Origin of the sequence: Methanoregula sp. (genome assembly GCF_023227875.1) — an archaeon.
Classification (GTDB): Archaea; Halobacteriota; Methanomicrobia; order Methanomicrobiales; family Methanospirillaceae; genus Methanoregula.
Genome location: NZ_JALOCH010000014.1, coordinates 1 through 53,628 on the forward strand (window position 1 = coordinate 1; position 53,628 = coordinate 53,628).

The 53,628-nt window shown below is 57.0% G+C and carries 67 protein-coding genes, 2 tRNA genes and 1 pseudogene (1 of these 70 only partly in view); 45 read left to right on the plus strand and 25 right to left on the minus strand.

The annotated features are described in order from the left end of the window. From M0R30_RS14800 to M0R30_RS12485, 5 genes are all read left to right on the plus strand, one after another. Positions 1–140 (plus strand): PGF-CTERM sorting domain-containing protein (locus M0R30_RS14800; protein ID WP_366513137.1); only part of this gene is annotated, 140 nt, incomplete at its 5' end. 1,260 nt (positions 141–1,400) lie between these two features. Beyond that, positions 1,401–2,039, plus strand: a complete 639-nt coding sequence (locus M0R30_RS12470; RefSeq protein WP_292547387.1) for a hypothetical protein — start codon at positions 1,401–1,403, stop codon at positions 2,037–2,039. 314 nt (positions 2,040–2,353) lie between these two features. Next, positions 2,354–2,857: a hypothetical protein gene (locus M0R30_RS12475; protein WP_292547388.1), complete on the plus strand. Its 504-nt coding sequence runs from the start codon at positions 2,354–2,356 to the stop codon at positions 2,855–2,857. A gap of 59 nt (positions 2,858–2,916) precedes the next feature. After that, the gene (locus tag M0R30_RS12480) at positions 2,917–3,270 is read left to right on the plus strand and encodes a hypothetical protein (protein WP_292547390.1); all 354 of its coding nucleotides are present in this window, start codon (positions 2,917–2,919) and stop codon (positions 3,268–3,270) included. Between the two features lie 385 nt (positions 3,271–3,655). Continuing rightward, a complete protein-coding gene (locus M0R30_RS12485; RefSeq protein ID WP_292547392.1) occupies positions 3,656–4,312 on the plus strand; it encodes an FmdE family protein in 657 nt (218 codons plus the stop codon). Between the two features lie 35 nt (positions 4,313–4,347). Here the strand turns inward: M0R30_RS12485 and M0R30_RS12490 are convergent, their stop codons facing one another. From M0R30_RS12490 to M0R30_RS12505, 4 genes are all read right to left on the minus strand, one after another. Next, the gene (locus M0R30_RS12490; RefSeq protein ID WP_292547393.1) at positions 4,348–5,763 is read right to left on the minus strand and encodes a sodium-dependent transporter; all 1,416 of its coding nucleotides are present in this window, start codon (positions 5,761–5,763) and stop codon (positions 4,348–4,350) included. 36 nt (positions 5,764–5,799) lie between these two features. Continuing rightward, the gene (locus M0R30_RS12495; RefSeq protein WP_292547395.1) at positions 5,800–6,636 is read right to left on the minus strand and encodes an NAD(P)H-dependent oxidoreductase; all 837 of its coding nucleotides are present in this window, start codon (positions 6,634–6,636) and stop codon (positions 5,800–5,802) included. Between the two features lie 106 nt (positions 6,637–6,742). After that, a complete protein-coding gene (locus M0R30_RS12500) occupies positions 6,743–7,783 on the minus strand; it encodes a mechanosensitive ion channel domain-containing protein (protein ID WP_292547397.1) in 1,041 nt (346 codons plus the stop codon). A 168-nt stretch (positions 7,784–7,951) separates the two neighbouring features. Then, positions 7,952–9,154: a KamA family radical SAM protein gene (locus M0R30_RS12505; RefSeq protein WP_292547399.1), complete on the minus strand. Its 1,203-nt coding sequence runs from the start codon at positions 9,152–9,154 to the stop codon at positions 7,952–7,954. A gap of 286 nt (positions 9,155–9,440) precedes the next feature. On the opposite strand from M0R30_RS12505, the gene M0R30_RS12510 reads away from it, so the two are divergent. Then, the gene (locus M0R30_RS12510; RefSeq protein WP_292547401.1) at positions 9,441–10,286 is read left to right on the plus strand and encodes a methyltransferase domain-containing protein; all 846 of its coding nucleotides are present in this window, start codon (positions 9,441–9,443) and stop codon (positions 10,284–10,286) included. Positions 10,287–10,423: 137 nt separating this feature from the next. On the opposite strand, the gene M0R30_RS12515 is transcribed toward M0R30_RS12510, so the two are convergent. Next, positions 10,424–10,813, minus strand: a complete 390-nt coding sequence (locus tag M0R30_RS12515) for a metalloregulator ArsR/SmtB family transcription factor (protein WP_292547403.1) — start codon at positions 10,811–10,813, stop codon at positions 10,424–10,426. An 83-nt stretch (positions 10,814–10,896) separates the two neighbouring features. On the opposite strand from M0R30_RS12515, the gene M0R30_RS12520 reads away from it, so the two are divergent. The 14 genes from M0R30_RS12520 to hgcB all read left to right on the plus strand — a co-directional run bounded on the left by M0R30_RS12520 (position 10,897) and on the right by hgcB (position 19,418). After that, positions 10,897–11,274 carry a putative zinc-binding protein gene (locus M0R30_RS12520; protein ID WP_292547404.1) on the plus strand — a complete coding sequence of 126 codons (378 nt, stop codon included), beginning with the start codon at positions 10,897–10,899 and terminating at the stop codon, positions 11,272–11,274. 11 nt (positions 11,275–11,285) lie between these two features. Beyond that, positions 11,286–11,669, plus strand: a complete 384-nt coding sequence (locus M0R30_RS12525) for a cupin domain-containing protein (protein ID WP_292547406.1) — start codon at positions 11,286–11,288, stop codon at positions 11,667–11,669. A 9-nt stretch (positions 11,670–11,678) separates the two neighbouring features. Continuing rightward, complete coding sequence (locus tag M0R30_RS12530; protein WP_292547408.1) at positions 11,679–12,752, plus strand: permease; 1,074 nt, start codon at positions 11,679–11,681, stop codon at positions 12,750–12,752. A gap of 2 nt (positions 12,753–12,754) precedes the next feature. Beyond that, complete coding sequence (locus M0R30_RS12535) at positions 12,755–13,033, plus strand: hypothetical protein (RefSeq protein ID WP_292547410.1); 279 nt, start codon at positions 12,755–12,757, stop codon at positions 13,031–13,033. 21 nt (positions 13,034–13,054) lie between these two features. Next, positions 13,055–13,291, plus strand: a complete 237-nt coding sequence (locus M0R30_RS12540; RefSeq protein WP_292547412.1) for a thioredoxin family protein — start codon at positions 13,055–13,057, stop codon at positions 13,289–13,291. Positions 13,292–13,295: 4 nt separating this feature from the next. Further along, positions 13,296–13,754, plus strand: a complete 459-nt coding sequence (locus M0R30_RS12545; protein WP_292547414.1) for a putative zinc-binding protein — start codon at positions 13,296–13,298, stop codon at positions 13,752–13,754. 15 nt (positions 13,755–13,769) lie between these two features. Then, entirely contained in the window at positions 13,770–14,117 is a 348-nt protein-coding gene (locus tag M0R30_RS12550) for a putative zinc-binding protein (protein ID WP_292547416.1), read from the plus strand. Then, positions 14,114–14,803: a DUF166 family protein gene (locus M0R30_RS12555; protein ID WP_292547418.1), complete on the plus strand. Its 690-nt coding sequence runs from the start codon at positions 14,114–14,116 to the stop codon at positions 14,801–14,803. Before M0R30_RS12550 ends, M0R30_RS12555 begins: the two co-directional genes overlap by 4 nt. Before the next feature lie 4 nt (positions 14,804–14,807). Continuing rightward, positions 14,808–15,767, plus strand: a complete 960-nt coding sequence (locus M0R30_RS12560; RefSeq protein ID WP_292547420.1) for a permease — start codon at positions 14,808–14,810, stop codon at positions 15,765–15,767. 25 nt (positions 15,768–15,792) lie between these two features. After that, a complete protein-coding gene (arsB, locus tag M0R30_RS12565; RefSeq protein WP_292547422.1) occupies positions 15,793–16,872 on the plus strand; it encodes an ACR3 family arsenite efflux transporter in 1,080 nt (359 codons plus the stop codon). Positions 16,873–16,895: 23 nt separating this feature from the next. Further along, the gene (locus M0R30_RS12570; RefSeq protein ID WP_292547424.1) at positions 16,896–17,579 is read left to right on the plus strand and encodes a tetrahydromethanopterin S-methyltransferase subunit A; all 684 of its coding nucleotides are present in this window, start codon (positions 16,896–16,898) and stop codon (positions 17,577–17,579) included. Positions 17,580–17,661: 82 nt separating this feature from the next. Beyond that, positions 17,662–17,952: an HgcAB-associated protein HgcC gene (hgcC, locus tag M0R30_RS12575; RefSeq protein ID WP_292547426.1), complete on the plus strand. Its 291-nt coding sequence runs from the start codon at positions 17,662–17,664 to the stop codon at positions 17,950–17,952. A gap of 9 nt (positions 17,953–17,961) precedes the next feature. Then, positions 17,962–19,032 carry a mercury methylation corrinoid protein HgcA gene (gene hgcA, locus M0R30_RS12580; protein WP_292547428.1) on the plus strand — a complete coding sequence of 357 codons (1,071 nt, stop codon included), beginning with the start codon at positions 17,962–17,964 and terminating at the stop codon, positions 19,030–19,032. Continuing rightward, positions 19,032–19,418 (plus strand): mercury methylation ferredoxin HgcB, encoded by a 387-nt coding sequence (gene hgcB, locus M0R30_RS12585; RefSeq protein ID WP_292547430.1) that lies wholly within the window; start codon positions 19,032–19,034, stop codon positions 19,416–19,418. Before hgcA ends, hgcB begins: the two co-directional genes overlap by 1 nt. A 123-nt stretch (positions 19,419–19,541) precedes the next feature. Here the strand turns inward: hgcB and M0R30_RS12590 are convergent, their stop codons facing one another. Continuing rightward, positions 19,542–20,279, minus strand: a complete 738-nt coding sequence (locus tag M0R30_RS12590) for a DUF4013 domain-containing protein (protein ID WP_292547432.1) — start codon at positions 20,277–20,279, stop codon at positions 19,542–19,544. A gap of 213 nt (positions 20,280–20,492) precedes the next feature. Between M0R30_RS12590 and M0R30_RS12595 the strand changes: the two genes are divergently transcribed. After that, positions 20,493–21,218: a DUF169 domain-containing protein gene (locus tag M0R30_RS12595; protein ID WP_292547434.1), complete on the plus strand. Its 726-nt coding sequence runs from the start codon at positions 20,493–20,495 to the stop codon at positions 21,216–21,218. A 145-nt stretch (positions 21,219–21,363) separates the two neighbouring features. Here M0R30_RS12595 and M0R30_RS12600 read toward each other — a convergent pair whose 3' ends face one another. After that, positions 21,364–21,768 carry a pyridoxamine 5'-phosphate oxidase family protein gene (locus M0R30_RS12600; protein WP_292547437.1) on the minus strand — a complete coding sequence of 135 codons (405 nt, stop codon included), beginning with the start codon at positions 21,766–21,768 and terminating at the stop codon, positions 21,364–21,366. A 144-nt stretch (positions 21,769–21,912) separates the two neighbouring features. Between M0R30_RS12600 and M0R30_RS12605 the strand changes: the two genes are divergently transcribed. The 8 genes from M0R30_RS12605 to M0R30_RS12640 all read left to right on the plus strand — a co-directional run bounded on the left by M0R30_RS12605 (position 21,913) and on the right by M0R30_RS12640 (position 28,706). Beyond that, entirely contained in the window at positions 21,913–22,230 is a 318-nt protein-coding gene (locus tag M0R30_RS12605) for a carboxymuconolactone decarboxylase family protein (protein ID WP_292547439.1), read from the plus strand. A gap of 71 nt (positions 22,231–22,301) precedes the next feature. Beyond that, positions 22,302–24,938, plus strand: a complete 2,637-nt coding sequence (locus tag M0R30_RS12610) for an aminotransferase class V-fold PLP-dependent enzyme (protein WP_292547549.1) — start codon at positions 22,302–22,304, stop codon at positions 24,936–24,938. Positions 24,939–25,072: 134 nt separating this feature from the next. After that, positions 25,073–25,873: a hydroxyethylthiazole kinase gene (gene thiM, locus M0R30_RS12615; protein WP_292547441.1), complete on the plus strand. Its 801-nt coding sequence runs from the start codon at positions 25,073–25,075 to the stop codon at positions 25,871–25,873. 8 nt (positions 25,874–25,881) lie between these two features. Further along, a complete protein-coding gene (gene thiE / locus M0R30_RS12620; RefSeq protein ID WP_292547443.1) occupies positions 25,882–26,526 on the plus strand; it encodes a thiamine phosphate synthase in 645 nt (214 codons plus the stop codon). Further along, entirely contained in the window at positions 26,523–26,909 is a 387-nt protein-coding gene (locus M0R30_RS12625; RefSeq protein WP_292547445.1) for a DNA polymerase ligase N-terminal domain-containing protein, read from the plus strand. Before thiE ends, M0R30_RS12625 begins: the two co-directional genes overlap by 4 nt. A gap of 151 nt (positions 26,910–27,060) precedes the next feature. After that, a complete protein-coding gene (locus M0R30_RS12630; protein WP_292547447.1) occupies positions 27,061–28,098 on the plus strand; it encodes a PAS domain-containing protein in 1,038 nt (345 codons plus the stop codon). A gap of 99 nt (positions 28,099–28,197) precedes the next feature. Beyond that, positions 28,198–28,434 carry an antitoxin VapB family protein gene (locus tag M0R30_RS12635; protein ID WP_292547449.1) on the plus strand — a complete coding sequence of 79 codons (237 nt, stop codon included), beginning with the start codon at positions 28,198–28,200 and terminating at the stop codon, positions 28,432–28,434. Further along, complete coding sequence (locus tag M0R30_RS12640) at positions 28,431–28,706, plus strand: type II toxin-antitoxin system RelE/ParE family toxin (RefSeq protein ID WP_292547451.1); 276 nt, start codon at positions 28,431–28,433, stop codon at positions 28,704–28,706. Before M0R30_RS12635 ends, M0R30_RS12640 begins: the two co-directional genes overlap by 4 nt. Positions 28,707–28,872: 166 nt before the next feature. Here the strand turns inward: M0R30_RS12640 and M0R30_RS12645 are convergent. Beyond that, positions 28,873–28,944 (minus strand) — tRNA-Thr (locus M0R30_RS12645). 53 nt (positions 28,945–28,997) lie between these two features. After that, complete coding sequence (locus M0R30_RS12650; RefSeq protein WP_292547453.1) at positions 28,998–29,291, minus strand: DUF3467 domain-containing protein; 294 nt, start codon at positions 29,289–29,291, stop codon at positions 28,998–29,000. Between the two features lie 146 nt (positions 29,292–29,437). Between M0R30_RS12650 and M0R30_RS12655 the strand changes: the two genes are divergently transcribed. Further along, positions 29,438–30,067, plus strand: a complete 630-nt coding sequence (locus M0R30_RS12655) for a Dna2/Cas4 domain-containing protein (protein ID WP_292547455.1) — start codon at positions 29,438–29,440, stop codon at positions 30,065–30,067. Positions 30,068–30,074: 7 nt separating this feature from the next. Here the strand turns inward: M0R30_RS12655 and M0R30_RS12660 are convergent, their stop codons facing one another. Then, a complete protein-coding gene (locus M0R30_RS12660) occupies positions 30,075–30,473 on the minus strand; it encodes a DUF3795 domain-containing protein (protein WP_292547457.1) in 399 nt (132 codons plus the stop codon). Positions 30,474–30,904: 431 nt separating this feature from the next. Here M0R30_RS12660 and M0R30_RS12665 point away from each other — a divergent pair, with 431 nt between their 5' ends. Next, positions 30,905–31,273 carry a hypothetical protein gene (locus tag M0R30_RS12665; RefSeq protein WP_292547459.1) on the plus strand — a complete coding sequence of 123 codons (369 nt, stop codon included), beginning with the start codon at positions 30,905–30,907 and terminating at the stop codon, positions 31,271–31,273. Between the two features lie 52 nt (positions 31,274–31,325). Here the strand turns inward: M0R30_RS12665 and M0R30_RS12670 are convergent, their stop codons facing one another. The 4 genes from M0R30_RS12670 to M0R30_RS12685 all read right to left on the minus strand — a co-directional run bounded on the left by M0R30_RS12670 (position 31,326) and on the right by M0R30_RS12685 (position 33,596). Beyond that, complete coding sequence (locus tag M0R30_RS12670) at positions 31,326–32,249, minus strand: nucleotidyltransferase domain-containing protein (RefSeq protein ID WP_292547461.1); 924 nt, start codon at positions 32,247–32,249, stop codon at positions 31,326–31,328. Positions 32,250–32,258: 9 nt separating this feature from the next. Further along, positions 32,259–32,831, minus strand: a complete 573-nt coding sequence (locus tag M0R30_RS12675; RefSeq protein WP_292547463.1) for an L-threonylcarbamoyladenylate synthase — start codon at positions 32,829–32,831, stop codon at positions 32,259–32,261. A gap of 2 nt (positions 32,832–32,833) precedes the next feature. Further along, positions 32,834–33,517, minus strand: a complete 684-nt coding sequence (locus tag M0R30_RS12680; protein WP_292547465.1) for a DUF5612 domain-containing protein — start codon at positions 33,515–33,517, stop codon at positions 32,834–32,836. Between the two features lie 8 nt (positions 33,518–33,525). Next, a tRNA-Gly gene (locus M0R30_RS12685) sits at positions 33,526–33,596 on the minus strand. 190 nt (positions 33,597–33,786) lie between these two features. Here M0R30_RS12685 and M0R30_RS12690 point away from each other — a divergent pair. Further along, positions 33,787–34,743 carry a hypothetical protein gene (locus M0R30_RS12690; RefSeq protein WP_292547467.1) on the plus strand — a complete coding sequence of 319 codons (957 nt, stop codon included), beginning with the start codon at positions 33,787–33,789 and terminating at the stop codon, positions 34,741–34,743. Positions 34,744–34,816: 73 nt separating this feature from the next. On the opposite strand, the gene M0R30_RS12695 is transcribed toward M0R30_RS12690, so the two are convergent. Both M0R30_RS12695 and M0R30_RS12700 read right to left on the minus strand, forming a co-directional pair. Next, a complete protein-coding gene (locus tag M0R30_RS12695) occupies positions 34,817–35,047 on the minus strand; it encodes a hypothetical protein (protein WP_292547469.1) in 231 nt (76 codons plus the stop codon). Positions 35,048–35,146: 99 nt separating this feature from the next. Continuing rightward, positions 35,147–35,377, minus strand: coding sequence for a hypothetical protein (locus tag M0R30_RS12700; protein ID WP_292547471.1), 231 nt, complete (start codon positions 35,375–35,377; stop codon positions 35,147–35,149). 241 nt (positions 35,378–35,618) lie between these two features. Between M0R30_RS12700 and M0R30_RS12705 the strand changes: the two genes are divergently transcribed. The 3 genes from M0R30_RS12705 to M0R30_RS12715 all read left to right on the plus strand — a co-directional run bounded on the left by M0R30_RS12705 (position 35,619) and on the right by M0R30_RS12715 (position 38,817). Beyond that, a complete protein-coding gene (locus tag M0R30_RS12705; protein ID WP_292547473.1) occupies positions 35,619–36,404 on the plus strand; it encodes an FHA domain-containing protein in 786 nt (261 codons plus the stop codon). A 103-nt stretch (positions 36,405–36,507) separates the two neighbouring features. Then, positions 36,508–38,601, plus strand: a complete 2,094-nt coding sequence (locus M0R30_RS12710) for a protein kinase (RefSeq protein ID WP_292547475.1) — start codon at positions 36,508–36,510, stop codon at positions 38,599–38,601. 24 nt (positions 38,602–38,625) lie between these two features. Then, positions 38,626–38,817, plus strand: a complete 192-nt coding sequence (locus M0R30_RS12715) for a hypothetical protein (protein WP_292547477.1) — start codon at positions 38,626–38,628, stop codon at positions 38,815–38,817. Between the two features lie 9 nt (positions 38,818–38,826). Here the strand turns inward: M0R30_RS12715 and M0R30_RS12720 are convergent, their stop codons facing one another. Next, on the minus strand, positions 38,827–40,014 hold the full coding sequence (locus tag M0R30_RS12720; protein ID WP_292547479.1) for an HD domain-containing protein: 1,188 nt from the start codon (positions 40,012–40,014) through the stop codon (positions 38,827–38,829). A gap of 157 nt (positions 40,015–40,171) precedes the next feature. Continuing rightward, on the minus strand, positions 40,172–40,624 hold the full coding sequence (locus M0R30_RS12725; protein WP_292547481.1) for a YbhB/YbcL family Raf kinase inhibitor-like protein: 453 nt from the start codon (positions 40,622–40,624) through the stop codon (positions 40,172–40,174). Positions 40,625–40,711: 87 nt separating this feature from the next. Here M0R30_RS12725 and tsaA point away from each other — a divergent pair, with 87 nt between their 5' ends. The 4 genes from tsaA to M0R30_RS12745 all read left to right on the plus strand — a co-directional run bounded on the left by tsaA (position 40,712) and on the right by M0R30_RS12745 (position 43,067). Next, the gene (tsaA, locus tag M0R30_RS12730; RefSeq protein ID WP_292547483.1) at positions 40,712–41,143 is read left to right on the plus strand and encodes a tRNA (N6-threonylcarbamoyladenosine(37)-N6)-methyltransferase TrmO; all 432 of its coding nucleotides are present in this window, start codon (positions 40,712–40,714) and stop codon (positions 41,141–41,143) included. A 92-nt stretch (positions 41,144–41,235) separates the two neighbouring features. Next, entirely contained in the window at positions 41,236–42,138 is a 903-nt protein-coding gene (locus M0R30_RS12735; protein WP_292547485.1) for an Mrp/NBP35 family ATP-binding protein, read from the plus strand. Between the two features lie 3 nt (positions 42,139–42,141). Next, positions 42,142–42,450 carry a hypothetical protein gene (locus M0R30_RS12740; RefSeq protein ID WP_292547487.1) on the plus strand — a complete coding sequence of 103 codons (309 nt, stop codon included), beginning with the start codon at positions 42,142–42,144 and terminating at the stop codon, positions 42,448–42,450. Between the two features lie 161 nt (positions 42,451–42,611). After that, entirely contained in the window at positions 42,612–43,067 is a 456-nt protein-coding gene (locus M0R30_RS12745) for a hypothetical protein (protein WP_292547489.1), read from the plus strand. A 12-nt stretch (positions 43,068–43,079) separates the two neighbouring features. On the opposite strand, the gene M0R30_RS12750 is transcribed toward M0R30_RS12745, so the two are convergent. The 3 genes from M0R30_RS12750 to M0R30_RS12760 form a co-directional block, all read right to left on the minus strand. Further along, the gene (locus M0R30_RS12750; RefSeq protein ID WP_292547492.1) at positions 43,080–44,459 is read right to left on the minus strand and encodes a hypothetical protein; all 1,380 of its coding nucleotides are present in this window, start codon (positions 44,457–44,459) and stop codon (positions 43,080–43,082) included. Between the two features lie 105 nt (positions 44,460–44,564). Further along, positions 44,565–44,993: a hypothetical protein gene (locus tag M0R30_RS12755; protein ID WP_292547494.1), complete on the minus strand. Its 429-nt coding sequence runs from the start codon at positions 44,991–44,993 to the stop codon at positions 44,565–44,567. A gap of 55 nt (positions 44,994–45,048) precedes the next feature. Next, positions 45,049–45,324, minus strand: a complete 276-nt coding sequence (locus tag M0R30_RS12760; protein ID WP_292547496.1) for an acylphosphatase — start codon at positions 45,322–45,324, stop codon at positions 45,049–45,051. A 219-nt stretch (positions 45,325–45,543) separates the two neighbouring features. Here M0R30_RS12760 and M0R30_RS12765 point away from each other — a divergent pair. Together M0R30_RS12765 and M0R30_RS12770 are read left to right on the plus strand one after the other, a co-directional pair. Continuing rightward, a pseudogene (locus M0R30_RS12765) lies at positions 45,544–46,329 on the plus strand (ion transporter). 165 nt (positions 46,330–46,494) lie between these two features. Further along, entirely contained in the window at positions 46,495–47,031 is a 537-nt protein-coding gene (locus tag M0R30_RS12770) for a hypothetical protein (RefSeq protein ID WP_292547498.1), read from the plus strand. Between the two features lie 159 nt (positions 47,032–47,190). Here M0R30_RS12770 and proS read toward each other — a convergent pair whose 3' ends face one another. The 3 genes from proS to M0R30_RS12785 are packed head-to-tail and all read right to left on the minus strand — an operon-like array spanning position 47,191 to position 50,065. After that, positions 47,191–48,627, minus strand: a complete 1,437-nt coding sequence (gene proS, locus M0R30_RS12775; RefSeq protein ID WP_292547500.1) for a proline--tRNA ligase — start codon at positions 48,625–48,627, stop codon at positions 47,191–47,193. Between the two features lie 12 nt (positions 48,628–48,639). Beyond that, positions 48,640–49,206, minus strand: coding sequence for a stage II sporulation protein M (locus M0R30_RS12780; protein ID WP_292547502.1), 567 nt, complete (start codon positions 49,204–49,206; stop codon positions 48,640–48,642). Continuing rightward, entirely contained in the window at positions 49,199–50,065 is an 867-nt protein-coding gene (locus M0R30_RS12785) for a DUF63 family protein (protein ID WP_292547504.1), read from the minus strand. The genes M0R30_RS12780 and M0R30_RS12785 overlap by 8 nt, the downstream gene beginning before the upstream one ends. Positions 50,066–50,076: 11 nt before the next feature. Here M0R30_RS12785 and M0R30_RS12790 point away from each other — a divergent pair, with 11 nt between their 5' ends. Then, on the plus strand, positions 50,077–51,156 hold the full coding sequence (locus M0R30_RS12790; RefSeq protein WP_292547506.1) for an NAD(P)-dependent glycerol-1-phosphate dehydrogenase: 1,080 nt from the start codon (positions 50,077–50,079) through the stop codon (positions 51,154–51,156). A gap of 11 nt (positions 51,157–51,167) precedes the next feature. Further along, a complete protein-coding gene (locus tag M0R30_RS12795; protein ID WP_292547508.1) occupies positions 51,168–51,614 on the plus strand; it encodes a UPF0179 family protein in 447 nt (148 codons plus the stop codon). Positions 51,615–51,640: 26 nt separating this feature from the next. On the opposite strand, the gene M0R30_RS12800 is transcribed toward M0R30_RS12795, so the two are convergent. Further along, a complete protein-coding gene (locus tag M0R30_RS12800; protein WP_292547510.1) occupies positions 51,641–52,510 on the minus strand; it encodes an ADP-ribosylglycohydrolase family protein in 870 nt (289 codons plus the stop codon). Positions 52,511–52,585: 75 nt separating this feature from the next. Between M0R30_RS12800 and M0R30_RS12805 the strand changes: the two genes are divergently transcribed. Both M0R30_RS12805 and M0R30_RS12810 read left to right on the plus strand, forming a co-directional pair. Then, on the plus strand, positions 52,586–52,852 hold the full coding sequence (locus M0R30_RS12805) for a UPF0058 family protein (protein ID WP_292547512.1): 267 nt from the start codon (positions 52,586–52,588) through the stop codon (positions 52,850–52,852). A 5-nt stretch (positions 52,853–52,857) separates the two neighbouring features. After that, positions 52,858–53,628 carry the 5' end (the start) of a tRNA uridine(34) 5-carboxymethylaminomethyl modification radical SAM/GNAT enzyme Elp3 gene (locus M0R30_RS12810; protein WP_292547514.1) on the plus strand. It continues 807 nt past the right edge of the window, so 771 of the gene's 1,578 nt are visible here — the first part of the coding sequence; its start codon is at positions 52,858–52,860; the stop codon falls past the right edge of the window.

A 53,628-nucleotide genomic window follows, 5' to 3' on the forward strand; every position in this document is an offset into this window, starting at 1 on the left:
CCGCAGGGGTTACAACCACTGCTCCCGCAGTTGTTACCACAGCACCTGTTGCAACGACCAAGCCCTCACCCGGTTTCGGTGCACTCATTGCACTGATTGGCCTCGGTGCAGTAGCTTTCGTCGTTGTACGCAGGCACTGAACGAAAATTTCCTTTTTCCTCCTCAAACGGGTGCACTCCCGGAGGGGGGTACCCACCCCTCCCCTTTTGCCGGGCCGGACCCGGCACCAAGGACCCCCCCACCACTGAGGGGAGGGGTGGGTATCCCACTCTGCCCATTTTCCCTGAAGGGCCGGAAAATCCCTGTTCCGTCGGAAATTCAAGTGGAACTATCACGATTGGTCATGCAGGCAAGGGGGGGTGGGTACCCCTACGGGCCATGGAGGGGTGGGTAGGGGGACCCCCCCTCCGGATTTTAAAGTGGGGTGGTGGGGGGTGCCTCCTGTTGAGGGAGGGGTGACTACCCCCCTCCGGTTTTGGTGTTGTGGTGTGTGGTGCCCGACGTGAGGGGGGTGGAAAATGGGGGTGGATGTTGATGGATGGTAGGAGGGGGTGGGGAATACACTCCCCCTGCGTGGTTCATTCCCCTAACCTGCCGATTCCCCCCAATCCAGCCCTAATAAGAGTCCCGACTTACACACGCGGGCACATATAACTCCCAAAATTCTCGCATCCACCAACTAATATATATACAAATATTAGTTAACAAAATATAATCACAATGCCACGCGAATTACATCACCTCGTTATGACGAACCTCCGGCGGCTCACTCACTCGCCGCGGGAAGCGGAATGCATAGCAAGGTTACTGCTCATGCAGGTGATTCTCGTGTGTGTGGCGCACGCTGCACAGAAGACATGGAATGCCGGAAGAACTGCCTGCGAAGGTCCTGGTTTGGATGTGACACCTGCAAATGTTTCGACAACCTCCGGCGCAGGAATAAGGGCTTGTGGACCAGATCCCGCAGACGTACCCGGCATACCTGTTCAAGCATTGTGGGAGAGTATCTCCGGTTTCGGGGAGCGATTCTTTTCTCCCCCGACCGGAACTGTTTTCCTGGCGGACACCGGCCTGCGCCGTTGACCCCGTCCGGGAATGGACTGCCCGTGCACCCGCACGTCACCCCTGCCGAGCGATCGGTAGTATGAGGATAGGGGTGGTTCGCGTGCGGGTGTGCCGGTTGTTTCCGTTCTGAAGACGGGAGATCCATGCAGTTTCTGCAGGACGCTGGTATGTACTCCGGCCGGACTATTGGCTGAATAACCATCAATATATCCGGTACACCGGCCCGTATGGGGCATATCCCGGCCTGCACCACTCAGATATACTGCCTGACGAGCAACGGCTCTGGCGATTTCTCGGGAAAACATACCGGGGAACAAACAAAGAGAGGAATTAACATGACTGGAAATTATGCAGACGATAAAGAGAACGAAGAACCGGGCCAGGTTCCGACCGGTGCCGGGTGTGCCGGCCGGACAACCCGGAGAGTAACGAAAGAACGTCGCTGTACCGTGAAGGCAAAGAAGAGCCATGGGGGCGGAAAGTCCTATGTGGACCGGACGAAACCGGCAAAGACCGGGAAGCCGACCGGGAGGAACGTAACCTACGGCGTGAGAGAAGCGGCCCGCATCCTCAAAGAATGGGGATACATTGTCGGAATAGTCGCTGAAGCTGATGTCCCGTTCAACCTGATCGCCCACAAGGGCCGGGAGGTGCTCTCGATCCTCGTGATCCGCCCCCGGGAACCGGTGATGAATGCCGCCGGGGTACGGGCCTACCACTCGCGTGAAGTGCTGGCACTCCAGCCGTACTGGAACTCGGATGCCGACAACATCCAGTTCTGGCTCTTCTCGCGGGTTGCCGGGCTCCTCCGGTACCGGGTCTTCCGTGGCGGTATCTGGAATGTCGGGACCATGCAGAACGGGTGGCAGAAGAAACGTGAAGAAATGGCGGATTGCAAAACCGGTTGTGCAGGGAACGCGGTACAGAAATCGCGTACCGCTCCTCTTCCGGTTCACGCAACCGGGCTCGGATAAGGCGCAGATTGGTGTTCCGCGTGGAACCCGTTATATCCCCCTGCTCAATGCTGTATGTCCAAGGGGTCCTGCAGGACCCCGGGGGCATGAAAAGGATGGTGGAGCCATTCTTCGAACTGTCCAAGGGCGCCCGAGGACGAAAGCAGAAAAAGACGTTCAGACGAACCTCGATCAGGTCGAAGAATTCTTCGAATTCTTCTCCTCTTCCTGGCCCGCGGGATTAAAAAAACCTCGCGGAGGTGAGGAAACACGAAAGTGTCCCCTCACCTTTCTGATGGACCAGTCAGAACAGCAAGTATGGAGGAATTAAAAAAATGGCAGACTATGTCCAGAAAACCAACATCAAGAGTGCGGTCCGCAAGCTCGCGAACCCGATCGCGGACGTCAGTGCGTTCAACACCCTCGTCCAGACGATAATCACAAGCAACCCGTTCGGGTGTGTATCGTATATGAGCTCGGGCGTCAACCACCCGCCCGTAGAAAAGTCCAGGGAGACGTACACGGCAAAATTCGTGTACCAGGACGAAGATGCGAAGACCATCGGGAATGGTTCCGAGAGTTACAACACGATGGCCGGCTTCACCGCCGGGATCGCCGCGGTGGTTGCCAACACCGCCAACAACACGGCGCACGGTGGCACACCGGTCCACGATGAAGAGAATGACACGTTCTCGGTAACCCTGAAGTGCCACGATCCCAACGGGGAACTGTACTTCGTGAACCTCTCCCGCAAGCAGGTGACCATCTCCTCGTATGAGGATGACGCCATCCGCACCGTCATCGAGACCTGGTCAGACGGGGTAACGGCACTCGCCTGATCCCGCAGATGATAGCAGGGGGTCATCCCCCCTTGCCATTTTCTCGGAGGAGAATGGTAATGTCACCACCCCTCACCAATCCGCTCCGCACCTTCTGCTGGGGCGTGCTCCCCGCGATCGGCATGTTCGATCCCGGAAAGCTGACAGACGAAGATATGCAGGCCGACCCTGCCGGATACCGGACATGGTTCGGCCTCGGGGAGGTCTTCATGGCATGCCTCCTTGCGGGGATCATCGCGGTCCCTGCAGGAATATGGTTTGCCGGATGGACGGAACTCTCGCTTGCGTTCATCGGCGCAAGTGTCATGTTCCTGCCGCTGTTTGTATTCCTGAGGGTTCGTAAGGATCCGAAGGTGGAGAAGAACGCGAAAGCGTTCTTCGATTCCTGCCCCGGCTCATCCGGTACGCCATGAAGGCGGACACGGACGCCGTGCTGGATGCATTCGACAAGAACGAGCAGACAAAGAAGGTCTTATGACCCTCAACATTCCCCTGCTGTTTTCGGGAAGATCAGGATTCTCACGTTTACAGAGAAATCTCCCATATTCTTGGAGATCGCGGCCTCCGGGGTACCATTACAGGAATATGAGAGATGATAAATGATTGAACTTTTCATCACACTATTTTTACATTTTTTTAAATATTACATACCAAAGAGCAGATGATCATACTTTAATAGCACTCATTTTTAATAAAATGTATAATCGTATGAAAAATCAATTGTAGTTGAAATGATCGCAACCCTTCTGATCAGTGCGTCATCCCTGGCGCCCGTATAATCACATAGGAGAGAGAACCATGCACGACCATAACCATGATCATGGGCACCACCACCATCACGATGTCCCCCATGCTGTAACGTTCGACGATTGCGTCCGTTTCCACGGCCACTCCTGCCCGGGCCTTGCATCCGGGTACCGTGCGGCAACTGCCGCCATGGAGGCGCTTGGTGTCTCGCGCCCGGAGGACGAGGACCTCGTAGCCATCTGCGAGACCGATGCCTGTGGTGTCGACGCGATTCAGGTCATTGCCGGGACAACAGCCGGCAAGGGCAACCTTATCGTTCACGATTATGGCAAGCACGCGTTCACGTTCTTTAACCGGAAAGACGGGAAGGCAGTCCGCATCACGTTCCACCGGAACGAAGCAACCGAGACCGGGGACATTGCAGGTCTGCGGAAGAAGGTCTTCTCGGGAAATGCGACCGAAATGGAAGAGGAACTGTTCCACGAGCTGATGCACAAGGCAACAGTAGATCTCCTGCACGCACCCGCTGAGAAGATCATGAAGATTGAATCAATCACGATGGAAGCCCCGAAGAAGGCCCGGATCTTTGCCTCAGTCACCTGCGAATGCTGCGGCGAGTCGGTTGCCGATGCAAAGACCCGGAAGGTTGACGGGAAATGCGTCTGCATCCCGTGCGCTGAGGGCACGCATCCGAGTCAGAGAAAATAATTTTTTTTTCAAGATAGTTGCGAGGCAGACATGCGTCATTTTTTTATCGCATCGATCAGGATCACCATCACAAGGATCGCGATCAGGAATGTCGCGACCCCTCCCGTCTGGAGCCCCGCGTTCAGGTAATGTGCCCCGGCAATATACGTGGCATCGGGCATCACGGACCCTGAGATAAGGTGCACCCCGATCGTGATGATGAGTACTGCGGGGATCATGTATTTGCAGAGGAAGAAGACCAGCCGGTTCAGGGCTGTCACCCTGCCATTCTCCGATTCAAAAATGCTGCGGGGCAGGAACCAGGTGAAGGCAATGGCAAGGATGGCTGCGGCAAGGTGGAGGCCGAGTGTCCCGAGGGTCTCATCCATAAAGTCGAGTACGGGAATTCCCCCAATGGACAGGTGTGCGGCGCTGAAACTGAGTGCCGGGACCAGGCTTACGACAAGCAGGATGCCGGTCATGAGAACGGTGGTCCGTTTCCGGCTCCACCCGGCCGCCTCCTGCACGGAAGTAATGCAGACCTCGAGCATCGCGACGGCCGAAGTAAAGGCGGCAAAGAAGAGCACGATGAAGAAGGCAACGGCAATAAGCTGCCCCGCGGGCAGGAGCGAGAATGCGAGGGGAAGGGTGGTAAACGCGAGTTCCGTCCCTGCGGTTGGCGAGAGCCCGAACGAGAATACCACAGGAAAGATGACCAGGCCGGCGAGGAGTGCAACCGAGACATCGGCGATGCTGATGATGAGTGTCGAACGGGCAATGTCCTGTTCTTTTGCCATGTACGTGCCATACGTGAGGAGGATCCCTTCCCCGACCGAGAGCGAGAAGAATGCCTGCCCGAACGCTGCAACCCAGATGTCCGCATGGGTAAGGACCGAGAAGTCCGGGGTGAACATGAACCGGATCCCGTCATGGAACCCCGATAGTGTCGTGCAGTAGAGCACCATGATTATAAGTGCGATAACGATGACCGGGACCATCAGGATCGAGATCCGTTCGATCCCCGCTCTGACCCCTGCTGCAACAACCAATCCGGTCAGGACGACGGCAACAATCGTGAAGAGAACCGGCAGGTACGATCCGGTAAACCCGGCAAAGCTCGTTGTGGAACCGGTTGCGGAAAAGAGTGTATACGCAAGGGTCCATCCGGTGATGACAAGATAATAACTAAGAATCAGGAATATGATGGCGCAGATCAGCCACCCGAGGATGCGGAAATGCTGTCGCACCGACCGGAACGCGTGCACCATGGTCCCACGGAAATGGCGGCCCATCGTGATCTCCAGGACCATCAGGGGCACGGCAAAGATGAAGACCGCGATAAGGTACGGGATGAGGAATGCACCCCCGCCGTTCTGGCCGAGCATGGCGGGGAACCTCCAGATATTGCCGATCCCCACTGCAGCACCGATGGCCGCGAGGATGAAGACCGCGTGTGACGACCAGCGTTCCATGGTTACTCCCCCGTGTCCGGGTTGTTGGTGATACAGTCATTCCGTGACCGGTACCAGTTTCCCTTTCAGTTTCTCCTCGATACCGAGCTGCACCATCTCGATGACATTGTTCACCACGCCTTTTACCTGGTGAAGGACAAGTTCGTCGCTCCGGAAGAATTCCCGGTCCGTGCTGCTGTTGAACTGTGAACCGTGCGTCCGAAAGCCGATGCCGAACGGGGCAAGCACGTACCCCATCTGCTCAAAATTGAGCCAGATGTCCATCGCCGTCTTGATGGCACCGTCCTCGTGGCCATTGACAAGGACCCCGGCAACCTTGCCCTCGGTCAGCCCGGGCTTTTTGAGGTGGTAGAGGTTCTCCATGCAGGTTGTCCGGTCGAGAAAGGTCTTGAGCCGGGCTGACATGGCGTTCCAGTTGATCGGGGATGCAACAATGACCGCTTTCGACGCGGCAAGCATCTGGTGGAACGCCGGCATGTCATCAGTCGTGTTCCGGCAGGGGTAGGTACACGACCCTGCCCGGACAGCGTAACAGCACCAGCAGTAATCGATGTGATGCTCCGTCAGGTTGAACCGGCGGTAACTCACGCCGCGTTCACGGAGCACCTCCTCGGCAAGGTCTGCCATGTAACCGGTATTGCCTGCCCGGTGAGTGCTGCCGTTGATCAGCAGGACATCGAAGGGTTCTTCGCCATCGTACGTGAGCCTGGCACGCTCCTGTTCCGCCACAAATTCCTGTGACGGGCTGTGGCAGACCGGACAACTCTTGGGGGGCGTTTCCCCCGTGAAGACAAAGCCACAGACGGCGCATCGCCATGCCGCCTGCAGGCCGGTATCCGTTCCGGTTTTCCTACCGTGTGTCGTATCTGTCATCTCCTCACTCCTTCCGGGTTTTTATCCTGTTCTGAATGTTCTTTGAACCTCCATAATAATCCGACCCTGACGGCAACGCAATGAGGAGTTCCCGTTTCCCTGGGTATCAGCCTGCTTCCGGCTTCCTCATCCAGACATCGACCTGTGGGAACGGGATCTCGATCTTCTCTTCTTTGAACCTGCGGGAGATCTGCTTGATCATCCAGTCCTGGACATCCCATGAATAATCATAATTGTTTGTCCAGAGAAGGAGCTGCCCGCTGATACCCGATTCCCCGAACTCCAGGAAATAAACCGAAGGTGCGGGATCCGTCATGACCCATGGTGTCTTCACCGCGGCCTCACGGGCAATGGCAAGAAGGACCTCCATCACTTTGTTGAGGTCGGAACTATAGGCAACGGAGAACGGGATCCGGACTTTCAGGGTTGGATCGGGTGTGGAAAAGTTGATGACCACGCTCGAGGTGATGGTGGAGTTGGGGATTGTTATAACCTGGTTATCCAGTGTCCTGATACGGGTGCTGCGGGGGCCAAGAGCCATGATGTCCCCGAAGAATGTATCCACCTTGACGCGGTCGCCTATCCTGAACGGCTTGTCGATGGCAATGATGATCCCGCCAAAGAAATTGCCGATGATATCCTGTGCCGCAAGGGCAATGGCAATACCCGCGATACCTGCAGCCGCAAGCAGGGCAGTGATATCAATCTCGAAATTCTTGAGGAGGAGAACGAATGCCACGAACCAGATCAGGTACCGTACCGTCATCAGGATGATCGGGATGACCCGGTCAAGGTCAACGTCAGTCTTTTCGCCGATCACGGTCCCGTATGTCCGGATAAGATTGGTCAGAAAGACCGAGATAGCCCATGCCGCAAGGACGATGAATACGGCATTGATGATCTGGCCGGTGCTGAACTCGCCAAGTGTCAGGGGAACAAGATGGTACTGTGTCAGTGCGATATAGACCGACAGGAGAATGATCCAGATCACGAGGGGGGTTCCGACAGCCATGAGGATAATGTCATCCAGTGAGGACGCGGTCTTCTCCGCCCGCTTCTTCAGCCACCGGATAATGCCATACGCAATGCCGGCAACAATCAGTCCAACGACAACCGTGATGGCAGCGTAGAAATAGTTCTCATACATTCAGGCACCTTCCGTGCCTGCGGGTAGCCTGGTGATCTTTCCCTGCATATCATGTCCTCCATCTGCACTGCGGTTTAAGTCAATTATTCTCTCGCGTGATCCACATATATTGGTGTTGTCCGGGATTACCCCCGGACCGGCAGGCATTACAGAATACCAGTCACCCCATCAGGATTGCTCGAAACAGGGATCGGCCATGCTCGTTTTACCAAGACTGCAGATATTCATTTTTGTCGATCTCTCTTTTTTAAACAACCACACCTTCTCCGGTTCAATATCCGTCTGCAGATGGGAGTAATCATCGAACCACCGGGCCAGCGGGTTTGTCCGGAAGATCATGAACTTCCCGATATTGCTGTTGTCTGCGGCCTGGTGGTACCGCATAAAGACGTGTCCGGCGGTCTTGCCGACCACCTCAATCTTACCCGTTGCATGGGACATGACGAACCGTGCCCGTTTTGCGAGCCCCGAGCAGGCCTGCCAGGATTTCTGGAGCATATCGTAGGACTGCTCGACCGGCACCTGGAAGAGGTGGTTGCCGGTGGTCGGCCGGCACTGGAAGACATAGTAGGGCGAGATGCCGGCAAAGGAGACCTTGCGGAAGAGCGAGGTTAAGGTATCCGGGTTGTTGTTGATGCCGTTTAAGATGGGTGTCTGGTTGACAACGACAACACCGGCTTTCCGGAGTGCTTCTGCTGCCTGTATCGATACCCCGGTCAGCTCGCGGGGATGGTTGAAATGTGCCATCAGGTAGATACGTTTTTCCGGTGTGCTGTACCGCGAGAGAACGGACAGGAGTTCCGGATCGTTCAGGATCCGCCAGGGGTTGTACGCCAGCATCTTGCTGCCAATACGGATGATATTGACATGCGGGATCTCCCGGAGCTCGCGGAGGACGGACTCGAGCTGCCGGGTTTCGAGCATCAGCGGGTCCCCCCCGGTCACGAGGACGTTTGTGATTTCCGTGTGCTCGCGGATATATCCGATACTCTCCGAGACGTCCCGGATCGTCTCGCGTTCGCATGACATGAACAGGCGTTTGCGGAAACAGAAACGGCAGATGCCGCCGCAGACATCGGTGAGGAGTAAAAGGCCGGTCTGGTCATATTTGTGTTGTAGGCCGGGTTTTTTGGTATAATCTTTCTCGCACGAAGGATCGGCGGATCCCCCGGTTTTGAGTTCCCGGGTGTCGGGAATGACAATCCGCCGTATCGGGTCGTGCCTGTCTTTCCAGTCGATGAGAGAGAGATAATAATCATTGGAGCGGAACGGGAAGATGTCCGTCACCGTCTCCATCTCCTCCCTCTCTTTAGAGTCGAGCCCGACAAGGTTGTCAAGCTCGGAAATTGATGTAACGTACTTGGGTTTCATTTTTGTACCTCGTTATTGGGGGTTGTGCTCTGCTCTTAAGGGAGCAAGGATCGAGCAGTGCGGAAATTTCCGGGTTTTATGAACAGAAACTGAACGTAACTGGATGCACCACTCAGTATCCTCCATATTGGGCTCACGCTATAAACCCTTTTTGTTGTTACCAATTTTCCTGACCGAAATGAAACGGGGGTATACTATTCTCCCTTCCCTGCCTTCCGTTAACCCGGTTCAATCCGCGTGAATCCGTCCCTGCAGATAAATTTTGAAATAGCGACAGCAGCAACATATGATAGAAAAAAAATCATTCGTGAATACCATGGACTCGTTCGCTTCCGGGTTTGCCGCTGTTGACGGCACAGGAGATGCCTGCTCCTTTGTCACATATCTCGATCTAATCCACTCTATGCCGTTTTTCCAGGAATGCAAACGCCAGAGCTACCGGAAACTCGGGATCCGGCCCGGTGCGTCGGTGCTTGAGATCGGTTGCGGGAACGGTGTTGATGCGATAATCCTTGCAGGCATGACCGGGCCGGAAGGCAGGGTAACCGGCATTGATGTGAGCAGCACCATGCTTGCCTCGGCGCGGACGCGGGACTGTACCGGCATCCCGTCTCCCCATTACGTGCTGTGTGATGCATCGTATCTGGCGTTTTCCGATGATATGTTCGATGCCGCCCGGGCAGACCGTGTACTCCAGCATACGACAGATCCTGCTACGGTTGTCCGGGAGATGGCGCGGGTGACCCGGCCCACCGGCAAGATCGTGGTCTTTGAACCGGACTGGGAGACCTTCGCCCTCTGGCCGGGTGAACGAGAGGTTACCCGCCGGATCCTGAACTTCTGGTGCGACCGTATACCATCCGGCTGGGCCGGCCGGTCCCTGTATGGCGCATTCCGGACAGCCGGGCTCTCGGAGGTATCGGCAGAACCCATGAACCTGGTGATCACCAACCTGCCGCTCGCCCGGAAAATCTTCGACCTTGAGACCACGGTCTCTCTTGCGGTCGGGGCCGGCATTGTCAGTTCCCGCGAAACAGAGACATGGTCAGATGCGCAGGTGCTGGCCGATGAAGCCGGCCAGTTCTTCAGCTCGCTGACCTTCTACATGGTGACGGGTACGAAGCGGGGCTGACCCCCCTTCAACGTCCGCAACCACCGGAGCGCTTCACAGTGCACCCGTCCGAACCGTACAATCTACTGGCTGAACGAGACAGTCGCCCCGGTGATCCGGAAGATCGCAACTGCGGTGCCTGAGTAAAAACAGTCCGGTTACCGGAGAAATTCCCGTCCGGTATCCGTCAGCGAGTAGATGATCCAGTTGCCGTGGTATTCCCCTTCGATAAGTCCGATCTCTTTTAAGATATTCAGGTGGTAGGAGAGTTTCGATCCGGAGAGGCGCGTGAAGCGGTTGATGACGCAGACGCAGAGCGGCTGGTCGCGGATGAGGTAGAGGATGGTGAGCCGCAGCGGGTCGGAGAGCGCGTGGTAGATCCGGCTCTTCTCTTCAAGATGGGCGGCATCGGGAACGCGCCCGGCAAGGGCCTCGAATCCCCCGATGGCGTCGAGTTCCTTCTGGATCTGCTCAGGGATATCCAGATCCTTTCCCCCGGCCTCGTTTTTACCTTCAGGCTCACAGCAGGCACAGCTCACGCGCTTCATTTCAAATTAATCTGAAATGATAAGACATATAACCTTGCCCTGTTCACATTAATTCAACAAAATTTGAAATGAATTGGACGATCATGAACGCACAACAACCATCCTGCGGGGCAGAAGGAAAGAACCGGATCATCTATGCCTGCTCGGGGCTTGGATCGAATGTCGGGCAGCTGACAAACGCGGCCGCGTGCCAGCTGACTGTGGAAGGCTATGGCGGGGGCTCGTGCCTTGCAGGTGTGGGCGGCGGTATTGAGAAATTCACGGGCATGGGAATGGCAGCGGACGAACGGGTTGTCATCGACGGCTGCCCGGTTGCCTGCGCAAAGAAGATCCTGACGGATAAGGGACTTGCGATCGACCGGTATGTCCTGGTCACGGACCTCGGTATTGCCAAGACCCCGGGACCGGTCTTTGCGGAACGTGACGTGCAGACGGTTGTCGATGCAGTAAAGAGGGGATAGGGAGCATAACGATGTGCGGCACCACTCCCGCAGGACATTCCCGCGTTGACGGCCAGGACCCGGCACGGGTCGTGGATACCCTGACCTGGAACCCGCACCCGAAGTTTCCCGGTGTCTCCCTGCGGCACTTGGTCACCGGCAGCGAGACCGGCGGGCGCATGAGCCTCCACCATGTCAGGATCGATCCCGGGTGCTCCATCGGCGATCACATGCACCCCGGGCAGGTCGAGATCCATGACGTGATTTCAGGGAGCGGGACCAGCCGGCTCGAAGGAAAAGAACTGCAGTACGCGCCGGGAATCCTGGGCATCATGCCCGCGGACCGGGTGCACCGCATCGATGCAGGAGCGAAGGGGATGCTCCTGCTGGCCACATTTTCACCCCCGTTAGTGTGAGGTACTTCAATGACAGATCCTGTAATCGGCTCGCTCCTGCTCGGCTGGGAGACCCTCTTTGCATATCTCTCGCAGCACGTGGTCACCTGCCTCATCCCGGCGTTCTTCATCGCCGGCGCAATTGCATCGTTCATCAGGAAAGACGCGATCCTGAAATACTTCAGCCCGGAGACGAAGAAGACCACCTCCTACGGGATCGCTTCCGTCTCGGGAATCGTGCTTGCGGTCTGCAGCTGCACGATCCTGCCGATGTTTGCCGGTATCTTAAAGAAAGGCAGCGGTCTCGGGCCCGCGATCACGTTCCTGTACGCGGGACCGGCCATCAACATCCTTGCCATCGTGTACACGGCACAGGTGCTCGGGCTCGATCTCGGCCTTGCCCGGGCCGTGGCGGCAATCATACTTTCCATCCTGATTGGGCTCATCATGATGAGTCTCTTCCCGGCCCATGACGAAGATACGACAAAGACCCATGCAGCTGCCCGCCGGGCCGTAATGACAAAGGAGGATACCCGGCCATGCTGGGTCGTTCCCGCGTTCTTTGTCTTCCTGGTTGCGATCCTCCTTGTCGGGACATCGGCGCTCGATGTATTCTACCGGCTCCTGATCGTGTACTTCCTCTCGATGGCGGTGGCTTTCCTCTTAATCTTCTACTTTACCCGGGACGAGGTGACTGACTGGGGGTACGAGATCTGGGACTTAACAAAGAAGATCTTCCCGATCCTCATCATCGGGACATTCCTCCTCGGAGTACTGGCGTTCTTCCTCCCGCCCGAGACTTTCAGGCCGTTCATTGGCGACAACTCGCTTACCGCAAACTTCCTTGCGGCAATCGTGGGGGCGATCCTCTACATGCCCACCCTGCTTGAAGTGCCGGTTATCGGGACAACGCTCGGCTACCTCACCGGGTCCATGGCAAAGGGCCCGGCCCTTGCGCTGCTCCTGACCGGGCCAAGCATCAGCCTCCCGAGCCTGCTCGTCATTTACCGGATCATCGGCGGGAAGAAGACGCTCGTGTATGCCGGCCTTGTCATCGTCTTCTCGACCCTTGCCGGGTTCGTCTTCGGAAATCTTGGGTGGTGACCATGAAGAACGACAACATTCCCTGCTGTGCCGCTGATGCCCTCCGCCGCATCCGCCAGATCCCGGTCAACGGGATTATGACCGGTATCACGATGCTGGATGAGAGCATTGCCGCGGTAAAGGAACAGAGCCCCGCAAGCGATGCCGGCATACGCGAAGCACTGATGAAGAAGATCAAAATCTACAATTACGTGCCAAATGGTGCTGAAGAGGGCTATGCCGTGGCGGTACTCGAAGAATACCGGAACAGTGTCTTGAAAGACAGGCACAAAAAAATCTGAAACCAGAGTCTGGTGATTATCATGACAAAGATTGAAGTACTCGGAACCGGCTGTGCAAAGTGCAAACGGCTCTTTGCCAACGTCGAACAGGCAGTCAAGGATCTCGGACTCCCTGCAAAAGTGGTGAAAGTGGAAGACCTGGATGCGATCGTTGAGAGCGGTGTGATGATGACTCCTGCGCTCTTCATCAATGGCGAGATTGTTGCGGAAGGCCGGGTGCCTGACGTGAACGAGATCAAATCCCTGCTTACGGAGTGAAAAAATGGCAGAACAACCCACCTGCTCCTGCGGAGCAAACGAGCAGAAACGGATCATCTTTCCCTGTGCCGGGCAGGCTAACACCGGGCAGCTTACGAACCTTGCAGCGCTCCAGCTGACAGAAGAGGGCTATGGCAGTATCGCCTGCGTAGCGCTGCTTGCAATCAGTGCCGAATCACTTGTTGCGAATGCGAAGAAGGTCGATGAGGTGGTCATCCTCGATGGCTGCCCGATGCTCTGCGCACAGAAGATCGCTGAGGCACAGGGTGTCCCGGTGGGCCAGCACCTCATCATGACCGAGCTTGGCATCACCAAGGGTCCTTCCAAATCCTACACGAATGACGATGTCGAGACGATCGTGGACGCGTGCTGGAAGGGTGCGGGCCGGAAGACCTGCCCGGAACCGAAGAAGGCCGGCGGAAAAGACGGCGGGTGCGGCTGCGGGTGTGGTAACACCTGCTGAAGAGACGATGTCACCATGACGTACGCAATTGTCACCTGTTCGGGCATCTCGAATACCGGGAAACTCACCACGCAGGCAGGAATGCTCTTAATGCAGCGAAAGCCTGGCATGTTCCTCTGCATGAACTGCAAACAGTCCGCAGAATCCCTAAAGACGGATGCGGGAGGGGCAGAGCGGCTCATCGTGATCGACGGGTGCACGGACCACTGTGCCACGAAGAAACTCACCGCGGCCGGCCTTGTGCCGGATGTCCACATCATCGCCACTGAGCTCGGGATCGAGAAAAACGGGATGGCGGATGTGAAGTATGAAGAGATCGAGAAAGTGGTCAGGGCTGTCATGGATCACGGGAACCCGAAATGAAGATCGGTGTTGTCAGCGATGGGAAATTTGGCGACCGGGCCTTTGAGGTCATAAAGGAGAAGTTCCCGGTGGAATGGATCGTGGCTCCCTTTATTCAGAGCCCGATCGCTGATGACATCGAGCTTTCGCTCCCGGAATGCGATCTTTATATCTCCTATGTCCGCCACCCGGATGTTGCCCTCGCGATCATTGAGAAGCAGAAACCGGTGATCCTCGGGGTCAGTTTCGGCCCCGGTTTCATCAGGCAGGCAAAGGAGATAAACGAGAATATCATCGCACCCCCGACCATGTGCTCGATCGAAGACAATACCTGGGTGCCGGAGATCAATGAGTTTGCAAAGGTGTTCGGGAAACCTTTGTTTGATGTAACTGTCCGAGACGACGGGACTGTTGAAAACATCAGGGTGATCCGGGGATCCCCGTGCGGTTCGACCGTGGCAGCAAGTGCGGAACTGCCCGGGACACAAGTCAGTCCCGAACAGCTCCAGCACTATGGTCTGCGGATCTGCCACTTCTGCCGGGCACCCCGGCTCGGGAAGACCTGCGACAAGGAAGTGTCCGGTCTTATTCATATCCGGGAACTGGTCCATGCAATCAGCGCCAGGGCACCCGCTGTCGGTGAACGCGTGAAGCAGTTTGCCGACGGGATGGAGAAGATCATCGACCAGAAAATGACAAGAGGATAACACCATGCAGGACTATTTACAATTATTTGCCGACTGGGTAACCTACACAATCTTCGGGCTCGTGCAGGGCAACCCCCTTGCATCGTCCGTGAACTTCTTTGTCTACGACACGATCAAGGTCACGCTGCTGCTCGCGGTGATCGTCTTTGCCGTGGGTATCGTACGGACGTTCATCACGCCGCAGAAAGTGAAGAAGTGGGTAGCAGGCCGCACCGAGGGCGCCGGCAACGTGCTCGCCGCCCTCCTCGGCATCCCCACGCCGTTCTGCTCCTGCTCGGCAGTCCCGCTCTTCATTGGTTTTGTCGAGAGCGGCGTGCCGCTTGGCATCACGTTCTCGTTCCTGATCGCATCGCCCCTCATCAACGAGGTCGCGGCCGCCATGCTCCTTGCTATGTTCGGCTGGCAGATCGCACTCATCTACATTGTGTCCGGGCTCGTCATCGCAATTGTCGCGGGCATCATCATCGGGCGCCTCCACATGGAGGGTCAGGTAGAGGACTTTGTCTGGAAGTGCAGGATGCACGACCAGCCGGACAAGACGATGACGTGGAAGGAGCGGGTCGATTTCGGGATCAGCGAGTCGAAAGCCATTACCCTGAAAGTGCTGCCTTACATCATCATCGGTATCGCCATCGGTGCCGTAATCCACGGGTATGCCCCATCGGATTTCCTTGTCACGATTGCCGGCCCGGACAACCCGCTCGCCGTCCCGGTTGCAGTGCTGCTCGGCATCCCGCTCTATTCGAACGCAGCGGGGATGATCCCGATCATGGAAGTCCTCACGGCAAAGGGAATGGCGATCGGGACAGCACTCGCCTTCATGATGGCGGTTATCGGGCTCTCGCTGCCGGAGATGGTCATCCTGCGGAAAGTGATCAAGATCAAGCTGCTCGCAATCTTTGCAGTCATCCTGTTTGTTTCATTCACGCTCACGGGCTACCTGTTTAATGCGATACTGGGGTAAACAGGAAATAACGATGTGATGAAGTATGGAAACGCAGGTAAAACAACTCTCCTTTCTTGACCGGTACCTGACCCTCTGGATCTTCCTCGCCATGGCGGTCGGTATCGGTATCGGCTATTTCGCGCCATCGGTACCGGCCGTGATCACCGGCCTCTCAGTAGGGACAACCTCCATCCCCATCGCCATCGGCCTGATCCTGATGATGTACCCGCCGCTCGCGAAGGTGAAGTACGAGGAGCTGAGGAATGTCTTCCGGGATACGAAAGTCCTTGGCCTCTCCGTTGTCCAGAACTGGATTGTCGGCCCGGTCCTGATGTTCGTCCTTGCCGTTGTCTTCCTCCGCGACCAGCCGCTCTTCATGTACGGCCTCATCCTCGTGGGGATCGCCCGGTGCATCGCGATGGTGATCGTCTGGAACGACCTTGCGGGCGGCGACTGCGAGTACTGCGCAACCATCGTGGGCCTGAATTCCCTATTTCAGGTCTTCTTTTACTCGGTCTATGCCTGGTTCTTCATCACGTACCTGCCCCCGCTGCTCGGCATAGGGGCCGGTTCCGCGGTATCGATTACCATCCTCCAGATCGCCGGGAGCGTCTTTATCTACCTCGGCATCCCGTTCATTGCCGGCATGGTCACGCGGTATACCCTGCTCCGCGTGAAGTCAAAGGAGTGGTACGAGCAGGTCTTCATCACGAAGATATCCCCGATCACGCTCATTGCTCTGCTCTTCACGATCATCGTGATGTTCTCGCTCAAGGGCGAGTATATTGTCAACGTCCCGTTCGATGTTGTGAGGGTCGCGATCCCGCTGCTCGTGTACTTCATCATCATGTTCTTTGCCAGTTTCTGGATGTCCTGGCGGCTTGGCATCGATTACGGGAAGTCGGCCTCGCTCTCGTTTACTGCGGCCTCCAATAACTTCGAGCTTGCCATTGCTGTTGCCATCGCCGTCTTCGGCATTGCCTCCCCGGTGGCATTTGCCACGGTCATCGGCCCGCTCGTCGAGGTGCCGGTGCTGATTGGTCTTGTCAATGTTTCTCTCTGGCTGAAAGAGAGATGGTACAGCGGAACGGGCACTGCAGCATGCAGCCCGCCTGTGCGCTAAAAAAGGATGATCGGTGTCGTGTTATGCTGAAAATTCCCCCGCATCCGGAATATCCTCCAGAGGAGGGGCGATACCTGCGGGGGAACGATTATTCCCCGGTCGCGGTGGTTATCATCCTCACGTATGATGCCGAAGCCATCCCTCCGGAGATCGAAAAACTCGTGCGGACCGGTGTCGAAGCCGGCGCCGCGCTCTCCGGTACCCTGCAGACCGCCAATATCGGGATCGAGAAGATCATCTGTAATGTCATAGCCAACCCGAACATCCGGTACCTCATTCTCGGCGGCCCGGAATCGGAAGGCCATAAGACCGGTGATGCGATCAAGGCGTTGTTCCGGAACGGTGTCGATGACAAGAAACGCATTATCGGGACATCGGGACTTTCAGCGTACCTGTACAATGTCCCGGTGGAGTTCATCACCCGGTTCCGGGAACAGGTGACCCTTGTGGACTGCCAGTTCCAGGATGAGAACATGATCCGGAAAGCGGTCTGGTCCTGTTTCCAGGAAAAACCCGTAGAGTTCCGGGGACAGATGCTCTCCGATCCGGGTGCATTTCCCGAACCCCCGTTCAGCGGCAGGCTGACCTGGAATGTGACGCAGCCCTGGGCCGAGCCGGCCGATGACAAGGAGCGTGCGGCAAAGCAGAAAGCGCTGGAACTCATCGAACGGCTGAAGAAGAAGCAGAGCGCCCGTGACAACAGCTGATCCCAATCATATTGTTGAAAATTCTGATTTTTCTGAAATGTATAAATAGTTTGAAACTTCACAAGAATAATGAGGTTTCATCATGTCTCCGAAAAAGGGAGCGGATAGTACAAAAAATTCAGGGGAAGCGTCATGCACGTGTCGTCCGGGCTGCCGGGTCGAGGCGGTGCTGAGCGTGGACGAACGCGGCCAGATGGTGCTGCCAAAAGATGTGAGGGAGAAAGCCGGGATCAGGACCGGTGACAAGCTCGCGCTGATCAGCTGGGAGAAGGACGGCAGCATCTGCTGTCTTGCGCTGATGAAAGCGGACAACCTGAGCGGCATGGTCAAGGATGTGCTCGGGCCGCTGATGGGTGAGCAGGGCCGCGAGTAAGGGGATACCATGGAAACCAAAGATACGGCCGCATCGGCCTGTTCATGTTCGGCATCTGCCCAGGCCCCGTCCTGCGGTTGTGATGCTGCAGTGCGTTCACCCGCAGAGATCCGGACAACAGACAGCACGATCACCCCCGCCAACCGGCTCGACCACTTTGCGGCCCGCTGGGGCTGGAAACGCGAGAGCCACCGCGTTGTTCCCGGCCTGTACCGGCTCGGGAACCCAAGCACCGAGTCCCCGGTCTTTGCCTCGGCGAACTATACACTCAGCTTTGATGCCCTCCGCTCGGCGCTTGCAGGTTTCGATGCCTGGATCCTGGTGCTGGATACGAAAGGGATCAATGTCTGGTGCGCTGCGGGGAAGGGGACGTTCGGGACGGATGAGCTGGTCCTCCGGATCCAGTCATCCGGTCTCGAAAATATCGTCAGCCACCGGAAGATCATCGTTCCCCAGCTGGGGGCGCCGGGAATCTCGTGGCCGGAAGTATTGCGGAGGTCAAAGTTCCTTATGGAATTCGGCCCGGTACGTGCACGGGACCTGTCGGAGTACCTGAAGACTCATAAAGCAACCCCGGCTATGCGGCGGGTGGAGTTCCCGCTTTGGGACCGGCTGATCCTGATCCCCGTGGAGTTTGTCCACGTTGCCTTCCCGATGGTCATCGTGGCAGCGGTTCTCTGGGTACTTGCCGGCCCGGTTGCTGCGCTTGCCGTTGTGTCAGCAGTCCTTGCCGGGACTGCGCTATTCCCTGCACTGCTGTTGTTTATTCCGACACAGGACTTCTCAACAAAAGGCCTGATCCTGGGTGGCGTTGTTGCCATCCCCTTCGCGGTTGTGTTCGGTACTAACCCTCTCCTGCCTGGCTGGGCGAATGCGGCGGGAGCTGCAACGGCCCTTCTTGTAATACCGGCAGTGGTCGCCTATAGTGCCCTGAACTTTACCGGGGCTACGACTTTCACCTCCCGCACCGGAGTGAAAAAGGAGATCTTCCGGTACGTCCCCCTTATGGCAGTGATGGCCGTGGTCGGTTCGGTTGCGGGAATTACTCTTGGTGTGAGCAGGCTGCTTGGAGTGATCTGATGTTTAAATCCGAAGAGGTTCATCAGAACCTTGAGGCGAAGAAGAATCCGTCAGGATTCTTCGACTCCTATTCAGAAACCAGCCTGAAATACGACCCCGACCGGTGCATCAACTGCAAGCGCTGCACGCAGGTCTGCCCGCACGCGGTCTTTGCCGAAGGAAATGAGCATGCAGAACTCGCAAACCCCGCTTCCTGCATGGAGTGCGGTGCCTGTGCGAAGAACTGTCCGGTACAGGCTATCGAGGTACAGAGCGGCGTCGGGTGTGCATGGGCGATGATCGGGGCGGCACTGAGAGGAAAGGATATGGATACTGAGTGCAGTTGCGGCGGGGACGCGGGCTCATGCTGTGGCCAGTCAGAGAAAACAGGCTGTGGCGGGAAGTGACAACGGATATCATGAACCCGCAGACAAAGAAACTCGTGTTCCCTGGCCGGATCGTTCCATACGGGTAAGGTGACGCCATGTTGCCCCTGTCCGGAGAGTCTGCGAGCGAAAAAAGGAGTAAAATTATTCTGTCACTGCTGCTGTGATGGTTGTGCTGTCATAGATCCTGGTCCAGCACCGGGCCTGGAAGACCATGAAGATTGGCGAGAGAATGAGGAAGAACAGCATGGATACAAGGATTACCACGCCAAGGATCGGGAAAAACCCAAATCCCATGGCGACTGCCAGCACGATGCTCAGGATGAGCATGACCGTGAACAGTACCATGACGGGGACTGCGACAATTATCGCAACGAGAACGATCCCGATGATATAGTTGATCCACCCGATCTTCCCGATATGTTCGCTGATCTCCTTAAACCGGAATGCATCGGAGAAGCGGCCGGTCCGTGCAAACCGGATGGAGACGACCGGCAGTACCAGGGCTATGATGAACTCCACGAGATACATGAGCAGCATGAGCGCGATATTTGGTTCCCACGAGGATGCCATGGCAGCTTCGACCTGGCCCGACAGGACTTCTGCCACCAGCGGCCCGTAGGTTGCCAGCCAGAGGATGATGATGGGGATCGAGTATACAAGTGCAATGACCATCAGTTTCAGGCCGTCAATGAATAACCTCCCCCACGGGTCGACCTCCGGCGCGGTCTCTGCCCCGCGATAAATCCGCATTATATACCCGTTCATCGGTATGGCGAGAAGGATGAGTGCGAGGATCATCCTTGCCCACCGGCCGCCGTTCCCAAATACGCCCTGGCGTGTATAGCCAAAGGCGTCGCGTACTATCTCTGTGTAATCCATGCGTTCACCAAAAATGTCACCAGGCAGATCCCTGCCCGGTCAGGTTATTGTACGGAGTGTGGCCTTTTTGGAAAATAATGCTATCTGGGCCGATCCCTGCCCGGTCCCGGACATCACGATCGGGAACGACTGCATGCCCTATCACTACGTTTATGTAGTCGGCATGATATGGTGTAAATACCGATAACCCTCGGATGGATGGTGTTTGTGGATATGTCATCTGGTGTGAAGATTCCTATCAACTATACAGAAGCTGCCGATACGCTCAAGAAACTCTTAAAACTCTCCGGCTCCCCGGTTGCATTCCGGTTCGCCACAAAGAAGGAAGATATCCCTGCGGGCATGGAGAAACTCGACAAGACGATCCGGCACTGCTTGATGGTCGGGCTTGCACGGAAAGAAGGCAAAGTCTTCTATTCCACGGCAGAAAATCATGAATGCAATGGCGGGGCATGGTCGCTCGGTCTCAAGGAGATCACCGAGACGCTGAAGAATGGCGACTTCTATTTCAAACTCGGCAAGTTCGAGAGCTCCGCTGCCTGCAAGCGGACCATCGACCGTGTCGCACATCTCGGGACCGGAGACACCTATGCCACGATGTATGCCCCGCTCGAGAAGGCGCCGTTCGACCCGCAGGTCGTGGTTGTTGTTGCAAGCCCGTGGGCCATGCTCAAGCTCTCCCAGAGTACCCTGTTCCGTTTAGGCGGGAGGATCGAAGCCGAGTTTGCCGGCATCCAGTCGGTCTGTGCCGATGCCTGCGCCCAGACCTACCTGAACGGAAAGATCAATTTCTCGCTCGGGTGCGACGGATCGCGGAAGTTCTCCGGTATCGAGGACGGCGAGATGGTGATGGGTATTCCTGCGGAGATCCTGCCGGAACTCATCGAGGCACTGAACGTGGTTGCAGCCGCCCCGGGATCCAAGCCCGGTGCGAAATAATATCACTTTTTCAAGGCTGCCCGATGAGGAGTGGCCGGATATCAGGTTTACCAAAAAAGGATTAGATGAGTTTTGCGCCCGTGAGAAACTTCAAAAAAGATTTAGAATCTTCTTTTCGTATTCGAGGACTGATGTCCTCTCATACTCATAAGAGTTTCGAACCTGCGGTTGGCCCGGGCTTGCACTCGAAGACTTCCGTGATCTTCATGATAATCAGCGAGCGTGCGGGGAGCTCCGGCCTCTTCCGGTTGACACTGGCCTTCATCTCCTCGTATTCCGCACCGCTGTTCTTGATGGCAGTCACGCCCTTGATCTGGAAGCACCCCTTGATCTCCGGCCCCCAGATGTAGATGGCGACCTTCGGGTTGGTCCTGAGGTTTGACAGGCTCTTGTTCATGAAGTTGTCCGTGATCCAGATGGTCTCGTCATCGTGGAGTTCGACCATCGCGAGGGGGACCACGTTCGGGGTCCCGTCCTTGGATGCCGTGGCAACCGGGTAGACTTTCATCTTCGAGAATGCCTCTTTCATGTCTGCGTTCAGCTTCACCATGGTACTCTCACCATTTCTCCCAAAGGATTCATGACACCATATACTTTTTGAAATATGCAGGGAAACCGCCGGACGGTGGGCAACCTCGTACGGGAGACAGATTCACCCTGCGTCCCGCAGGTTCATATACGGCAGGAGAAGACCATGGAGCTGATAATCATGCAGGCAAACCCGATGGAAGTATTCAACCAGGAAGCGCCCGAAGTTGCAGAAGCATTTAACGGCCTGATCATGTCGCTTGTGGCATCGAAGGGGCTTGACCAGAAGACCAAACAGCTCATCTATATTGCGATGAAGGCGTCGATGGGCGACCCGATGGCCGTGAAGGCGCATGTGCCCATGGCGAAAGCGGCGGGAGCCACAAAGGAGGAAGTTGTGGACGCCATTCTCATGACGCTCACGGTCTCCGGGGTCCGCGGGGTTGTCACCTGCCTCCCGGATGCGGTGAAGCAGTTCGAATAACTTTTTTTACCATTGCAGGATGACCGCCATCGCTTCTCTTATCTCCTGCCGGATCCCATTTGTCTAGTGTGATGCGCGAACCACCGGTCAAGAAGGTGCTGTACTGGTGCGATGAGTGCAACGTCCCATTGATCGCAAAGAGCTGTGCTTGTGGCCGGGAGGGGAGGAAGATCGAGCTCCTCCAGCCCTACGAACTCCGCCCTGCCCTCTCTGCGGACCGTGCGCTGATCCAGCGGCTCGTGCAGGAGCAGTTCGGGAGTGTCCCGGTTGCCAGGATCCTTCTCCTGAACAAGACCGGCGGGGTCGACCGTGCCGACCTCGTGATCATGCACGGTGAACGCTTTGGCTGGCTGACATTCGACCCGGTCAAGCGGAAATTCGTTCTCGATCTCACCCCGGAAGCCCTGCCGTTCATCGTCCGCCATGCAACAAAAGGCATAGTGGACCTTGATACGCATACTGATGCCCGGAAGGAGCAGGGGCGGATCGGCGGGAAACGGCTTGCCCTGACAAAGCCCGTTCCCGACGGGACCGTGATTGTGAGATACAAGGCCCGGTACGGGACAGGCACGGTCAAAGACAATTCAATCAAGGTAAAGGAGCTCATCGCGGTGGAACCCCGCACCCGCCCCGACCCCGGCTGGGATGTTGTGATCGAGAAAAACCGGTACCACATCAAGAACCTGGAGCGGAACGCGATCCGTGCCATAAAACACCACATGTCCGACCGGCCGACCGCAAACGTTTCGTTCTCCGGTGGCAAGGACAGCACGGCAGTGCTCCACCTTGCCCGGAAGGCAGGCGTTACAAAGGCCTTCTTCATCGATACCGGCCTCGAGTTTCCCGAGACCATTGCGTTCGTGAAGTCGCAGGGTGTCGAAATTGTCAGCGGTGCCGGGGACTTCTGGCAGGCTGTGGAGAAGGCCGGCCCTCCGGGCAAGGACAACCGCTGGTGCTGCAAGTTCCAGAAGCTCCGGCCGCTCAAGCTCTACCTTGCACAGGTCGGACCCTGTGTCACGATCCAGGGCAACCGGTGGTACGAGTCCTGGAACCGCGCAAGCCTGAACGAGACGAGCCAGAACCCCGACAACCCGCTCCAGCTCAATGTATCCCCCATCCGGAACTGGCGGGCGCTCGAGGTCTTCCTCTTCCTCTGGTGGCAGAAGGCAGCCATGAACCCGCTCTACGAAGAGGGCATCGAGCGGATCGGCTGCTACCTCTGCCCGGCAATGCTGGAGAGCGAGTACGAGCAGATCCGCGTATCCCACCCAGACTATGCGAAACGCTGGGATACATTCGTTGAGCGGTGGGCGGAGAAGAAAGGTATGCCGGATGCCTACTGCCGCTGGGGGCTCTGGCGGTGGAAAGCGCTGCCGAAGAAGATGCGTGAAGTATGCCGGGACCGGGGGATTGCGGTCAACGAGGACTTCACGCTCAAGGCAATCCATCCGGCAAAAAAGGACCATGAGATGGTTGATATCGGGAAAGGGAGAACCATGAAGGAAGAGATGAAGGAACCTGCGAGCGACAGTCTTGACGTGCAGGGGATGCGGAAGGATTTCCCGCTCCTTGCAGAGGTTGTGTACTTCGACAATGCAGCCACCAGCCTGTCCCCCGAGCCGGTGATTCAGTCGTATGTCGAGTTCGAGCGCAACTACCGGGCCAATGTCGGGCGGGGCGTCCACCGCCTCACCCAGATTGCCTCCCAGCGCTACTGGCATGCCCATGAGAAAGTGGCGGGGTTCATTGGCGCAAAAGAAGGTGTCACAGTCTTCACCAAGAGCACAACCGAGTCCATTAACATGGTGGCGCACGGATTCCCGTGGAAGGCCGGTGACCGCGTGCTCACGACCATCCTCGAACACCACTCAAACCTCCTGCCCTGGTATCACCTTGCACGGCAGGGAGTATCGGTGGATATTTCGAATATGCAGGATGATTATTCCTTCGACCTTGCCGCGTTCGAAGCTGCAATCACGGACCGGACCCGTTTGGTTGCAATCACCCATGCCTCGAACGTGCTGGGGGTGATTACTCCCGTTGCAGAGATCGCGAAGATCTGCCACGACTATGGCGCCCTCCTGCTGGTGGACATGGCCCAGACCGTACCCCATATGCCGGTCGATGTGGCAGCACTCGGCTGCGACTATGCCGCCTTCTCCGGCCACAAGATACTCGGCCCCACGGGCACCGGCGTGCTCTGGATGAAGGAGCCGGATATTGAACCGCTCCTGCTGGGCGGCGGTGTTGTTGAGAGCGTGAATGGACCGGAGTATACCCTGTCAGAAGGGTACCAGCGGTACGAGGCCGGTACCGGCAATATCGCAGGTGGAATCGGGCTCGGTGTTGCTGTCGACTACCTCTCCCGGCTTGGCATGGACCGTGTGCGGAAACACGAGCAGGCCCTCACGACGCGGATTATTAACGGCCTGGCGCAGAACTCCCGTGTCAGGCTCTATGTTCCGGACTCTCCCGAACGCCGGGTGGGGGTAATCTCCTTTACGATTGAGGGGCTGCACCCGCACGAGGTTGCGCAGCGGCTTGACGAGATGGCCGACATCATGGTACGGTCCGGTCACCACTGCTGCATCCCTCTTATGGACCGGCTGGGTCTCAGGGAAGGAACCGTCCGGGCCAGTATCGGGCCTTACAATACAACAGAAGAAGCGGACCTCTTCCTTGCCACGATCGAAGAGATCACAAGGTAAGTAAGGCCTGCCCCCTCCCTTTTGCGCACACGGGCGCTTCGGTGTCGGACCTATTCATCACGATTTAATATGTAGGAATCGCCAACTATCATCACACAAACGGGCTGCATGAGCCCGGTCAGGTGTAAACTTCCATGAAGAAACAACAGATTGCCGATCTCTTCTCCCTTGTCCGGGAGAAACGCCCGCTCGTCCACCACATCACGAACTACGTGACGGTCAATGACTGTGCCAACATCACCCTCTGCGCCGGTGGCGCACCGGTCATGGCCGATGCGGCTGACGAAGTAGCGGAGATGGCCGCGATAGCAAGCGTACTGGTCCTCAATATCGGGACGCTCAACCCGGTGCAGATTGAGTCCATGGAACTGGCTGGCAGCATGGCAAATGAGCGGAAGATCCCGGTGATCCTCGATCCGGTGGGTGTCGGTGCAACGCAGTACCGGACAAAGACTGCCCGCAGGCTGCTGGACACGCTTGACATCACGGTCCTCAAGGGCAATGCCGGCGAGATCGGCGTGCTTGCCGGTGCCGAAGCAAAAGTGCGGGGCGTGGACTCCCACGGGCTTTCCGGTGACCCTGTTGCGATTGCACAGGAATATGCAGAGGCTGCCGGCCTGACCGTGGCGATCAGCGGTGTAACAGATATTGTCACTGATGGGAAGCACACGCTGCTTGTCAAGAACGGCCACCCGATGATGGGCAGCATCTCCGGCACCGGCTGCATGGCCGCATCCGTGACCGGTGTCTTTAGTGCCGAGTCGAAAGACCGAGTCCTTGCATCGGCAGCCGCCTTTGCCGCCTTCGGCATTGCCGGGGAACGTGCGGCAGCAGCTGCCCGCGGTCCCGGCAGTTTCAGGACCATGCTCTTCGATGAACTTGCAGCCCTCACTCCCGATGACCTTGCACGGGCAGCCCGGATCAAAGCCGTATAACCTCATGTATGAACCTTGACCTGTACGTCATCACGGACGAGGCACTTGCCGGTGGACTCCCGCACGCGGTGATCGCAGAGCGTGCAGTGGACGGGGGTGCAACAGCCATCCAGCTCCGGGACAAGGACCGTTCATTCAAGGAACTTGTCCTGATTGGAAGAGAGATCCACGCCATTACCCGGAAGGCCGGGGCACTCTTCATCGTGAACGACCGGCTTGACATAGCGTTTGCCTGCGGGGCGGACGGCGTGCATCTCGGGCAGGGTGACCTCCGGTGCGACACCGCCCGCCAGCTCGCGCCGCCGGGCTTCATCATCGGCGTCTCTGTCGGTTCGGTGGACGAAGCGGTTGATGCCGAACGGGCCGGTGCTGACTATGTCGCCATCAGCCCCATTTTCTCCACGAATTCCAAGAGTGATGCCGGGCCCGGTCACGGCCTTTTGCTATTAAAGAAAATGCGGGCAGCAGTCCGTATTCCCATCATTGCCATCGGCGGGATTGGGCCTGACAATGCCGGGCAGGTGATCGGTGCAGGGGCTGATGGTATCGCGGTCATCTCGGCGGTTGTCTCGCAGACCGACATCACGGCTGCTGCCAGGGGGCTTGCGGAGACCGTTGCCTGGCATAAACGCGACCGGCGGAGAACGAGATGAAGAGCGATCCACAACCCCGGTTTGTACTGCATGAGCATTTCGCAAAGCACCACCACTTCGACTTCCGGCTCGAACATGGGGGTGTCCTCGTGAGCTGGGCTGTTCCTAAAGGGCTCCCGGAACAACCTGGTGAACGGAGGCTTGGGATTGGGGTGGAGGACCATGCTCTTGATTACATCGGGTTTTCTGGCACCATCCCGGAAGGTGAATACGGTGCGGGAGAAGTGAAGATCGCCGATACCGGGACCTATTCACCGGCCCTCTGGGAACGGGACCGGATTGAAGTGGTCCTTCACGGTGCCCGGTACTCCGGGAAATTTGTCCTTGTACGGTTCAGAAAGGCCGGCGACAAGGAATGGCTCATCATCCGGGCGCGGGATTGATCCCAGGCTGCCTGCACCACCAGACAGCGTCACAATGATGAATGCATATCTCTGGTGCCGAATATCTGAAATGACCAAAAGTCATCACAACATATAATAAATTCCCGGAACTATCTACAAGCGGATACTTCAGTGCAGGTCTGATTGTGGTATGAGAACCATTTCAACAAACCATACGCTCTGGCTATCGATCACGGCATTACTTACCGTTGGGATCGTTCTTGTCTCAATATATTCTTTAAAAAACGGGTACTTCGATATCTTCCCGTATTTTTACATCCTGCCAATCCTTTTTATCGCCTATTGCTGCCCGCGGTACTCGGTGTACTTCACGGTACTCCTTGGATGGATATTCCTCGGGCTCGTGTACCTGTACGGGTCCGGGAGCATCCAGCTGTATGTAGCGAGCATGGCATTCTTTTACATCTTTGTCTCGCTTGGGATCGTCCTGTCTGCCTTCTCCGGCCAGGCCCTCCAGGAGCGGAAGTACCGCGACATCTTTGAGACATCCCAGACCGGGATCATCACCTTCGAGCTCGAAACCCAGAAGATCCGGACGATCAACACGCAGTCGGCAGAAATTCTCGGGTATCCTCCTGAGGAACTTGCCCGCCAGTCGTTTACGGAACTCTGGTTTGATGGCGAACAGGAGATCCGGTTTATGAAACAGATCCGGCAGGAGGAGAAGATCACGGAGATGGAGGTTGCCCTGCGGAAGAAGGACCGTACCGTGATCTGGGTGCTGATCACTGCCGCCCTCACCAAAGAGGGGCTCATTGTCTGTTCGATGATGGACGTCACGGCAAGCAAGCGCATGAAGGACGAACTCATCGAGTCCGAACTCCGCTACCGGACGCTCTTTGACGGTGCGAGCGATGCAATCATCCTCCACGACATTGATGGCAAGATCTTCGAGACGAACGTGATCGCAAGCCGCTATCTCGGGTATACGAAGAAAGAACTGATGCACAAGACGCTCTACGACCTCGCCGTGCACCCGGAGGCCATGTTCCCTTCGGATGAGGTAAAACAGTTCCAGGCCCGGGGCCACATCCTGTTCGTGTCCGAGCTGAAGAAGAAAGACGGCGGCACCCTGCCCGTGGAGATCAGCAGCAGGATCACAGAATATTTCGGCATGCCTGCGGTGATGAGCACAGTGCGGGATATCTCCGGGCGGAGAAACCCGTAAGTTCCCGCCGGTACCGTATGCCGGAAAAGATGCCCGGGACCGGAGACCTGGTACGTGAGGGATCTGGTTTAATTCCTATAGTCGCCTATAGGTGTTACTATGCAGGCAGCAACTTCAATTTACATACGGGAGGATCTCAAAACCCAGTTGAACAACCTGAAGCGCAACCCGAAGGAATCATACAACGATGTTATCGAGCGCCTTGTGAATCTTTCCATTGATGATGAACCGCTCAGTGCGGATGCCATCAAAGGCCTGGAAGAGGGTCTTAAGGATATCAAAAAAGGGAATCTGATCTCTGAAGAGGCTATCAAAAAGAAGTACGGAGTTGAATGAGTCCCTACCGGGTGAAGTACACTCATCGTGCCGACCGGGACCTGGAAAAATTACCGCTGGAGATTGCACGGAAGGTTGTCGGTTCGATCCATACTATCAGGGAAGACCCGTACCGGTTCATCAAAAAGATAAAGGCGTCAAATCCGAACCATCCGATCTACTCTCTCCGGGTCAGGAGAGATGTTCGTGCGCTGCTCTCAATTCACGATGATGTCCTGATCATTCATGTGCTTGAAATTGATTACAGAAAACAGGCATATCGGGATTTTTAAATAAATTTTCATCCGGATCCCCTCTTACAACCTTCTGACCCTTTTGAATAAATGAACCCCCTGGTTGACAAATTGTCCACCAGCGCACTCGTAACAGGAGCGTGATGTAACATCAGAGAAGAGAACACCGGAAAAGTGCGAGGGATTTGTACCCTCGTAGTTCTGAAGCCGCCGGAGGGACTTGAACCCTCGACCTGCTGATTACGAATCAGCCGCTATACCGCTAAGCCACGGCGGCGTAATACCTCACAATATCGGCTTATGCACTAATAAAAGATATGGCTCGATGGGTTACGAGTACCCGCTGAGCGCAGTGACATTCTTTTCCCCCGCGCTCTCCTTTGGGGCGATCGTCCCGAACTTGGACTCGTAGTCGGCAACCGTCTTGGTCAGGACCGCGAGGAGGTTCTTTGCGTGTGACGGAGTGATGGAGACGATTGCCTTGGCCCGTGCCTGGTTCACCTGGGGGAGCTGGTGGAGGAACATGAAGGTGAACTCATCGTCCTTGTACGCGATCTGGATCATGTTGCTGTACACGGGATCAAGCGTGGGAGGGATATTAACTGAGATTTCTTGGCTGCTCATGCTCCAAGTGTTTCTCCTGATAGATTATCCGTCTTTTCTTGTGTAAATTTCGCCAAAAACTATAATCGGGTCTGTTTCCCACGTTACAGGGAGGAGTTATCCTGGCGGAACAGAAAGGACACATCACGATCTCAGACCTGGTGCGGGTGCATGCATGTCCGGTCCGGTTTTACTATGAACAGCGCGAACCCGTCACGGAATCAGACCGGTATGCGATCTGCAAGCAGCTCTCGTACCACCTCGGGAAACCGCTGGATGCAGACCTGATCTGGAACGAGGTTGTGGCCGTCCGCCCGGCCGTTGACCCGGCACTCCGGGAATTTCTGGGCCTTTGTATCACGGCCTGCAACAAGACGGCATGGAAGCCCGCCGTCCAGACCGATGTCCGGGTCGCTTCAGACAAGCACGGTATGGCGGGCATGATCGACCGCATCGATGCCGAGGGGGCATTCTCCATTGTCCGGGCTTCCGGGGCGATGCCGTTTGGCACCTATGCAGCCGACCGGCTGCGCATTGCCGCCATTGCATTCTGCCTTGAGGAGATGACGGGAAAAGAAGTCCCCGGAGGAAACGTGGAGTATATCCCGGATGGCGTATCCCGGCACCACGCGGTACAGCCCCGGGACCGCAGGCTTGTGATAGCAACCATCCACAAGCTCCGGGAGATCCGGGATGGTGCGATGCCGCAGCACCCGCTCAATGCCCCCTGCACCCGGTGCAGATACAAGGAAAAATGCGAGAGCAGCGTCGGGAAGAGGCTCAGCGAGTTGCTGTAAGAGGGACTTATTCCGGCTCCCTGCCACATACTGAACAGCGGTAATGGTGGACATCGACGGTCCCCCCGCATGCCGTGCAGGTCCACCGCTCCCGCTCGCTTTTAACGAACGCACGGATACCATCTTTTTTAATTGCAGCAAGGTTGTCAAGCATGCTCATGTGGTACTTTGTCCGGTACCGCGTGTCCAGCTGTTTCATCCGTTTGCAGGGAAATTCGCTGCAGGTATGGTTGTACCTGTCCTTCACATGCTCACAGGCAGAGATGGTGCAGTGGATACTACATAACCTGTCCGGTGCGTAACATCCCCCGCACCGGTTCTTTTCCCGGAGAAACGCCATGCAGATGGCGCAGTCCATGCCGCAGGGGGCAACCAGTGTGGTCCTGAACGGATTTTTCACCGCCATACAATGGGATAGGTTTCCGGTCAGTTAATAATTGGCGGCCGGTGGACCGCCGTATTGCCGGTACTATCTCCGGGTCGGGTCTCCGTTTTAGATGGGGGAGACCAGAAGTACACCGCCCGACCCCCGCATCCCCCTTTGTTGGTTTAATGTGCAGTTCTTCTTCGTAAAAAATAACAAATTCCGGCCCGGAATCCCAATGGGTGTGCGGGGGTCGGGCGGTGTACTTTAGCTCACAGTGGCATGTACGGGCCCAAACCCATACCCGTTTTACGACTATAACAGGATACGTTACCCGTTATGGACAGATGAAAACGTACACCGTCCGACCCCCGCATCACGATCAGGCCGTCACTTTCACCCTCCCCCTTCATCCCGCTTAAATCTGGGATGTATGCAATCCTTTGGATCGCAAAACAAGGGAAGTGAAGCAGATGGCAGCAACACGTATCGAGACCGGCACCCCCCAGGGGGATGCACTGGGATTTTCCGAAGACCTCTTCTCGGGCTGGCTTGAGATGGAAGCGGGCAACCGGCTCATCCTCCACTACATCATATCCCGGCACAAGAACGAGGGCAACACGCAGGCGCTGATCCGGCAGTGGCTTACCGAAGGGTACGATGTCCGGGTCGTGATGCCCCGGCCCGTTATGCAGCATATCCTCAGGAAATTACAGTTCGTTTCCGGGCGGGAGCAGTTCCCGGACCAGTACGAAGATGCAGTGGAGGTCTGGCACCGGCCCGGTGTGGGGGAGCCGGAGAGCGTGCATGAACGTCAGGGAAGGTATGCCGTAACCGGGTGAGGGCGAGACACCTCTCCCTGCACGTTCTCAAGAGAGAAACATTCTTTTTCTTTCAGGCATCGAGCAGTGTCTTCGAGATGATGTATTCCCCGCGTGCCTCGCGGGTCGTCCCCACGATCAGCCACCGCTCGTCGCCGTGCTGCTCAGCGACCCCGCAGGCCTCGACCCTCTCTCCGGTGAGTGCCTGTCCGCTGTAGGTATGGGTAAAGGATAGTACCCTGCTGAAGGATTCGTGCTCCACCTCGTAGATCGCGGGGTTGTCGAACGCGAGCGACGCATCGGTCACCCTTGCCTCGATGGTCTGTTTCCCCAGTACCTGGCCACGGCCGGCCGGGGCGCTGCCGATCGTGTCATAGGACCGCGTGTACAGAATATCGAAGTACGTGCCCTCGATCTGGCCCCGGTTCCATTTCCGCTGCTCGTGGAGCACGAAGACATCGTACGGGATCTCGGGTTTACGTTTTTCGTACACCTTTCTCCACATCTCTTCTGAAAGTCCCTCAATCCTGCCATCACGGACACCCTGCCGGACCAGTGCCTGTGCAACAAACCAGTGCTTCCCGTACACCACCATGTCAATATCGGAGCCCTCGTTTTCGAGCCCGCAGAGGAGCGAGCCGGTACACCCGACTGTCCCTTCCGGCAGGGAGAAGAGGCTGACGAGTTTTTTCACCCGGGGGTGGGCGGCAGCAATACGACCGATATCGAGGTCCGGCTTCAGTACCTGTTTCACATCGGCTTTCGGTACCCGGTGGAGGAGGCCGGCATAGGCCGGCTTGTAACGGGCAACGTGGGCATACGCCTCCTCGAAATCGTACTTGGTGTAGCGGCGGCCTGACGGGTGGACCCGTGTCCCGTTCCCGTCCGGGACATACCGGAGCACACACCCGATCCGGTCATCATTATCATAGGTCGAGACCGCATAGAGCCAGCCGTCGTTGTCTTCAATAAAATCACGCAGGCGCAGTGGCAGCATCAGGAGACCTCATAGGGTGAGCAGGAATTTTGCGACCGGATCGACACCGGCCCCGGCCCTGAGGATCTGTTTTGCCGGCAGGTCGACCACTGTGCTCGGGATTCCCGGGAGCATCCCCCCGTCAATGAGCAGCTCGCGCGGGATGGTGCATTCCTCCGGGGTCCGGGGCTCTTTTGCCCCGTGAAGGTTGGCGCTTGTGGCCGTAATGGGTGCATCGAACTGCGTGATGAGCCTGAGTGCAAGAGGGTGGGAAGGGATCCGGATCCCGATCATCCCGGTGCCCCCGGTCAGGACCTCCGGGATACACGAACGGGCAGGAAGAATTACCGTCACGGGGCCGGGAAGGAATGTCTCAAGGAAACCCTGCATCCACGGTTCGGTACGGGCAACCGCGCCCAGCATATCGAAGTCGGAGACGGCAATCGAGATGGGCATCGCGAGCGGGCGTTTCTTTGCCTCGTAGACCTTCAGGATCGCCTCGTCGGAAAATGCGTCAGCCCCGAGGCCGTAGACCGTCTCGGTAGGATAGATGACGATGCCATCGTGCATGAGGACCGATATGGCCTTTTCGATGATATCCATGTTCAGAATTCCCGCCCGCGGACGCGGTTGATATCGAAGACCGCTTTGCTGCTGACGTGCATCACGGCAAAGACTCCCGCCTGGATCGGGTCGGTGACCACGAGATCGGCATGCTCCGGTACGGTGCCCGCCATCCTGAGGGCAATGACCGGGATCCCCGCGTCCCGGACCCGGTCCACGGCCTTCGAGATATCCCCACCCATGATCGAGCCGGCAAGGACAAGGATGGCAGCGCGGGGGAGGCGGGAGACGGCATCCACGGCAAGGGCCAGGGTACGCTCCCCGACCAGCGGGATGGTGTCCACCGAGATCCGTTCGCCGCGGATGTTATGCCGGTCTGCCTCGTTCACGGCACCGAGGGCGACCTGCGCGACCTGTGCCCCGCCTCCGATGATGATCACGCGTGTCCCGAAAATATGACCGAACGGACGGTATGCCTTGACATCCTTTACGGACGGGATATCGTTTAAGTCCTTTAAAAGAAGGTCATAATCGTCCGCATCGTAACAGTCATATTCGAGATAGAGTTCAGCAAGACCACAGTTGGGGCCGGAGTCGAACACTTCCTGGTTGATCATGACCACATTCGCATCATGATTGGCAAGCACGGTAGCGATGTCCCGGAGGACTCCCCTGCGGTTCTCCGCGATGATCCGCATTGCCGAGCGTTCAGGTTCAGACTCCATAGGATGGATGCGATAACCGGGGATCGAACCCGGGTTAGAAGCTTGGGAAGCTCCTGTCCTACCGCTAGACTATTATCGCACGCTGATGTTTGCGCCTCTCTAATAGTACGCGATTTTAACATAAATATATCCCGATTATCCCTCTCGTTTCGATATTTTTAAGCCAAGGGGACAAAGTACCTATACGATAAGCCGCCTTACTATCCGGCATACCCTCCGCATAACCGCTGTCAGCGGAGATCCCAATAACATTTACAGGAAGTAACGCCATGAGATTCAAAACCCTGATACTCTCTCTCCTTATTGCGACCTGTCTCCTGGTACTGGTGTCCCCGTTCCCGGTCCAGGCGGCAACCGGTGACCCGGTTAAGGTGCTGTACCAGAACTCGTTTTCCTCCAATCCCAAATGGGTGACAAACAATCCCTCGTCGGATTACTGGGACCCCGGCCTCCAGATGTACCACTTTGCGATCGAACCGAGCACGGGGGCCTATGCCTACACTTCGGTTTCCAACTATGATGGGGAACCGTTCACGTTTGAGTACGATCTCATCCTCAATGATATTGACGATGGGGCAACCTTCCGTCTTGGTTTTTCAGGTACAGACATGGATCCCAATACCGGCCCGAATATCCTGACGCAGTTCACGAATGCAAAATACGGCCAGATCATGTGGCTTCACCTGGTGACGCCGAGTAACAAGATGATCGAGGTCAACAGCGAGTCCGGGGACACTCAGGCAAGCGGCGATGCTGCTTACAATGGCCCGACGGTAAAATACAGTCTTAACACGACCTACCACGTGACGGTGGACTACAGGAAGGCCCAGCGGACCCTCAGCATGAAGGTCAACGAGAAGACGACCGGGAAGGCAGTCTGGGGCTACTACGTGAACACCGCAGAAGACCTCCGCGGGATGAACCGTATCTACCTCGGTTCGATCGGCGATTACGGGAGGATGAATATCTACGCAAAGGGCTATATCGACAATGTCCGGCTCACGATACCCGCTGATGTTTCTGAAACCCCCACAACCTCCGCTCCTGTTACCACTACGACAGTACCTGTGGTTACAACGAAGAAAACAACGCCCCGGCCGACAACGACCGTACCGACACCCTCCCCGGAGACTACGCCCGAGTCCCCGCTCTCCGGAATGACGACCATCGCCGCGCTGGGGATCACCGGCCTCTGTTGCGGCCTGTTCCTGAAGAGAAGGAACTGATATCTCCCTTTTTTTTGAGTCCTTCGGTTTGACAGAAACAGGGAACATTTCATCCAGGTACTCCGGTTCCCCGTCACCCGGGACCTGTAAAAGAGACCCATTTTCCCCAAATGAGAGAAAAATCTCCTTTGAAAACATCAGGTATCTGGAGCAACGGGCCCCAGAATATCACGGGAAGAAAAGGGATTTTTACTATGTATGATTCCCGGAGGTGTGGCAACCTCCGGATCTCTGGAGAGAGTGTTGAATATATGCCGGCGGTCTGTGCCGGTTGCATGGGGCTTGTTCCTGCGGTGAGCAGCATCCCGGTTCCGTGTGCATAAGAGACCGGGGACGTGCATGGATGTTCATCATACTGGTGCGTGGCATGGGGGGAATGACGTGCATGACCTGGCGTGTGCTGTCATGGTACTGGTAACCGATCGGTTGCGATGGTAACGGGAAGTGCGGACTGGTCAATGATCCCTTCAGTACCTGAGATGATCTGTTCCCTGCACTCGTTTCCTGTGAAGACATCAGTCCCGCAGCAGGGGCTGCAGATCGTGTCCGGCCGGGCTGCATCTGACGGGGATACCATCAGCGCTACCGAGAACAGGACGAATGCAAGACCGATCATAATAATGCCAGTGTTCATTTGACGATTCCCTCTTGTTGTTGATGGGTCGGTGACACGCCGAATCTGGTCCGTGTATCACCTGATCATATTCTCTTGCAGGCCGGTTAATAAATACCCAGAATTCAACAGGTTGGTGGATGTAACTCCGGGGTTATACAAATGAACCTTTCGGGTGAACCAATGGGGAGGAAATATAAACCGTCATGCCCTTATCTTCCGGTACCAAATGGGTAAGATATAACGGCCCCGGTTGAGCCCTATGGATCCTGCTGATAAGTCTCCCACGATTATTGTTCACGATGAGTCCGACTCATTAGAGGAACTGTCGGATTACCTGGACGTGCTCTCGAGCAGCGCACGGCTCAGGATATTAAAATTTCTCGAGAAGAAACCCCGTGACGCACGGGCGATCTCAAAGGAGATCGAGACGAGTTATGAAAATACTAAAAAGCATCTCGACAAACTCCTGAGTATCGGCGTTATCAAGAAAGAAGCAGGCCTCGGCGCCCCCACCTCCAAGGGGATCCATCCTGTCTGGGAATATTCGCTTGTGCCGGGGGGCCTCGAAGTGATCATAAGGAACCTCGGGCTCTTCTCCAATACGCGGGTGCAGGTTGTCGGGAGCGAGATCTCGAAGCGTCTTGACGAAGTGAAAGGCACCCTCTCAAAGGAAGTGCTGGGCAATGTTCCCGCAACGATCGTGCTGGGCGGCCCGGATGACGGCAAGGTATTCTTCCTTAAGCATGACACGGTGTCTGTTGGCCGCAACGACCCGGAGCACCCCGGATCGTTTAAGCCTGATGCCGATATCGTGCTGTCCGATGGATACACTGCGGTGACCCGGGTCTCGCGACCGCACGGGAAATTTGTCCGTGACAAAGAGATCTGGTATATCGAGGATGCCGGGAGTACCGGTGGCACACAGCTGAACAACCACAAACTTGAGAAGAATGTCCGGGCCGCATTGCATGACGGGGACTTACTCGAACTCGCGAAAGGCATATCCGGTGTGAAACTGCTGATGATCCTTCCCGGGAGCACCTGAAACGTACCGGCCCATCTTAATAAAAAAGGAACATACGCATATTAATACCCGGATTCATTACCGGATAGTATAGGCCCGATAGAAAATGCCCCGACGATATTCCATGATCCCACCAGACCGCAGCGCATGCGTACTTGTCATTGTTATGCTGGCATGTACTCTTCTCTGCCTGCCTGTCGCAGCCGCGGACCATGTTGTCGGACCTGCCGGTGCCGAGTTCTCAACCCTCAAGGATGCGGTTGACTGGTCGATCGGGGGCGACACGATCCGGGTGGAGAGCGGGACATACCCGGAGAGTATCAGACTCGACAAGAAACTGTACCTGATCGGCGTGGATACCGGTGGAGGGGCACCGGTGATCACACCCTCCAAGAGCGGAAATGTAGTGGAGATCCTCGCGGATGGTTGTACGGTCCAGGGGTTCACCATCCAGAACAGCGCAACGGGGAGCGGGATCCGGGTCACCTCCAACAGCAATTCCCTGCGGCATAACACCATCACGAACAATGCGGAAGGGATCACCCTGGTGTCGGCGGATAAAAATACCCTCCTCGACAACGCGATCGAGGGGAACAACCACGCAGGTATTGCACTTGAATCGGCAAGCGGTAACCAGATCGATGAGAACACCATCCAGGAAAATGCGATCGGAATCACGCTGGATGAAAACTCGCGTTCCAACACCATCTCCCGCAACCTGTTTTCCAATACGCAGAACGTGATCTCCCGGAGTCCCAGTTCCACGTGGAGCACCGCGTTCACCTACGTATATACCTATCTTGGAAAGGCCGGACAGAGCCGCATGGGCAATTACTGGAACGATTACCGGGGCCAGGACCAGAACGGCGACGGGATAGGCGACACGGCATACCCGACCAGAGTCAATGCCGGGATGAGCAGTGGCGGCACCGATCCCTATAGTGGCGATGCCTATCCCCTGATGGACCCCCTTGAGTACTACACCGGTATGAGCACGGTCACATCTCTAGGTACCGGAGAACCGGCCGGTGTGCAGACACCTCCCCCGGCAGCCCCCGTAAAACCGTCCGTTACGGCAAGCCCGGTCCCGACCCGGACTGCACAGGCAGTGACCACAACACCTCCCGCCCCTGCCACCCCGGGTTTGCAGGACATCCCCTTCATGGCCATCGTCCTCATTCTCGTTGGCCTGGTGCTTGCTGGTATCGGCGGGTATCTTTTTGTCTCGCGAAAAGATGAGGGGCCTGTCATCTCCTCCCCGGTGCCCGCGGTCACTCATGCAGCATCCGTCCTTAAGACCGCGGTCGAGCGGACCTGGGCGCTCGTCACGACGCCGGCGTCCAAGACGGTGCTGGGATCGGCAGAAGAGACGGTCGCCGCTCCCTCCCCGAGCGCAACCGACCAGAAGAATTACTTCCCCCGTGAACTCGAGAACAAGTACACTGAGATCATGTTTGTCGGGAGGGGCGGTATCGCGTGGGTCTTCTCCGCCATCCGAAAGACGGACGGTGTGAAGGTCGCAGTCAAGATCCCGATCAGTTTCGATGAGATAACCGGCAAATGCTTCCTCAACGAGATCGCCGCGTGGGAGACCCTGCGCCATCCTAACATTGTCGAAGTGTCGGCGGTCAACATCCTGCCGGTCCCCTACGTGGAGATGGAGTTTGTGCCGAACTCGCTCGAAGCGCTCCAAAAACCCATGCCGGTCTGGAAGGCGGTCCACCTCATTACCGGTGTGACGGATGGTCTCCGGTATGCCCACGAGCACGGGTTCATCCACCGGGACATCAAACCCCACAACATCCTCCTGACCAACGATGTGGTACCAAAGATCACTGACTGGGGGATGAGCAAGGTCCTTGCCGCTGACGTGAAGAAGTCGAGCGTAGCCGGTTTCTCTCTGTCCTATGCCGCGCCGGAGCAGGTCTCCCCTTCCGAGTTCGGGAGGACGGACGAGCGGACTGATCTCTACCAGCTCGGCGTGGTCTTTTACGAACTGGTCACCGGTTCGATCCCCTTCGGAGGCGAGAGCATCGTCGAGGTTGGAAATGCGATCCTCCGGGAACAGCCCATTCTCCCTTCGGAATATAACCCGGATGCAGAAGCGGTGGAGAAGATCATCATGAAATGCCTGGAGAAAGACCCGGCAGATCGTTACCAGTCAGCAGCCGAACTCCTCGATGCCCTGCATGGATACCTTGATGAGGACGACGAATGATCGCATCCAGGAGACCGTGAAACCATGACCCCCGTGGAGAAGACTTTCGAACCCGCGACCTGCCGGCACTGTGACGGCGAGGGTTGCCTGTACTGCAACAAGACCGGCACCGTTCTCGTCATAGCCCCAAAAAGCCTCTGCCACCATTGCGATGGCGTGGGCTGCATCTACTGTGGGTTCACCGGCTGGACGGGTCCGAAATCAAAATGCGATTAGCCGGTCCCGTCACCGGAATTTTCCCTCGATCCTGCGCGGGATTACGCACTCTTCGTAGCGTTTGGCAAAGTAGCGGTCGGTCATCCCGGCGATGAAGTCCCTGACCAGCTCTGCCGGGGTAGCGGTCTCAAGATATCGGGGGCTCGTCCATCCGGTCGCGATGAAGTCCGTGGAGATCTTCGCAGAGGTGTCCATCCTTTCGAGCGCTTCGAGGCAGGTGGCAAAGAGTGTTGCATACATCCGCTCGATCTTTGCGCGTTCCGATGTCAGGATCGGGTTGTCGTAGATATGTTTCCGCGAGAACGAGCGTAACGTGATCAGCGCCTTCTCAACATCATGGCTGTAGGAGATATACCCCTCGTCTTCCGTATCGCTGTTCTCCAGCAGGTCGTAGATCAGGGTGTTGATGATCTCGCGGTTCGTACTCCCGAGTACCTCCCGTGACTGCTCCGGGATTTGTAGTAAATCACCGATGAGCCCGACGTCCCGGGCATCCTGCAGGTCCCGCCCGATATAGGCAATCGTATCGGCGAACTTGACTACACAGCCTTCGAGGGTCATCGGGGACCTGGAGCGGTGGCCATCGGCATTGTCCTGCACTTTCTTGTCAAACGCAGCCCAGCTTTCGAGCGGTTCAGCCGTAATCCTGACATCATCCCCTTCACCATTGTGGCAGAGAATACCATCCAGCACCTGCATGGTCAGGTCGCAGTCCTCGATCTGGTCGAGGAATCGGACGCTCTGGACATTGTGGGAGAACTTCCCGATCCCGTACTGCCCGCAGAGCGCCGAGAGGCAGGTCTCGCCGAAATGCCCGTAGGGGATGTGGCCGATGTCGTGCCCGAGCGCGATCGCCTCGATCAGGTCCTCGTTGAGCCGGAGGCAGCGCCCGATCGTCCGGGCGATCTTCGAGACGAGCTGGACATGGATGACGCGGTGGGTGATGTGGTCGTTCTCCACGAGGTAAAAGACCTGCGTCTTGTCTATATACCGCGTAAACGCCCGGGTGTGGATAATACGGTCGGCATCACGCGAGTAAGGGGTCCGGATATCTTCAGGAACGCGCCGGTACCTCCGCACGGCATCGGCACTGGTCGTTGCCAGGGGGGAGAGGAGCGCCTCGCGTTTTCCGGTCAGGGCGCTGACAGCGGATGTAAGGCCGGGGTCTGGCACCCGTTTCTGAACCGGCTTCTTCATGGGAGGTCTTTTGTACCATAAGGTGTTAAGCATGACGAAAGAGGGAAAAAGAACGGTGCATGCCCGATAATATGGTGGGTCGGGAAGGTTTCCGTTATCCCTGCAGGTCACAGCCAGCCAGCATGAATGAACACCTGTGCCCTGTAATGTGGTAACCCTACCGTGTGCAGATCGCAACCGTTTCCCCATACTGGAGGACATGCCCCTTCATTGCGGTGACGAGGGCGTGCTTGTCTGAACCGGGCGGGAGGTCGAGCATGGCGTCCAGCCCGTATACCCTGAACTGGTACCGGATCATCTCCCCGTGGGGAGGACAGGGGCCCGTATAACCTATTGTCCCGTGGTCTGTGATCCCCTGGACAGCGGTAACCGGTGACGTAACTGCACCTTCGCGGGGGATGCCGGCCGGGATCACGGAAAGGGGCGGGAGGTTCCAGCAAATCCATGGCGTGAACGAGCAGCAGGACTTCTCGAACGGGTTAAAAACCATCACTGCAACCGATGCTGATATGAGGCCCTTGAGCCGGATACGGGGCGAGACATTCTCTCCATCGCAGGTAAAGGTGGGCGGAAACTCCAGGAAGTCCAGCGAGACGATAAGGGGCTCCATACCAGTGACTTGGTGCGGGAGGTTTTGAATGTTTTCAAACAGGCATTCCAGCACTCTTTTAATACAGGAAACGAGATGCATCAGTGCATGGGCACGATACACGAAAACGGAGATATTGCCTGTATAAGGCCGATTGGCATTATCCACTCCCTGTATTTACAACGCGGGGATGCACCCCGGCAGGGCCGGCTCTCGGATACGGAATCGACAATTGAGGTGCTGCCGGCCTACGCGGAGGGGCTCCAGGATGTGGAGTCCCACCCCCACCTGATCGTCCTCTACTGGCTCGACCGCTCCGACCGGACTGCATTACGGGCAACCCCGCCCGGCACCCATACGGAGCATGGAGTATTTGCCACCCGTTCTCCCAACCGGCCCAACCCGATCGGGTTTGCCGTAGTCGACCTTGTCCGAAGGAACGGGAACCGTCTCGTGGTACGGGGACTGGATGCGCTGGACGGAACACCGCTTATCGATATCAAGCCGTATTCGCCGGGCATCGACTGCGTCAGGGAATGATACGGCGGTTGTCCGGCCTGCACGGATCTCCCATCTTTATTGTCTTTCGCGAACAAGTGGTACGATTGCTTACTGATCACAGGAGTCAATTCATGGCAAAAAACACTCTCCCCAAGACCCCGACGAAATCCGCAGACGAGGAGTGCAAGCAGGAGTGCTCCAGCTGCGCAACTGCTTCCAGCTGCTCATCCGCAAAGAAGGGCCCGGCCGGCCTCCCCCCGAAGGCAGACATGGATGTCAGACATGTCATCATGGTCCTCTCCGGCAAGGGCGGTGTCGGGAAGTCGACCGTCTCGGTTAACCTCGCTTACGCCCTATCGAGCCATGGCAGGAAGGTCGGGCTCCTCGACCTCGACATGCACGGCCCCAACATCCCCAAGATGCTCGGGATCGAGCAGCACAAGCTCGCAATGATGGACAACAAGATCGAGCCCGTCCATGTCACCGGCAAACTATCGGTCATCTCGATGGCATTCCTCATCCAGGACCCGAGCACGCCGATCATCTGGCGCGGCCCGATGAAGATGGCAGCGATCCAGCAGTTCCTCACCGAGGTCAACTGGGGCCCGCTCGATTATCTTGTGGTCGACCTCCCTCCGGGCACCGGTGACGAGGCCCTCACGATCGCCCAGCTCGCCCCCAATGTCCGCGGTGCCGTGATCGTCACCACCCCGCAGGATGTTGCGACCCTCGATGCAAGGAAGTCCGCGAAGTTCATCGAGAAACTCGGCCTGCCGGTCATCGGCGTGATCGAGAACATGAGCGGCATGCTCTGCCCACACTGCGGGGAAGAGATCGACCTTTTCGGCAAGGGCGGCGGCAGGAAGGTTGCCGAGGAGATGAGCGTCCCATTCCTCGGCGCCATACCGATCGATATCGAGATGCGCAAGGCCGGTGACGAGGGCCGCCCGTTCATCATCCGCCGCGGCGACAGCCCCACGTGGAAGAGCGTGGATGCTGTCATGGAAGCGCTCATCAAGGTTGTTGAGGAATAAACCATGGACTACCAGCGGATTCTTGTCGGCAGGGAAAAACCAATCCCGATCTATAAGGGGATTGTTGCAGCCCTTGAAAACCCGCTCGCGTTCCCCGACCTGCTGGAGCCGATCTACCGCGAGGCAATGACCCTCGATGACCAGACCCTCGACCAGTTCCGTTTCTCCTTAATGCGCCTCCAGCTCTATGCGGACATCCATCGCAACGAGAACCTCGAACAGATGATGCATATCAAGTACGTGGCGCAGGTGCTCGAGAAAGTGGTCTTCGGCTCGCTGATCATGGAGCCAACCGAACCCACCGCGGAATAAATATCTCTCTTTTAACCCTGACCACTACGTTTTTATCGGAGTAAATGTGCAGGGGTGATACCCTTATGTGCAGACCCGGCAAATACTAAGTAACACAATACCTGCTGACCCATCAGGGTCCGGCAAGAATACCCGATACACACACCATATACGGAGCGATAATGACATCACGCATGCAATCCCCGCACACGACCTGTCCGGGGTGCCAGGAAGAGGTTTTTCTCGATGAGCTCGTGGGCGGCAAATGTCCCTTATGCGGCTGCACCCTCGAGGACTTCGAGGAGTCTTTCGGGGAGTACGAGGGCATCCTCGACCGCACCGACCTCTCGTGGCTTATCTTCAACTACTTTATTTTCAAGAAGTTCGTCGACCTGGGTGTTCCCCCCCACCAGATCATGGAGTTCGTGGCCACCTACGAGCAGAACGTAGAAAAGCCTCCCGAAGAGTGGGACCGGACGGGTTTTAATCTCGAGATCCCGATGAAGACCTTGGATCATGTCCGACCGAAGCACTGTATTAAGTGCAACCACTGGTTCTTCCGCGGCGGCAGGAAGCAGATCCGGGGCGACATGAGGAAGACCGCTCTCACCGTCGAGTACATCTGCGACCGGTGTTAAGACGATCCCTTTTTAGTGCCGGTACTCCATCCCCGTCACTGTCCCGGACTGGATATCGACCCAGCCAACACCGGGCGAAAGCGAGTTGTCCGCCCTGATTGCGGCATCGTCGAATACAACCTTCCATTCAAGCGGTACGCTGCCCGGTCTCTGGCTTGTTCCGGGGTCGTGGAGGTTGTTCCAGCGCATCTCTGCAGAAATTATACGGATGCTTTCCACGGAATCAGGGTAGTGTTTCTTGGCTTCCTGCATAACCGCAAAGGTGGCCTCCCTTTGGGCAACGGCCAGTTCAATTGTCTGGGAGAACGCAAAGTCGGAGGTGGTCCACTGCTTGTTATACCCGACCACATCGCCCGTCACTGCGTCCACCGCAACTACGATCCCATCAGTATCGACCGGGTAATCGAGGAACTGGCGCTCCCATGCAAAGACGTACTGTCCGGCCGCGGGAACCGAGGGCGTGCCCCAGATCTCGTAACGGCCCATGGTCTTGTTGAGCGGGAGGGTCCCGCCGTTTTTGTCGCTGATGTAGTGACCCGCAATGCTCTGGGCCTTCTCCTGCAGGACAACCGTCTCCGATGGCCTCCCGGATTGTGGGATGGTGTGGGTGAATGCAACGAGTTCTCCTGACGCAGCGTCAACACTCCCGGTGACCAGCGTCATGTTCCCGGAGGCGAGGATGAACATCCAGACTTCTCCCATATCGGGGCTGTCAAAATACCAGAGCTTTACGTTATTGGCACGGACATCCGGAAAAGCACCGGTCGCGATCCCCTTTGCCTTATCCATCGGCACAGCGACCGTTTCCTGGCGGGTGGCGTAGGGTATCCCGGTAGCTGCGTCAATAAAGACTACTGAGTCGGGAGTTCTGGCAATACCTCCAACCGGCCTTATGGTGAACCCGAAGAGGTTGCGGATCGGGCCTGCCGAATAATTCACGCTTTTTATCGAATAGTCATCCGCAGGATAATAGTCCCTGAGGGCGGCAACGGCACCATCGAGCGAGAGTGCTCCTCTGATGGCCGTGGCCGGGACACCGGCTGCAATCGTGTATTCCCCCGATGGGGCAGGAGGGGTATCCGTGTTCTGTGCAGTACTGGTGACACCTGCGGGTGATGGTGTGGCAACGGTGGCCGGTGGTATGGTGGTGACGGCAGGCACTGTATGGGAAAGCGAAGCTTCCTGTGGACCGGTGTTCAGGAACCCTGCAAGGAAACAGATGATCACTGCAATGATCGCGATAATTATTGCTGCAGTGAGGATCTTCTTTACCCTGCGATGCCGTTGCTTCTCCAGCACTTTCTGCCTGTACCGTGCGGGCAGGTATGGTTCGTTGAATTCGTCGTCCCGGCCCATCGCCGCGTCACCTGGTATACTATCGTTATCCTGCATCAGGTAATAAAACCGGGGTAACGCGGCCCCCTAAAAAGGAAAATGGTAAATTGCCCCCACGGGGGACCGGCCTCCGTAGTCTTCCAGAACTGCAACGGCGGGATCTCAATCCTTCTTCTTCTCTTCAGGTTCTTCCGCGGTTTCCCTGTTGTTCCCACCGCGTTTCCTCCGGATAACGAACCAAACCACGATACCTGCGATGACGATCGCGAAGCACACTGCGAGCAGTCGCGGGTCGATGGATAGGTCGATGGTACTGGGCCCGAAGGCCATGTATCGTGGGCCGGGGAGTGTCTCTGCGGTCAGTTCTGCCCGGATGATCGTAACCGGCGTCGGTGTTATCACGATATCCTCTGTCAACTCCGTATCCGAGAACGAGTAATTGGTGACGTTGAGGTCCGGCTCCGGTGCGATCGCTATCGACATGTTACCCGGGCCGGCAGCGGCAACTATCGTAACAGCAACTGAACAGACCAGCAGGAGGAGAAGAAAAGCATTCCTGGCAGGATGTATACTCCACGTCTTTGTTGCCATAACCTCTCACAGAAATTTTTGGGGAGGGGGGTGATCAGGTTTGTGGTCGACAGGGTCACCATTCGACCCGGAAGCCCCGGTATTCTCCCGTTGCCTGGCCCGGGGTGACTGCGATCTCGTCTACATGGATCACCGGGTTTTCCCGTGCGTGGGCGAACCGGATGAAGTCCGCAAGCGAGGCAAGGGAACTCTCGGCTACCATCTCCACGGTGCCGTCAGGCAGGTTCTTCACGTACCCGTGCACCCCAGTGGCCTGGGCGCATTCCTCGACGAAGTGCCGGTATCCCACACCCTGCACCCTTCCCCGGGCAACGGCCGTGATCCTCTCCATAATCTATTTTGTGGAAACCGGCCGTCTTAAACCTTGGCAAATTACCTTGTGATCGCCCGTATCCCATGGCCGCGAATCTCCCGAAAATTTCTCTGAGATCATTTCCCGTGCGATCCGGATCCAATCCCCTTTTAAATTCCGGCACCGGAATACCAATGAACGATGAGCGGAGATGTGCCTGTTGATGAAGGGATGACTGCAAACCCCGGGATGCGGGATATGAAGGATCCCGGCTACGAGATCTTCATCATCCTCGTCTCCGTCCTGTCGGTTTGTAACCTCCTGGTCACATGGATCCCCGGTATCGATGGGGATGCCATCCACGTCATCGAGGTGATCAACTTCTTCCTCACGATCATCTTCCTTGCGGATTTCTTGTTCCGGCTGTTCACAGCCGAATCGAAGAGACACTATTTCTATATGGACTGGGGATGGGCAGACCTCCTCGCGAGCATTCCCGCCCTGCGTATCCTGCGGCTCTTCCGGATCTTCAAGGCCTACCGGCTCCTCAACCGGTACGGTGGCCGGAACATCTTCAGCCAGCTCAAAAAGCACCGTGCAGAGAGCGTGCTCTAGATCGTCATCTTCTGCGTGATGCTCGTCATCGAGAGCGGCGCATTTCTCGTGCTCATGGCTGAGCGTTCAGCGCCCGATGCCAACATCCAGTCCGCATCCGATGCAATGTGGTGGGTCTACGTCACCATCACGACCGTGGGCTATGGTGACCGGTACCCGGTGACTACCATGGGACGGCTGGTTGGTATCCTCGTGATGACCATGGGTGTCGGCCTCTTCGGTACCCTTGCCGGTTTTATTGCGAACAAGCTCCTTGCACCGGATACTGACGATGTTCCCGAACATGGTGAGGTAACTGGCACGGGAAGCAGCGATCTTGCAGACATCCGGGAAGCCCTACGGGAACAGAACCGGCAGAACGAACAGCTGCAGATCCGGCTGGAACGGATCGAGCAGCATATGAGGGGGAAGCCGCCAAAAGGGACATGATCCCCACTCGCGGGAGTGTGGGGCTGTTTCCCGGACTGTTTGGATAGAAATGCTTTCCGGCTGCTTTACGAGAGGAACAGCACGTCCAAATGTTCGCCGGTGCAAGTGTTTTTATAAGATTCGGTCCCCACTTTATCCGCAATATATAGGCTGGTGGTCCTGGTAGTGAAGTGGCAGTACCTTCTCATGATCGGTATTGTGGTCGTCCTTGTCCTTACTGCCGGATGCACGGATGAAGAAGCCCCGGATCAGGCACTTCCGCCAAAAGACAGTATCCAGCCGGGCCAGGTGCTGGTCACCGTTGGTGACGTGGCCGGCGATGGCCTGCCGGGGGGGACGATCGATACCATCACCTTCGCCGTGGGACTTGTCCCGGGTGAAGCACCCGTTGACATGGAGAAGATCTCCATCGTTTATGCCGACACCATAAAGACGGAAACCCTTGTCCCGGTTGAAGGCTTCCGGGGCGATCCTTCCCGGGGTGAGTGGGGGATCCTGTACGTGGCCGATGAGATCGGCAATGTCAATAACCGGCTTGAGGACAAGGAGCAGTTTATCATAAAGATTAACCCATGGGCGTACCTCCCCGCGAACCGGATGGTCACCATTGTTGTCAGGACCGCCCAGGGTGCCCCCCTGACCTTCCGGCGTCTCGCCCCTTCGACCATTGTCGAGACGAATAATGTTCTTACGCCTCTGTAATACAGACTGGCGGTCGTTCCACCTTTTTTGTATCAATAAGCCTCTTCAGACACTGCGGTTACAGCGAGGCGTGACCTGAATTAACGGGATTGAACTGTACCGGAAAAGAGGGTTGTTATATTCATTGCTGAACGGGTTCAGCATTCAGCAGGGAAATGATCAGTACGTCCGGCCTACAAGCGTTGCCTTGCCGGGTTTCCCGCAGACAATGCACTTCCCGTCCGTTGACGCAACGTAGGGAGAACGGACCTCAGTGCCGAGGATACTCGAGTTCGCCATTTCCTCGATTGCATCGCCACAACCCCGTTCTCGGCACCAGTGGACGACCCCAACCTTTCCATCGTTGAGCGCTGCGTTGAGCGTGTCCATCGAATCAACAGGGCAGAGGTGCGACTTCGTGTGCTCATCGGCTTTCTCACGGACCGCGGCCGTGATCTCACCGAGTACCCGGGAAACACCATCGCAGACAGTCGCGAGTTCGAGGGAACTCTTCTCCCCCGTCCGCTTCACGGCCATCACTTTCCCCCCGTCAAGGTCTCTCGGGCCCAGTTCAAGCCGGAGCGGTACGCCCCGGAGCTCCCACCAGTAGTATTTCGCACCGGGCCGCATGTCGCGGGTGTCCATCTTCACCCGGAAGCCGGCCGCCTTCAGGTCGGCTTCCAGTTTCTGCGCAGCCGCGAGCACATCCTCGTGTCGTTTCCCGATCGTGATCGGGACGATGACTGCCTGGACCGGTGCTACAGCCGGCGGGAGGATGAGACCCTTGTCATCGCCGTGTATGCTGATGAGGGTGGCGATGCACCGTTCCGAGATCCCGTAACAGGTCTGGTTCGCCAGCTGCTGCTCGCCGTTCTTGTCCTCGTAATTGATGGAGAAGGTCTTCGAGAAGTGCGTACCTAGGTGGTGGACGGTTCCGATCTGGAGTGTCTTCCCGCCCGGCATGATCGCGTCTACGGCAATCGTGTAATCGGCACCCGGGAACTTGTCCCAGTCCGGGCGCTTCGATATGGTGACGGGGATGCAGAGCCCGTCATAGAACTCTTTTGTCAGGGCCAGCTCGTACTCCACCTGTGCTTCTGCCTCGTCCCACGTGGCATGCACCGTGTGGGACTCCATGAACGAGGTGATCTCGCGGAGCCGGATCAGCGGCCGGGTCTGCTTGGTCTCGTACCGGAACGTATTCACGATCTGGTAGTACCTCATCGGCAAGTCGGCATGGGAACGGAGCCAGAGTGCGTACATCGGGTAGATCGCGGTCTCGCTCGTGGGCCTGAGGGCGAGTTTGACATCAAGAGGGGTTGTGCCCCCGTGGGTCACCCAGTAGACCTCGTTCTCGAAGCCCTTGATGTGCTCGGCCTCCTTCATGAACTCCTGTTCGGGGATCAGGAGCGGGAAGAGTGTTTCCTGGTGGTCGCGGTCGAGGAGGTCCCGGAGCCCGTTGTACACGAATTTGCGGATCGCAAACCCGTACGGGTACCAGACATAGAGTCCCTTGACGGGGTAGCGGACATCCATGATCTCTGCCCGCCAGAGAATGTCATTATACCACCCGGAAAAGTCCTGCTTTGGCGGCAGGGTGCCTGTATCATCGTCCATTTAAGCGTCCTCTTAAGCTACTAGAGATATGACCACCGGCGTAATAAAAGCCTCGACACACGCGGCAATGGCAACCAGCGGGAGGACATAAAGGATGAAAAGCCGGGCGAATCGTGTTACCTCCGCCCCGGTATCCGTCTCGCCGTACCATTCCGCGATCAGGGACTGGGCGAGCAGGACACCGAGCGCCCCCGCGATGATAAACGCGGGGATCTCGAAGATCCCGTGCGGGACGAGTGCGGCAGCAACGAAGAGGGCAGAGTGCGTCTCGTGGACGATCTCCATGATCGCCCCGATCACAATCCCGTTCAGGCTCATGATGAAGATCGTCAGGATCCCAAACGAAGCACCGCCAAGGAAGAGGAGAATGCAGGCGCCGAGATTGTTCAAAAAGAGTTTTACGCACATGTCGAGGGTATCCCCCGTGGAGAACTGCCCTGCGACTTCTTTCTCGAACAGTTCCATGAGCTGTTCACCCACCGCCGGGTTCTGCGCCGACCCGATCCACCCGACGCACATCGTCGTCATGAAAAGGAGGAGGATGATGATCAGTGCATTCGCCAGCGGTGAATTAGACATACAGGACCATCCGCACCATGTCCCGGATGCCCGGGGCGAACCCCACCACGATCATCGCGAGGAGCACAAGGTGCCAGAACGCCGTGTTCGCCTCCCTGCGGTATAATTCCATGACATAGATGGCCGGGAAGAGGACCACGAGTTTTAAGGGATACATCACGAATGCCGTGCCCGTGAGATTGATCAGGCCCGATCCCACGACATGCTGCTCCAGGTACTGGAGGGTCGGGTGGAGTTCGATGCCGAAACTCGTGGCGCTGGCATCAAGGAGCTGGCCAAAGAGCAGGGTGATGTAGAGCGGGTCGCGGACATATTCCCACCGGCAGACGTATTTCATGAACGACCAGACAAGACCGGTGGCGACCAGTGCCATGAGAAGGATGGCGAAGAAGACGAAGAGGTCAATGCCGTAATGGGTTGTGCTCCATGCAACAAGGACGAGTGACGCGACAAAGACGGTCAGGACACCGGCCCAGAAATAAAAAGTGAGGAAGTGGCTGGTCAACCCCTTGAGCGTAAGGTACCGGGACAGGAAGAGGATGCTGATCGTATAGAAGAAGAGGACGAAGTAGATGAGCGGGGTGATGAGGAGATACTTGAAATCGCCGGTGATCATGCCGGTGTCCTCGATCACCCGCATGACGCCGCCCAGGACCACGTAGGGGAGCGTGGAGAGGATGAATGTCGCGTCGATCTTAAAGCCGATATCGGAGAGCCACGTTGACGTCGTCAGCCAGCGGTAGAGTAAATAAACGCCGATTACAAGGATAAGGGCGTAGGTGAGCGTATCGACTACGTTATAGGGCTGCCCGAGCCGTATGGGATCGATGTAATATTTGTATATGAAATCACTAATCATCCATGATCACAATGAGCGCAGATGCAATAAAATTACTCAAAGAGAAGGTCTTTGACAAGTCCCGATGGATGCAGATGCCCCGCGACGTGGTGATCGGCCACGACGTGTTCGGCCAGCTGCCTGCGGTCTGCGAAGACTTAAAACTCGGGAAGACTGCGCTCATGATCTCCGGGAAGAGCACGATGGGCCTGGCCGGTAACCGGGTGAAGGAGATCCTCGCAAAGATCTGTGACGTGACACCGTTCTTTGCCGAGGAGATCAGCCTGCCGGTGATCAAGGCCGCCGAGAAGGCGGCAGCGGACGCCGATTTCCTGATGGGCGTTGGAGGCGGCCGGGTGATCGATACCGCGAAGATCGTCTCCTACAACCTCGACCGCCCGTTCATCTCTATTCCTACTGCAGCATCGCACGATGGCATCGCCTCTGCACGCGCCTCGGTCTCCCTTGAAGGCGGGCATTCCTCGCTGGAAGCCCAACCTCCGATGGCGATCGTTGCTGACACCGGCATCATCGCCGCCGCTCCCCACCGGCTCCTTGCCGCGGGATGTGCGGACGTTATCTCGAATTATACCGCGATCCTCGACTGGGAGCTTGCAAGCCGGGTAAAAGGTGAACCCGTGAGCGAATATGCGATCGCGCTCTCGAAGATGACCGCGGAGATCCTGGTGAAGAACGCGGACCTGATCAAACCCCACCAGGAGCAGTCAGCGTGGTTTGTAACAAAGGCGCTGGTCTCCAGCGGGGTGGCGATGAGTATTGCCGGGTCATCACGACCGGCGAGCGGCGGGGAGCACAAATTCTCCCATGCTCTTGACCGGCTCGCCCCCGGCAAGGCACTCCACGGGGAGAGCTGCGGGATCGGCACCATCATCTCCATGTACCTGCACGGCGGGGATTGGAAGGGGATCCGTGCGTCCTTAAGGAGCATCGGCGCACCGGTGACCCCCGCGGAAGTCGGGATCGACGACGCTATAGCCGTCGAGGCGCTCCTGATGGCAAAGGATATCCGTCCCGAGCGCTTTACCATATTCGACATGGGGCTGACACGGGAATCGGCAGAGAGCCTCGTGCAGATGCTCTATTCAGAGTGAGGCGGTCGCATATGGCAGAAACAAAGACGAAAGTGACACTGGTGGGGACGGTGCTTGCAAAGCAGGGCACGGAGTTCATCTACGAAGGTGAAGTTGCGGACTGCGGGACCTGCAAGGTGAAGAAGGCCTGCCACAACCTCCAGAAGGGCCGGAAGTACCGGATCGTCTCTGTCCGGACAACGCACCACGAGTGTGCTGTCCACCTCAACGGTGCAACTGCGGTCGAGGTGACAGAAGCCCCGATCACCCTCCTGATCAGCCCGGAGATGGCGATCATCAACTCGAAGATCAAGCCGGAGTTCTCGTGCAACAAGCATGACTGCCGGAGTTTTGACCTCTGCCGTCCTGAAGGGGTAACGGACGGGGAGAAGTATATCGTGGTGGATGTGCTGGGCAATGCCCCGGACATCTGCGAGAAGGGCCGGGCCCTGAAACTGGTGGAGATCAAGCCGGCATAATTTCCCGCGAGCTTTTTTGTAAAAGATTATGGGAGGGAACGTGTTCTCTTCCACACGCGTTCCGCCAGCAGCACCAGCGATTCGTAACCCTCGACATCGCGGCACCACCGCTCCGGTATGGCGGCGAGCCCCCGGTATGCTCCGGCAAGTGCACCGCAGCAGGCGCCGACCGTGTCCGCGTCTCCGCCAAGATTCACTGCCGAGAGGACTGCATGTTCGAACGTCCGCGACTCCATGAAACAGGAGAGCGCCGCGTGCGAACACTGCACCGCATCGAGTCCCGGTATTATAGAATAATTCCGGTAATTGCCGAGAACCGTGTGTACCTCCGGATGTGTACAGAGCGACCGGGCGTGCCGGAACGCCGCACCGCGTGAAGACCCCCGCACCATATCGCTCACCATCACGTTCAGGAATGCGGAGCAGTGGCCACCAACCGGGTCGTAATGCGTGAGCCGCGAGCAGGTTAAGCTGAGCTCATAAACCTGCGGTGCGGGACAGAAGATCCCAAGGGGGAAGCCCCGCATCACGCTCCCGTTGGACCGGCTGCCATGCCTGCGCTGGTGCACTCGATATGCGGCATGGTGCGGCAGGGTGCCGGATCCGATCAGATCGAAAAACGCAGAGGATGTCGGACCATACCATTCCGGGCGTTGAATATATCCCCGGAATAACCGCGTAACGAGGTCATCCGGGTCAAAGCATCCGCATGAAGCGAGCGATTCCGCAACTGCCATGGCCTGCAGCGTATCGTCCGTGACTTCACCTTTCTTCCGGAAATGGCGCCCTCCGGGCCGCATTTGAGCCAGCCAGACTTCAGGTTTTCGAGATCCTTCAAGTGGCGCACCCAACGCGTCCCCAATTGCGAGCCCAACCAGCGATCCCACGTGCCGCATTGTTCCTGATATAAACCTCACCAATAAGATATATCTGTCCCACGAAAAAAGGATCATTTTGGAAAAGGTGATAGTGTGCAAAAGGAAGAGTTGCTGCATTTACACATGCTGATGATCCACATCAAGAAGTACTATGAGGGCGTCACCAGTGAAGAGATCGGAACCGAACGCTACAATTCCATGGCAATTTCGCCGGTCCATATCCACAAGGACAAGAAAGCCCACAAGGATGCCCTCCTCACGCTTGGAGATGAGATTGTAACCCATATCCACCACCGCCCCGTGCATGTGGTGAACTATTCTTCTGAGACTGCATCCCTGAAAGTTGCAGCCGAACATTAACCTTTATGGATGAGGCACTGGTGCTCCGGGAGATGATCTCCCGCATCCTCACCCTGCCCCCCGGTGATGACTCTGTCATTGCGGCCAAGATCGAGATCTGCCGGAAATATTCCCTGCATGCGGTACCGAAGAACTCGGCAATCCTTGCCGTGGCACGACCGGAGGAACGGGAGAGCCTGCGGAAGATCCTGCTCGTCAAGCCGAGCCGGACACTGTCAGGTGTAGCTCCGGTTGCTGTAATGACCTCCCCTGCCCCCTGCCCCCACGGGAAGTGCCTGCCCTGCCCGGGCGGGCCGGACCACCCGTTCCATTCCCCGCAGAGTTACACGGGAGAGGAGCCTGCAGCAAAACGTGCCCGGGAGCATGAGTATGACCCGTTCCGGCAGGTGCATGCCCGTCTCGAACAGTTCGAGGTTCTCGGCCACCGCGTGGACAAGGTAGAGCTGATCGTAATGGGCGGGACGATGACCGCCCGGCCGGTGGAGTACCAGGAGGCGTTTGTCTCCCGGTGCATCGAGGCGATGAACACGTACCCGGGGGGTGCCCCGGCCCCGCAGCCGGTACCGGTTCCCGATGTCGAAGCGGCGAACGAGACCTCGGAGGTCCGCTGCGTGGCAATCACGTTCGAGACCCGTCCCGACTGGTGTCGGCGGGAACATATCGACCGGATGCTCTCCCTTGGCGTCACGAAAGTGGAACTTGGTGTCCAGCACACGGACGATGCGATTCTCACGTACAACCGGCGCGGATGTACGGTCGCGGATACCGTGGAGGTC

Coding starts and splice junctions, on each gene's coding strand:
- M0R30_RS12470 (WP_292547387.1), top strand. CDS start 1,401: ATGACTGGAAATTATGCAGACGATAAAGAGAACGAAGAACCGGGCCAG.
- M0R30_RS12475 (WP_292547388.1), top strand. CDS start 2,354: ATGGCAGACTATGTCCAGAAAACCAACATCAAGAGTGCGGTCCGCAAG.
- M0R30_RS12480 (WP_292547390.1), top strand. CDS start 2,917: ATGTCACCACCCCTCACCAATCCGCTCCGCACCTTCTGCTGGGGCGTG.
- M0R30_RS12485 (WP_292547392.1), top strand. CDS start 3,656: ATGCACGACCATAACCATGATCATGGGCACCACCACCATCACGATGTC.
- M0R30_RS12490 (WP_292547393.1), bottom strand. CDS start 5,763: ATGGAACGCTGGTCGTCACACGCGGTCTTCATCCTCGCGGCCATCGGT.
- M0R30_RS12495 (WP_292547395.1), bottom strand. CDS start 6,636: ATGACAGATACGACACACGGTAGGAAAACCGGAACGGATACCGGCCTG.
- M0R30_RS12500 (WP_292547397.1), bottom strand. CDS start 7,783: ATGTATGAGAACTATTTCTACGCTGCCATCACGGTTGTCGTTGGACTG.
- M0R30_RS12505 (WP_292547399.1), bottom strand. CDS start 9,154: ATGAAACCCAAGTACGTTACATCAATTTCCGAGCTTGACAACCTTGTC.
- M0R30_RS12510 (WP_292547401.1), top strand. CDS start 9,441: ATGATAGAAAAAAAATCATTCGTGAATACCATGGACTCGTTCGCTTCC.
- M0R30_RS12515 (WP_292547403.1), bottom strand. CDS start 10,813: ATGAAGCGCGTGAGCTGTGCCTGCTGTGAGCCTGAAGGTAAAAACGAG.
- M0R30_RS12520 (WP_292547404.1), top strand. CDS start 10,897: ATGAACGCACAACAACCATCCTGCGGGGCAGAAGGAAAGAACCGGATC.
- M0R30_RS12525 (WP_292547406.1), top strand. CDS start 11,286: ATGTGCGGCACCACTCCCGCAGGACATTCCCGCGTTGACGGCCAGGAC.
- M0R30_RS12530 (WP_292547408.1), top strand. CDS start 11,679: ATGACAGATCCTGTAATCGGCTCGCTCCTGCTCGGCTGGGAGACCCTC.
- M0R30_RS12535 (WP_292547410.1), top strand. CDS start 12,755: ATGAAGAACGACAACATTCCCTGCTGTGCCGCTGATGCCCTCCGCCGC.
- M0R30_RS12540 (WP_292547412.1), top strand. CDS start 13,055: ATGACAAAGATTGAAGTACTCGGAACCGGCTGTGCAAAGTGCAAACGG.
- M0R30_RS12545 (WP_292547414.1), top strand. CDS start 13,296: ATGGCAGAACAACCCACCTGCTCCTGCGGAGCAAACGAGCAGAAACGG.
- M0R30_RS12550 (WP_292547416.1), top strand. CDS start 13,770: ATGACGTACGCAATTGTCACCTGTTCGGGCATCTCGAATACCGGGAAA.
- M0R30_RS12555 (WP_292547418.1), top strand. CDS start 14,114: ATGAAGATCGGTGTTGTCAGCGATGGGAAATTTGGCGACCGGGCCTTT.
- M0R30_RS12560 (WP_292547420.1), top strand. CDS start 14,808: ATGCAGGACTATTTACAATTATTTGCCGACTGGGTAACCTACACAATC.
- arsB (WP_292547422.1), top strand. CDS start 15,793: ATGGAAACGCAGGTAAAACAACTCTCCTTTCTTGACCGGTACCTGACC.
- M0R30_RS12570 (WP_292547424.1), top strand. CDS start 16,896: ATGCTGAAAATTCCCCCGCATCCGGAATATCCTCCAGAGGAGGGGCGA.
- hgcC (WP_292547426.1), top strand. CDS start 17,662: ATGTCTCCGAAAAAGGGAGCGGATAGTACAAAAAATTCAGGGGAAGCG.
- hgcA (WP_292547428.1), top strand. CDS start 17,962: ATGGAAACCAAAGATACGGCCGCATCGGCCTGTTCATGTTCGGCATCT.
- hgcB (WP_292547430.1), top strand. CDS start 19,032: ATGTTTAAATCCGAAGAGGTTCATCAGAACCTTGAGGCGAAGAAGAAT.
- M0R30_RS12590 (WP_292547432.1), bottom strand. CDS start 20,279: ATGGATTACACAGAGATAGTACGCGACGCCTTTGGCTATACACGCCAG.
- M0R30_RS12595 (WP_292547434.1), top strand. CDS start 20,493: ATGTCATCTGGTGTGAAGATTCCTATCAACTATACAGAAGCTGCCGAT.
- M0R30_RS12600 (WP_292547437.1), bottom strand. CDS start 21,768: ATGGTGAAGCTGAACGCAGACATGAAAGAGGCATTCTCGAAGATGAAA.
- M0R30_RS12605 (WP_292547439.1), top strand. CDS start 21,913: ATGGAGCTGATAATCATGCAGGCAAACCCGATGGAAGTATTCAACCAG.
- M0R30_RS12610 (WP_292547549.1), top strand. CDS start 22,302: ATGCGCGAACCACCGGTCAAGAAGGTGCTGTACTGGTGCGATGAGTGC.
- thiM (WP_292547441.1), top strand. CDS start 25,073: ATGAAGAAACAACAGATTGCCGATCTCTTCTCCCTTGTCCGGGAGAAA.
- thiE (WP_292547443.1), top strand. CDS start 25,882: ATGAACCTTGACCTGTACGTCATCACGGACGAGGCACTTGCCGGTGGA.
- M0R30_RS12625 (WP_292547445.1), top strand. CDS start 26,523: ATGAAGAGCGATCCACAACCCCGGTTTGTACTGCATGAGCATTTCGCA.
- M0R30_RS12630 (WP_292547447.1), top strand. CDS start 27,061: ATGAGAACCATTTCAACAAACCATACGCTCTGGCTATCGATCACGGCA.
- M0R30_RS12635 (WP_292547449.1), top strand. CDS start 28,198: ATGCAGGCAGCAACTTCAATTTACATACGGGAGGATCTCAAAACCCAG.
- M0R30_RS12640 (WP_292547451.1), top strand. CDS start 28,431: ATGAGTCCCTACCGGGTGAAGTACACTCATCGTGCCGACCGGGACCTG.
- M0R30_RS12650 (WP_292547453.1), bottom strand. CDS start 29,291: ATGAGCAGCCAAGAAATCTCAGTTAATATCCCTCCCACGCTTGATCCC.
- M0R30_RS12660 (WP_292547457.1), bottom strand. CDS start 30,473: ATGGCGGTGAAAAATCCGTTCAGGACCACACTGGTTGCCCCCTGCGGC.
- M0R30_RS12665 (WP_292547459.1), top strand. CDS start 30,905: ATGGCAGCAACACGTATCGAGACCGGCACCCCCCAGGGGGATGCACTG.
- M0R30_RS12670 (WP_292547461.1), bottom strand. CDS start 32,249: ATGCTGCCACTGCGCCTGCGTGATTTTATTGAAGACAACGACGGCTGG.
- M0R30_RS12675 (WP_292547463.1), bottom strand. CDS start 32,831: ATGGATATCATCGAAAAGGCCATATCGGTCCTCATGCACGATGGCATC.
- M0R30_RS12680 (WP_292547465.1), bottom strand. CDS start 33,517: ATGGAGTCTGAACCTGAACGCTCGGCAATGCGGATCATCGCGGAGAAC.
- M0R30_RS12690 (WP_292547467.1), top strand. CDS start 33,787: ATGAGATTCAAAACCCTGATACTCTCTCTCCTTATTGCGACCTGTCTC.
- M0R30_RS12695 (WP_292547469.1), bottom strand. CDS start 35,047: ATGCTGCTCACCGCAGGAACAAGCCCCATGCAACCGGCACAGACCGCC.
- M0R30_RS12700 (WP_292547471.1), bottom strand. CDS start 35,377: ATGAACACTGGCATTATTATGATCGGTCTTGCATTCGTCCTGTTCTCG.
- M0R30_RS12705 (WP_292547473.1), top strand. CDS start 35,619: ATGGATCCTGCTGATAAGTCTCCCACGATTATTGTTCACGATGAGTCC.
- M0R30_RS12710 (WP_292547475.1), top strand. CDS start 36,508: ATGATCCCACCAGACCGCAGCGCATGCGTACTTGTCATTGTTATGCTG.
- M0R30_RS12715 (WP_292547477.1), top strand. CDS start 38,626: ATGACCCCCGTGGAGAAGACTTTCGAACCCGCGACCTGCCGGCACTGT.
- M0R30_RS12720 (WP_292547479.1), bottom strand. CDS start 40,014: ATGAAGAAGCCGGTTCAGAAACGGGTGCCAGACCCCGGCCTTACATCC.
- M0R30_RS12725 (WP_292547481.1), bottom strand. CDS start 40,624: ATGGAGCCCCTTATCGTCTCGCTGGACTTCCTGGAGTTTCCGCCCACC.
- tsaA (WP_292547483.1), top strand. CDS start 40,712: ATGGGCACGATACACGAAAACGGAGATATTGCCTGTATAAGGCCGATT.
- M0R30_RS12735 (WP_292547485.1), top strand. CDS start 41,236: ATGGCAAAAAACACTCTCCCCAAGACCCCGACGAAATCCGCAGACGAG.
- M0R30_RS12740 (WP_292547487.1), top strand. CDS start 42,142: ATGGACTACCAGCGGATTCTTGTCGGCAGGGAAAAACCAATCCCGATC.
- M0R30_RS12745 (WP_292547489.1), top strand. CDS start 42,612: ATGACATCACGCATGCAATCCCCGCACACGACCTGTCCGGGGTGCCAG.
- M0R30_RS12750 (WP_292547492.1), bottom strand. CDS start 44,459: ATGCAGGATAACGATAGTATACCAGGTGACGCGGCGATGGGCCGGGAC.
- M0R30_RS12755 (WP_292547494.1), bottom strand. CDS start 44,993: ATGGCAACAAAGACGTGGAGTATACATCCTGCCAGGAATGCTTTTCTT.
- M0R30_RS12760 (WP_292547496.1), bottom strand. CDS start 45,324: ATGGAGAGGATCACGGCCGTTGCCCGGGGAAGGGTGCAGGGTGTGGGA.
- proS (WP_292547500.1), bottom strand. CDS start 48,627: ATGGACGATGATACAGGCACCCTGCCGCCAAAGCAGGACTTTTCCGGG.
- M0R30_RS12780 (WP_292547502.1), bottom strand. CDS start 49,206: ATGTCTAATTCACCGCTGGCGAATGCACTGATCATCATCCTCCTCCTT.
- M0R30_RS12785 (WP_292547504.1), bottom strand. CDS start 50,065: ATGATTAGTGATTTCATATACAAATATTACATCGATCCCATACGGCTC.
- M0R30_RS12790 (WP_292547506.1), top strand. CDS start 50,077: ATGAGCGCAGATGCAATAAAATTACTCAAAGAGAAGGTCTTTGACAAG.
- M0R30_RS12795 (WP_292547508.1), top strand. CDS start 51,168: ATGGCAGAAACAAAGACGAAAGTGACACTGGTGGGGACGGTGCTTGCA.
- M0R30_RS12800 (WP_292547510.1), bottom strand. CDS start 52,510: ATGCGGCACGTGGGATCGCTGGTTGGGCTCGCAATTGGGGACGCGTTG.